Source organism: Glaciibacter superstes DSM 21135, assembly GCF_000421145.1.
Classification (GTDB): domain Bacteria; phylum Actinomycetota; class Actinomycetes; order Actinomycetales; family Microbacteriaceae; genus Cryobacterium; species Cryobacterium superstes.
The window spans coordinates 172768-230438 of the sequence record NZ_ATWH01000005.1 but is presented as its reverse complement, the minus strand read 5'-3'; the positions used below and the strand labels follow the sequence as shown (position 1 = coordinate 230438).

Annotated in this window: 51 protein-coding genes and 1 riboswitch (2 of these 52 only partly in view); of the genes, 18 read left to right on the top strand and 33 right to left on the bottom strand. The window is 65.4% G+C overall.

Translation table 11 applies throughout. From position 1 onward, the window contains the following. The 5 genes from K323_RS0108660 to K323_RS0108640 all read right to left on the bottom strand — a co-directional run. Positions 1-281, bottom strand: the beginning of a protein-coding gene (locus K323_RS0108660) for an ABC transporter permease (protein WP_022884888.1). It extends 1015 nt beyond the left edge of the window; the window shows 281 of its 1296 coding nt (coding positions 1-281); it begins with the start codon at positions 279-281; its stop codon lies beyond the left edge, outside the window. Next, entirely contained in the window at positions 278-1798 is a 1521-nt protein-coding gene (locus tag K323_RS0108655; RefSeq protein ID WP_022884887.1) for an ABC transporter ATP-binding protein, read from the bottom strand. The genes K323_RS0108660 and K323_RS0108655 overlap by 4 nt, the downstream gene beginning before the upstream one ends. Before the next feature lie 212 nt (positions 1799-2010). Continuing rightward, positions 2011-3117 carry a BMP family lipoprotein gene (locus K323_RS0108650; protein WP_026851430.1) on the bottom strand — a complete coding sequence of 369 codons (1107 nt, stop codon included), beginning with the start codon at positions 3115-3117 and terminating at the stop codon, positions 2011-2013. A 221-nt stretch (positions 3118-3338) separates the two neighbouring features. Next, a complete protein-coding gene (locus tag K323_RS0108645) occupies positions 3339-4409 on the bottom strand; it encodes a BMP family lipoprotein (protein WP_022884885.1) in 1071 nt (356 codons plus the stop codon). Between the two features lie 228 nt (positions 4410-4637). Continuing rightward, positions 4638-5756 (bottom strand): mannose-1-phosphate guanylyltransferase, encoded by a 1119-nt coding sequence (locus tag K323_RS0108640; protein ID WP_022884884.1) that lies wholly within the window; start codon positions 5754-5756, stop codon positions 4638-4640. A 164-nt stretch (positions 5757-5920) separates the two neighbouring features. On the opposite strand from K323_RS0108640, the gene K323_RS0108635 reads away from it, so the two are divergent. The 5 genes from K323_RS0108635 to K323_RS0108615 all read left to right on the top strand — a co-directional run bounded on the left by K323_RS0108635 (position 5921) and on the right by K323_RS0108615 (position 10735). Further along, a complete protein-coding gene (locus K323_RS0108635) occupies positions 5921-7075 on the top strand; it encodes a glycosyltransferase family 4 protein (RefSeq protein WP_022884883.1) in 1155 nt (384 codons plus the stop codon). A gap of 160 nt (positions 7076-7235) precedes the next feature. Next, entirely contained in the window at positions 7236-7649 is a 414-nt protein-coding gene (gene sdhC / locus K323_RS0108630) for a succinate dehydrogenase, cytochrome b556 subunit (RefSeq protein WP_084697114.1), read from the top strand. Positions 7650-7664: 15 nt separating this feature from the next. Then, positions 7665-8117 carry a succinate dehydrogenase hydrophobic membrane anchor subunit gene (locus K323_RS0108625; protein ID WP_022884881.1) on the top strand — a complete coding sequence of 151 codons (453 nt, stop codon included), beginning with the start codon at positions 7665-7667 and terminating at the stop codon, positions 8115-8117. Positions 8118-8133: 16 nt separating this feature from the next. Then, a complete protein-coding gene (sdhA, locus tag K323_RS0108620; protein WP_051147285.1) occupies positions 8134-9975 on the top strand; it encodes a succinate dehydrogenase flavoprotein subunit in 1842 nt (613 codons plus the stop codon). 1 nt (position 9976) lies between these two features. Continuing rightward, positions 9977-10735 carry a succinate dehydrogenase iron-sulfur subunit gene (locus K323_RS0108615; RefSeq protein ID WP_022884879.1) on the top strand — a complete coding sequence of 253 codons (759 nt, stop codon included), beginning with the start codon at positions 9977-9979 and terminating at the stop codon, positions 10733-10735. A 153-nt stretch (positions 10736-10888) separates the two neighbouring features. On the opposite strand, the gene K323_RS0108610 is transcribed toward K323_RS0108615, so the two are convergent. Then, the gene (locus tag K323_RS0108610) at positions 10889-12424 is read right to left on the bottom strand and encodes a hypothetical protein (RefSeq protein WP_022884878.1); all 1536 of its coding nucleotides are present in this window, start codon (positions 12422-12424) and stop codon (positions 10889-10891) included. A gap of 153 nt (positions 12425-12577) precedes the next feature. On the opposite strand from K323_RS0108610, the gene K323_RS25105 reads away from it, so the two are divergent. Genes K323_RS25105 through K323_RS0108585 form a run of 5 tightly spaced genes read left to right on the top strand, consistent with a single transcriptional unit; the run spans position 12578 to position 17046 of the window. Beyond that, on the top strand, positions 12578-13786 hold the full coding sequence (locus tag K323_RS25105) for a YihY/virulence factor BrkB family protein (RefSeq protein ID WP_022884877.1): 1209 nt from the start codon (positions 12578-12580) through the stop codon (positions 13784-13786). A 21-nt stretch (positions 13787-13807) separates the two neighbouring features. After that, positions 13808-14653, top strand: coding sequence for an exodeoxyribonuclease III (locus K323_RS0108600; protein WP_022884876.1), 846 nt, complete (start codon positions 13808-13810; stop codon positions 14651-14653). A 40-nt stretch (positions 14654-14693) separates the two neighbouring features. Next, positions 14694-15707, top strand: a complete 1014-nt coding sequence (gene trpS, locus K323_RS0108595; RefSeq protein ID WP_022884875.1) for a tryptophan--tRNA ligase — start codon at positions 14694-14696, stop codon at positions 15705-15707. A 14-nt stretch (positions 15708-15721) separates the two neighbouring features. After that, positions 15722-16291, top strand: a complete 570-nt coding sequence (locus K323_RS25100) for a GNAT family N-acetyltransferase (RefSeq protein WP_157509390.1) — start codon at positions 15722-15724, stop codon at positions 16289-16291. Next, on the top strand, positions 16288-17046 hold the full coding sequence (locus tag K323_RS0108585; protein WP_022884873.1) for an HAD family hydrolase: 759 nt from the start codon (positions 16288-16290) through the stop codon (positions 17044-17046). Before K323_RS25100 ends, K323_RS0108585 begins: the two co-directional genes overlap by 4 nt. 206 nt (positions 17047-17252) lie before the next feature. Here K323_RS0108585 and K323_RS0108580 read toward each other — a convergent pair whose 3' ends face one another. The 4 genes from K323_RS0108580 to K323_RS0108565 all read right to left on the bottom strand — a co-directional run bounded on the left by K323_RS0108580 (position 17253) and on the right by K323_RS0108565 (position 22620). Further along, positions 17253-18143 carry a PDDEXK family nuclease gene (locus K323_RS0108580; RefSeq protein ID WP_022884872.1) on the bottom strand — a complete coding sequence of 297 codons (891 nt, stop codon included), beginning with the start codon at positions 18141-18143 and terminating at the stop codon, positions 17253-17255. A 272-nt stretch (positions 18144-18415) separates the two neighbouring features. Further along, positions 18416-19930: a glycerol kinase GlpK gene (glpK, locus tag K323_RS0108575; protein WP_022884871.1), complete on the bottom strand. Its 1515-nt coding sequence runs from the start codon at positions 19928-19930 to the stop codon at positions 18416-18418. Positions 19931-20001: 71 nt separating this feature from the next. Beyond that, positions 20002-20763, bottom strand: coding sequence for an MIP/aquaporin family protein (locus K323_RS0108570; protein WP_022884870.1), 762 nt, complete (start codon positions 20761-20763; stop codon positions 20002-20004). 141 nt (positions 20764-20904) lie between these two features. Then, on the bottom strand, positions 20905-22620 hold the full coding sequence (locus tag K323_RS0108565) for a glycerol-3-phosphate dehydrogenase/oxidase (RefSeq protein WP_157509398.1): 1716 nt from the start codon (positions 22618-22620) through the stop codon (positions 20905-20907). Positions 22621-22781: 161 nt separating this feature from the next. Between K323_RS0108565 and K323_RS0108560 the strand changes: the two genes are divergently transcribed. The 5 genes from K323_RS0108560 (at position 22782) to ribH (ending at position 27702) form a co-directional block, all read left to right on the top strand. Then, the gene (locus K323_RS0108560; RefSeq protein WP_022884868.1) at positions 22782-23756 is read left to right on the top strand and encodes a sugar-binding transcriptional regulator; all 975 of its coding nucleotides are present in this window, start codon (positions 22782-22784) and stop codon (positions 23754-23756) included. A 156-nt stretch (positions 23757-23912) separates the two neighbouring features. Beyond that, a riboswitch (FMN riboswitch) is annotated at positions 23913-24045 on the top strand. A 109-nt stretch (positions 24046-24154) separates the two neighbouring features. After that, entirely contained in the window at positions 24155-25264 is a 1110-nt protein-coding gene (gene ribD / locus K323_RS25095; protein WP_022884867.1) for a bifunctional diaminohydroxyphosphoribosylaminopyrimidine deaminase/5-amino-6-(5-phosphoribosylamino)uracil reductase RibD, read from the top strand. 1 nt (position 25265) lies between these two features. Next, a complete protein-coding gene (locus tag K323_RS25090) occupies positions 25266-25976 on the top strand; it encodes a riboflavin synthase (RefSeq protein ID WP_022884866.1) in 711 nt (236 codons plus the stop codon). Further along, positions 25973-27235, top strand: a complete 1263-nt coding sequence (locus K323_RS0108540) for a bifunctional 3,4-dihydroxy-2-butanone-4-phosphate synthase/GTP cyclohydrolase II (protein ID WP_022884865.1) — start codon at positions 25973-25975, stop codon at positions 27233-27235. The genes K323_RS25090 and K323_RS0108540 overlap by 4 nt, the downstream gene beginning before the upstream one ends. Further along, on the top strand, positions 27232-27702 hold the full coding sequence (gene ribH, locus K323_RS0108535; RefSeq protein ID WP_022884864.1) for a 6,7-dimethyl-8-ribityllumazine synthase: 471 nt from the start codon (positions 27232-27234) through the stop codon (positions 27700-27702). The genes K323_RS0108540 and ribH overlap by 4 nt, the downstream gene beginning before the upstream one ends. Before the next feature lie 135 nt (positions 27703-27837). Here the strand turns inward: ribH and K323_RS0108530 are convergent, their stop codons facing one another. Beyond that, on the bottom strand, positions 27838-28284 hold the full coding sequence (locus tag K323_RS0108530) for a DUF2269 family protein (RefSeq protein WP_022884863.1): 447 nt from the start codon (positions 28282-28284) through the stop codon (positions 27838-27840). Between the two features lie 329 nt (positions 28285-28613). Between K323_RS0108530 and K323_RS25085 the strand changes: the two genes are divergently transcribed. Beyond that, positions 28614-30662 carry an ABC transporter ATP-binding protein gene (locus tag K323_RS25085; RefSeq protein ID WP_022884862.1) on the top strand — a complete coding sequence of 683 codons (2049 nt, stop codon included), beginning with the start codon at positions 28614-28616 and terminating at the stop codon, positions 30660-30662. 63 nt (positions 30663-30725) lie between these two features. Here K323_RS25085 and K323_RS0108520 read toward each other — a convergent pair whose 3' ends face one another. From K323_RS0108520 to K323_RS0108475, 10 genes are all read right to left on the bottom strand, one after another. Continuing rightward, positions 30726-32162 carry a sugar porter family MFS transporter gene (locus K323_RS0108520; protein WP_022884861.1) on the bottom strand — a complete coding sequence of 479 codons (1437 nt, stop codon included), beginning with the start codon at positions 32160-32162 and terminating at the stop codon, positions 30726-30728. Between the two features lie 178 nt (positions 32163-32340). Next, positions 32341-33657, bottom strand: a complete 1317-nt coding sequence (locus K323_RS0108515; RefSeq protein ID WP_022884860.1) for a type II toxin-antitoxin system HipA family toxin — start codon at positions 33655-33657, stop codon at positions 32341-32343. Then, complete coding sequence (locus K323_RS0108510) at positions 33650-33874, bottom strand: helix-turn-helix domain-containing protein (RefSeq protein ID WP_022884859.1); 225 nt, start codon at positions 33872-33874, stop codon at positions 33650-33652. Before K323_RS0108510 ends, K323_RS0108515 begins: the two co-directional genes overlap by 8 nt. Positions 33875-34045: 171 nt before the next feature. After that, positions 34046-37153 (bottom strand): alpha-mannosidase, encoded by a 3108-nt coding sequence (locus K323_RS0108505; RefSeq protein WP_022884858.1) that lies wholly within the window; start codon positions 37151-37153, stop codon positions 34046-34048. 85 nt (positions 37154-37238) lie between these two features. Continuing rightward, positions 37239-38075 carry a carbohydrate ABC transporter permease gene (locus K323_RS0108500; protein ID WP_022884857.1) on the bottom strand — a complete coding sequence of 279 codons (837 nt, stop codon included), beginning with the start codon at positions 38073-38075 and terminating at the stop codon, positions 37239-37241. A 2-nt stretch (positions 38076-38077) separates the two neighbouring features. Then, entirely contained in the window at positions 38078-39025 is a 948-nt protein-coding gene (locus K323_RS0108495) for a carbohydrate ABC transporter permease (RefSeq protein WP_022884856.1), read from the bottom strand. 3 nt (positions 39026-39028) lie between these two features. After that, positions 39029-40384, bottom strand: coding sequence for an extracellular solute-binding protein (locus K323_RS0108490; RefSeq protein ID WP_022884855.1), 1356 nt, complete (start codon positions 40382-40384; stop codon positions 39029-39031). Positions 40385-40447: 63 nt separating this feature from the next. Continuing rightward, positions 40448-41668, bottom strand: coding sequence for a glycoside hydrolase family 76 protein (locus tag K323_RS0108485; protein WP_022884854.1), 1221 nt, complete (start codon positions 41666-41668; stop codon positions 40448-40450). A gap of 163 nt (positions 41669-41831) precedes the next feature. Beyond that, complete coding sequence (locus K323_RS0108480) at positions 41832-43091, bottom strand: ROK family protein (protein ID WP_022884853.1); 1260 nt, start codon at positions 43089-43091, stop codon at positions 41832-41834. A 198-nt stretch (positions 43092-43289) separates the two neighbouring features. Then, positions 43290-45197 carry a phosphoenolpyruvate carboxykinase (GTP) gene (locus K323_RS0108475; protein ID WP_022884852.1) on the bottom strand — a complete coding sequence of 636 codons (1908 nt, stop codon included), beginning with the start codon at positions 45195-45197 and terminating at the stop codon, positions 43290-43292. A 137-nt stretch (positions 45198-45334) separates the two neighbouring features. On the opposite strand from K323_RS0108475, the gene K323_RS0108470 reads away from it, so the two are divergent. Continuing rightward, positions 45335-46777: a helix-turn-helix domain-containing protein gene (locus tag K323_RS0108470; protein WP_022884851.1), complete on the top strand. Its 1443-nt coding sequence runs from the start codon at positions 45335-45337 to the stop codon at positions 46775-46777. Positions 46778-46904: 127 nt separating this feature from the next. On the opposite strand, the gene K323_RS0108465 is transcribed toward K323_RS0108470, so the two are convergent. From K323_RS0108465 to K323_RS25075, 7 genes are all read right to left on the bottom strand, one after another. Then, entirely contained in the window at positions 46905-47489 is a 585-nt protein-coding gene (locus tag K323_RS0108465; protein ID WP_022884850.1) for a TetR/AcrR family transcriptional regulator, read from the bottom strand. Further along, the gene (locus K323_RS25080; protein ID WP_022884849.1) at positions 47482-48345 is read right to left on the bottom strand and encodes an alpha/beta fold hydrolase; all 864 of its coding nucleotides are present in this window, start codon (positions 48343-48345) and stop codon (positions 47482-47484) included. The genes K323_RS0108465 and K323_RS25080 overlap by 8 nt, the downstream gene beginning before the upstream one ends. Positions 48346-48576: 231 nt before the next feature. Next, positions 48577-48885, bottom strand: coding sequence for a DUF7882 family protein (locus tag K323_RS0108455; protein WP_022884848.1), 309 nt, complete (start codon positions 48883-48885; stop codon positions 48577-48579). A 30-nt stretch (positions 48886-48915) separates the two neighbouring features. Continuing rightward, positions 48916-49260: a hypothetical protein gene (locus K323_RS0108450; RefSeq protein WP_022884847.1), complete on the bottom strand. Its 345-nt coding sequence runs from the start codon at positions 49258-49260 to the stop codon at positions 48916-48918. A 125-nt stretch (positions 49261-49385) separates the two neighbouring features. Beyond that, positions 49386-50153 (bottom strand): 3-hydroxyacyl-CoA dehydrogenase, encoded by a 768-nt coding sequence (locus tag K323_RS0108445; RefSeq protein WP_022884846.1) that lies wholly within the window; start codon positions 50151-50153, stop codon positions 49386-49388. Beyond that, the gene (locus K323_RS0108440) at positions 50153-51337 is read right to left on the bottom strand and encodes a thiolase family protein (protein WP_022884845.1); all 1185 of its coding nucleotides are present in this window, start codon (positions 51335-51337) and stop codon (positions 50153-50155) included. The genes K323_RS0108445 and K323_RS0108440 overlap by 1 nt, the downstream gene beginning before the upstream one ends. Positions 51338-51628: 291 nt before the next feature. Then, the gene (locus K323_RS25075; protein ID WP_084697113.1) at positions 51629-53116 is read right to left on the bottom strand and encodes a DHA2 family efflux MFS transporter permease subunit; all 1488 of its coding nucleotides are present in this window, start codon (positions 53114-53116) and stop codon (positions 51629-51631) included. Between the two features lie 102 nt (positions 53117-53218). On the opposite strand from K323_RS25075, the gene K323_RS30680 reads away from it, so the two are divergent. After that, on the top strand, positions 53219-53794 hold the full coding sequence (locus tag K323_RS30680; protein WP_022884843.1) for a TetR/AcrR family transcriptional regulator: 576 nt from the start codon (positions 53219-53221) through the stop codon (positions 53792-53794). A 90-nt stretch (positions 53795-53884) separates the two neighbouring features. Here K323_RS30680 and K323_RS0108425 read toward each other — a convergent pair whose 3' ends face one another. From K323_RS0108425 to K323_RS0108405, 5 genes are all read right to left on the bottom strand, one after another. Beyond that, complete coding sequence (locus tag K323_RS0108425) at positions 53885-54688, bottom strand: TrmH family RNA methyltransferase (protein ID WP_022884842.1); 804 nt, start codon at positions 54686-54688, stop codon at positions 53885-53887. Between the two features lie 225 nt (positions 54689-54913). Continuing rightward, complete coding sequence (locus K323_RS0108420; protein WP_033372697.1) at positions 54914-56413, bottom strand: NAD-dependent succinate-semialdehyde dehydrogenase; 1500 nt, start codon at positions 56411-56413, stop codon at positions 54914-54916. Between the two features lie 95 nt (positions 56414-56508). Continuing rightward, positions 56509-56856 (bottom strand): type II toxin-antitoxin system PemK/MazF family toxin, encoded by a 348-nt coding sequence (locus K323_RS0108415; RefSeq protein ID WP_022884840.1) that lies wholly within the window; start codon positions 56854-56856, stop codon positions 56509-56511. Further along, entirely contained in the window at positions 56843-57073 is a 231-nt protein-coding gene (locus K323_RS0108410; RefSeq protein ID WP_022884839.1) for a ribbon-helix-helix domain-containing protein, read from the bottom strand. Before K323_RS0108410 ends, K323_RS0108415 begins: the two co-directional genes overlap by 14 nt. A 58-nt stretch (positions 57074-57131) precedes the next feature. Continuing rightward, on the bottom strand, positions 57132-57671 hold the 3' portion of the coding sequence (locus K323_RS0108405) for an MFS transporter (protein ID WP_022884838.1). The gene runs 831 nt beyond the window's last position; 540 of the gene's 1371 nt are visible here — the last part of the coding sequence; the start codon falls outside the window, past its right edge — the gene reads right to left on this strand; it ends in the stop codon at positions 57132-57134.

Below are 57671 nucleotides of genomic sequence, written 5' to 3'. Positions count from 1 at the left end.
GACACCGCGTCCCAGATGGCGGCGATGGTGTCGCCCGGGCGGGAGAAAAAGTATCCGGATGCCTTCTGCACGTCTTCGTTCGTGAAGGCGATCAGGATCGCACCGGCGATGAGTGCGAGCACCACGGCAAGCACCGAGATGATCGCGCTCCCGGTCGTGATCTCGCGGAACATCGAGTGCCACCGGCTCGGCGGTTCTGCCTGCTGCGGTGTGGTCTGGGTGGGTGGCGCGGCGTTGGACGGTGCGGCGGCCTGGGTTTCGGGCACCTGGGGGTCGCTCATGCGGCGGCTCCTCCTTGTTCGGGTACTTCGCCGGCCATCATGAGGCCGAGAACGGAGCGAGGGGTGTCGCCGGGAACGATGCCGACGATGCGGCCGCGGTACATGACCATGATTCGGTCGGCCAGGGCGGCGACCTCGTCGAGCTCGGTGGAGATGACGATGACCGGCGTACCGGCATCCCGTGTCGCCACAATGCGCTCGTGCACGAACTCGATCGAGCCGACGTCGAGGCCGCGGGTGGGCTGGGCAGCGACGAAGAGGCGCAGGTCGCGGCTGAGCTCGCGGGCGAGCACGACCTTCTGCTGGTTGCCGCCGGAGAGCCGGCCGACCTTCGTGCCGATGCCCTGCGAGCGCACGTCGAATTCTTTGACCTTCTCTTCGGCGAACTCGTCGAGATAGGCCAGCTGCAGGTTCCAGTGCTTGACGAACGGTTCTCTGTTGGAACGATCGAGCATGAGGTTCTCGGCGATGGTGAACTCGCCGATGAGGCCGTCTTCTGTGCGGTCTTCCGGCACAAAACCGACGCCGGCGTCGAGCACCTTGCGCACTGAATGGCCGCGCAGCGACTTGCCGTAGAGAGCGATCTGGCCCACCACGCGGGGCTGCAGGCCCATAAGTGCCTCGGTGAGCTCAGTCTGCCCGTTACCCTGCACACCCGCGATGGCGAGGATCTCACCGGTTGCGACCTCGAAGCTGACGTCGACGACGACGATCTGGCCGCGGGCGTTGAGCACGGTGAGCCCGGTCACGATGAGCGCAGGCTCCCCCGGTGTCGCCGGCGTCTTGTCGACGGTGAGGTCGACGGCACGGCCGACCATGAGCGACGCGAGTTCTTCGTTGCTGGCGGTCGGCGACGCTTCACCGACGACCTTGCCGAGACGGATGACGGTGATGCGGTCCGCGACTTCGCGAACTTCCCGCAATTTGTGCGTGATGAACACGATCGAGGTTCCGGAATCCTTGAGTTGGCGCATGATCGCCATCAGCTCATCGGTTTCCTGCGGGGTGAGCACGGCTGTGGGCTCGTCGAAGACGAGCACCTTCGCGTCACGGGAGAGCGCCTTGATGATCTCGACCCGCTGCTGCACGCCGACGGGGAGGTCTTCGACAAGGGCGTCGGGGTCGACGTCGAACCCGAACCGGTCGGAGATCTCGCGAACCCTGTCCCGCGCCGCGGCGAGGTCGAGGCGACCGCCGAACGTGGTCTCCTCGTGGCCGAGCATCACGTTCTCTGCCACGGTGAAGACCGGGATCAGCATGAAGTGCTGGTGAACCATGCCGATGCCGGCGGCCATCGCATCACCGGGACCGGAGAAGTGTTGAACGGCGTCGTCGAGCAGGATCTCGCCCTCGTCGGCCTGGTACAGGCCGTAGAGCACGTTCATCAGGGTGGACTTGCCTGCGCCGTTCTCGCCAAGCAGCGCATGGATTTCGCCAGCCTCGACGATGAGGTTGATGTGGTCGTTGGCGACCAGGGTACCGAATCGCTTCGTGATGCCACGGAGTTCGAGCTTCATAGTTCTCGATTCTATTGATGCACGAGCAGATGTGCGCGGCTGCGCGCGAATGTGGAGAGCGCCACGACGGACCTGCTCATATGTTGCCGGCCACCGCTCACCTGCGCAGCATCCGTTCACCTGCTCCGCAGCCGGTGAGAGTGATACCGGCAGTTAACGGATGAGGGGAGGCCAGCGTTCGCTGACCTCCCCTACTGTTCAGAGGTGCGGTATTACTTCGGGGTCGAAGGCGACTCGACGGTGATTGCACCGCTGATGATGTCGGCCTTCAGCGCATCGACTTCCTTCACCAGTGCCGGGTCGACCTTGGACTCCCAGTCGTGCAGCGGTGCCAGGCCAACGCCCTCGTTCTCGAGGGTGCCGATGTACGGGTCAGCCGAGAAGTCGCCGTTGGCGGCGTCGACGATGATCTGGTCCGTGGCATCCGTCATCTGCTTCATGACCGAAGTGAGGTACATCGCACCGAAATCGGGAGCCGTCTCGAACAGGTCGCTGTCTACACCGATGATGGCGACGTCCTTGCCGGAGTCCTGGATGGCCTGCGCCGTGCCCTGGAACAGCGGACCAGCGACCGGCAGGATGATGTCTGCGCCCTGGTCGATGAAGCCCTGGGTCAGCGTCTTACCCTGGTTGATGTCGTCGAAGCTGCCCGCCATCGTGCCTTCCTGGGTGTCCTTGTTCCACCCGAGAACCTGCACCGCAGTGCCCTTGGTCTCGTTGTAGTGGGCAACACCGTCGACGAAGCCGTCCATGAAGATGGTGACGGAGGGGAACTGCTGCCCACCGTAGGTGGCGACGATTCCGGACTTCGACGTGCCTGCCGCAAGGTAGCCGGCGAGGAACGCCGCCTGTGCGGTGTCGTAGAGGACCGGCTTGACGTTGTCGAGCTCCAGCGGGCTGAAGTCGTCGTTCGAGAGCGCGGAGTCGATGAGTGCGAACTGGACGTCCGTGGAATCCTGTGCGGCGTCGCGGGTGGCGTTGGCCAGCGCGAATCCGACGGTGAGGATGAAGTTGCAGCCCTGGTCGACCATGCTGCTCACGTTGCTGGCGTACTGGTCTTCTGACTTCGACTCTGCCTGCTTGAACTCAACGCCGAGTTCGTCTGCAGCCTGGGTGATGCCTTCGAAGCTGGATTGGTTGAACGACTTGTCGTCGAATCCGCCGAAGTCGGAGACGATGCAGGGCAGGAAGTCTGCTGCCGCATCGCCGCCGCCGGTCGTGTCGTCTGCGGTCGGGGCCTGTGCACAGCCGGCGAGGAGCGCCAGAACGCCCAGAGTGGCAAAACCGCCGAGGGCGGTCTTACGGATCGAGATAGTCAAGGTGACCTCCAAGGAAGAGCAGCCGGCGCGCAGTTGCGCGGCGATGTGACTACACGTTACCCAAAGTTTCCCTGCTCAGATGAGCAAAATGACACTGACGCCGAATGGTTATGATTCCGCGACCATTGAGGGTGCTCACGCGCCCCGAAAGCGCTACAGAGGCACTGTGTCGCTGGGCTGTGTACTGGGCTGTGCCGCTGGGCTGTGCCGCTGGGCCGTGACTACTCCGGCTTCGACGGCGAATCGACGGTGATGGTGCCGGCGATGATGTCCGCTCGCAACTGGTCGATCTCGGCGGCCAGTTCGGCAGACACCCGGCTCGCGAGGTCGTGATACGGGGCGATGTCGACTCCCCCGTTCTCCAGCGTGCCGATGAACGGGTCGTTGCTGAACTCACCATTCATGTCGTCGCCGACGATCTGCACCACGGCATCCTGCGTGTTCTTCAGCACGCTTGTCAGCAGTACCGGCTTGAATTCAGCCGGCAGGGTGTCGTAGCCGTCGTTGTCGACCCAGATCACTGAGACGGCGCCGGCTTCGACGGCCGCAGCCGCCGCGCCTTCTCCGACCTGGCCGGCGACCGGGAGGATGACGTCTGCGCCCTGGTCGATGAACGCCTGCGTGTATGCCTTGCCCTTGTTGATGTCTTCGAAGTCGCCGGTGAACGTGCCGTCCTGGGCGGCCTTGTCCCAGCCGAGCACCTGCACCGCTGCGCCGTGCGCCTCGTTGTACTTGGCGACGCCGTCGGCGAAGCCGTCCATGAAGAGGGTGACCGGCGGCTGGTTTCCGCCGCCGAATGTCGCTACCTTGCCGGTCTGGCTGACCCCGGCGGCGAGATAGCCGGCGAGATACGAGGCCTGCGCGGTGTCGAAGACGATGGGCTTGATGTTCTCGCCGTCGACCTGTTCGTCGACGATGGAGAAGTGGATGTCTGGGTTCGCCTTCGCCTCGGCGATCGTGGCGTCAGCCAGCTCGTAACCGACGGTGAGGATGAACTTGCAGCCGGTGCCGACGGCGCTCGTCACATTGGGTTCCAGGTCGGATTCTGTCGTGGAGACGATGGCGTCGACATTGATGTCGAACTCGGATTCAGCCAGCTGCAGCCCTTCCCAGCTCGACTGGTTGAACGAGCGGTCTTCGAGGCCGCCGGAGTTCGTGACCATGCGGGCGCAGTAGTCGTTGTCGGCTCCGGTGCCGGCACCTTCGTCTGTGGGTGCAGGGGCGCAGGCTGCCAGCAGGGCAACGGATGCCCCCACCAGGGCGATCAGAAAGACAAAACGGCGGCGTGACATGGCGACTCCTCGGCTGCGGTGCTGTGTAGCTCGAGTCTAGGAGATTCGCCAGAGGGCGACCCCGGAGAGTTCGCCGAACCCCCTGACCATTCGACGGAGATTCTCGCCGAATGGGCCTGTTTCGGCCCGGTGACGAGCAAAAACGTCACAATCTCCGTCGAATGGTTCGGGAGCGGGGTTCAGGATGAGGGAGCGGGGAGCAGGATGAGGGAGCGGGGAGCAGTTCGGTCAGAGCACGTCGCTGGAGCCGGACAACTTCAGTGCGTCGACCACGGACTTCACCTTCTGGGCGTTGGCACTGGTGGTCACCAGGAGCGCATCCGGAGTGTCGACCACGATGATGTCGTCAACGCCGACAAGGGCAATCATGCGCCCGGTGTGGCTGACCACGATGCCGCTGGATGAATCGGCCAGAACGCGCGCACCCTCACCGAGGATTGCGAGGTCGCGCTTGCGCCCGCCGGAGTGCAGCTTGGCGATCGAGGCGAAGTCGCCAACGTCGTCCCAATCGAACGGGCCGGGAATCACGGCGAGCCGGCCGGCCGCGGCGGCCGGCTCTGCGACGGCATAGTCGATGGCGATCTTCTTCAGCGTCGGCCAGACCCTGTCAACCACGGCTCCGCGCGCCGGAGTGTCCCAGGCTTCGGCGAGTTCGAGCAGGCCGGCGAGCAGCTCAGGCTCGTTCTTTCCGATCTCCTCGAGCAGGATGTCCGCGCGGGAGATGAACATGCCCGCGTTCCAGAGGTAGCGACCTTGCGCGAGGTAGCGCTTTGCCGTCTGCAGGTTCGGTTTCTCGACGAACGAGTCAACGGTCAGGGCGCTCGGGGCGCCGGGGATGTCAAGCGCCGCCGCGCCCTTGATATACCCGAAGCCGATCGCAGGCTCTGTGGGCTGGATGCCAATGGTGGCGATGTAGCCGGCATCCGCTGCGGCGATGGCCTCACGCACGACGGCGCGGAACAGCGTCGGGCCCTTGATGACGTGGTCGGCGGCGAATGACCCGATGATGACGCCGGGCTCCCGCTTCTCGAGGATCGCGGCGGCAAGGCCGATGGCCGCGGTGGAGTCGCGCGGCTCGCTTTCGAGCACGACGTTGGGGTCTGCGAGTTCTGGGATCTGAGCTTCGACGGCGGCCCGGTGCGCCCGCCCGGTGACCACCATGATCCGCTGGTCTCCCGAGATGGGTGAGAGGCGGTCCCAGGTGTCGCGCAGCAGCGTCTGGCCCGAGCCGGTCAAATCGTGCAGGAATTTCGGGGCGTCCGCGCGCGAGAGCGGCCACAACCGGGATCCGATCCCGCCGGCCGGAATCACGCTGTAAAAGCGGTCGAGGGCGTTCGAAGTAGGCATCTGGTCAGACTACCTTGGGGCCCCTGCGCCTCCGCTGATTGCGCCTGCCGAAACCACGGGTCTCGACAAGCTCGAGCACCGGAGAGTGCAGCTCGACCACCGGAGGGGCAGAACGTTCACCGGTGGTTAATCCGGCAGACATCCCGGCCCTCTAGCCTCTGGCTATGAGGGTCGCGATCGTCAGTGAAAGTTTCCTTCCTACCGTCAGCGGAGTCACAACAAGCGTCTGCAAGGTGCTCGACCACCTGCGGGACACCGGACACGACGCGATGGTCATCGCACCGGCCGGCGCCCCGTCTGAATACGCTGGCTTTCCCGTGCATACCGTTCCCGCCGTCGCCTACCGTCAGTTTCCGGTCGGGATGCCGAGCCCGCACGTTCAGCGTCTGCTCGCCGACTTCAACCCGGACGTGCTGCACGCCGCATCCCCCTTCCTGCTCGGTGCCCAGGGCATCGCCGCCGCGAATCGGCTCGGCGTCCCTTCCGTCGCAATCTTCCAAACGGATGTCGCAGGGTACGCCAGGCGCAATCGCCTCGGCCCCGCGACGAAACTGGCCTGGCGTTACGTCAAGTGGGTGCACGACGGCGCAGACCTCACCCTGGTTCCCTCCGCCGCCTCAATGGCGGACGTAACCCGCGCGGGCATGAGGCGACTGGCGCACTGGGGTCGCGGCGTCGACCTCGACGGGTACCACCCGAACCGCAAGAGCGACCCTGCCGTGGCGGCCCTCCGCGAGCGACTCTCCCCCGACGGCGAGATCGTGGTCGGCTACGTCGGCCGCATCGCCCCGGAGAAGCAGGTCGAACGCTTCCGCGCGCTCCGTGGCATCCCTGGCATCCGTCTCGCGCTGGTCGGCGACGGCCCGTCGGTTCCGCTCGTCAAGAGGGAACTCGAGGGGATGCCGGTGAGCTGGCTCGGTCGGCTGAGCGGCGATGAGCTCTCTGCGGCATACGCGAGCTTCGACCTCTTCCTGCACGCGGGCACGGAGGAGACGTTCGGCCAGACCATCCAGGAGGCCCACGCCGCGGGCGTTCCCGTGGTCGCACCACGGGCAGGCGGGCCGATCGACCTCGTCGACCACGGCACCAACGGCTTTCTCTTCACGCCTGACGACGACCGGGATCTGCGGCAGTGGGCATCCGTTCTCATCGAAGACGGAGCGCTCCGGCGCCGTTTCGGCGAGGCGGGCCGCCGCGCGGTTCTCGGCCGATCCTGGCCACGGGTGTGCGCCACACTTCTCGAGTATTACGAGCAGGTCGTCGACGCACGCGCGGCGATTCTGGCAGCGTCATCCGTTCCCCTCACGATGCAGCGCTGACCAACGCAGCTCTGACGCCGCTGAACGACAACGTGCGGTTAGGCATGCCTAACCGGAAAAAGAATCTGGGCGACGCATAGAATGGAGGACGGCGACCTTCGAGCGCCGAACGGCCCCCCATCACCCGTCGGGCCCACCACTCAGCCAGGGAGGGTTGTTCATGCCAGCGGCAGGAACAGTTACATCTCAGCAGCAGAAGACGACCTCACGTCGCCCGGCAGGCACCCTTTATCGGGGCCGCGAGGGCATGTGGTCGTGGGTCCTGCACCGCATCACCGGTGTCGCGATCTTCTTCTTCCTGCTGGTCCACATTCTCGACACCGCCCTGGTGCGGGTGAGTCCGGAAGCGTACAACACGGTGATCGGCACGTACCAGACGCCCATCATGGGACTCGGTGAGGTCGCCCTGGTGGGCGCGATCGTGTTCCACGCGTTCAACGGCATCCGCATCATCCTGATCGACTTCTGGAACGCCAAGTACTCGAAGATCATGTTCTACGTCGTAGTCGGACTCTGGGTGCTCACCATGCTGGCCTTCGTTCCCCGCCACCTGATCAACGTCTTCAGCCACTAGGAAAGGGGAACAGACATGACAACAACCATCGAAGCTCCCCGCAGCCCGTACTCCCGCGCGCCCCGGGGGCGCGGTGTGAACTGGGAGAAGTGGGGCTGGATCTATATGCGCGTCTCCGGCGTCGTGCTGATCGTGCTCATCTTCGGACACCTGTTCGTGAACCTCATGGTCGGCGAGGGCGTCAGCGCCCTGAACTTCGGCTTCGTCGCCGGCAAGCTTGCCGACCCGTTCTGGCGTGTCTGGGACATCGTGATGCTCTGGCTCGCGCTGATCCACGGCGGCAACGGAATGCGCACCCTCGTCAACGACTATGCGACCGCGCGGCTGACCCGCGGCATCCTGAAGCTCGCCATCCTCGGCGCCGTCGTCGTGCTGATCGTTCTCGGCACCCTGGTGGTCTTCACCTTCGACCCCTGCCCGGCCGGTGCGCCCACCGACCTTCTGCCACTGTTCTGCCAGGCCAGCTAGGAGCTGCAACACTTCCATGACTACGGATGCCCCTGTGAACACGCCCGCGCCCGCCCCCACGTCCACTGTGGTGGACGGCGTGCACTACCACCAGTACGACGTCGTGATCGTTGGAGCCGGTGGTGCCGGCATGCGTGCCGCCATCGAAGCCGGCCCGCAGGCCTCGACCGCCGTGATCTCCAAGCTCTACCCGACGCGGTCGCACACCGGTGCGGCGCAGGGCGGGATGGCTGCTGCCCTCGCCAACGTCGAGGAAGACAACTGGGAGTGGCACACCTTCGACACGGTCAAAGGCGGCGACTACCTGGTCGACCAGGATGCCGCGGAGATCCTCGCCAAGGAGGCCATCGACGCGGTCATCGACCTCGAGAACATGGGCCTGCCGTTCAACCGCACGCCCGAGGGCAAGATCGATCAGCGCCGATTCGGCGGGCACACCCGCGACCACGGCAAGAGCGCCGTGCGCCGTGCGTGCTACGCGGCGGACCGCACCGGCCACATGATCCTGCAGACGCTGTACCAGAACTGCGTCAAGCGCGGCATCAACTTCTTCAACGAGTACTACGTGCTCGACCTGGTGATGACCGAGGTGGATGGCCCAGACGGCAAAAAGATCAAGCAGCCGTCGGGCGTCGTCGCCTACGACCTCGCCAGCGGCGAGCTGCACGTCTTCCAGGCCAAGGCCATCATCTTCGCCACCGGCGGGTTCGGCAAGATCTACAAGACCACGTCCAACGCGCACACCCTCACCGGTGACGGCGTCGGAATCATCTGGCGCAAGGGTCTGCCGCTCGAAGACATGGAGTTCTTCCAGTTCCACCCGACCGGCCTGGCCGGCCTCGGCATCCTGCTCACCGAAGGTGCTCGCGGTGAGGGAGCAATCCTCCGCAACGCCAGCGGCGAGCGGTTCATGGAGAAGTACGCGCCCACCATCAAAGACCTGGCCCCCCGCGACATCGTCGCCAGGAGCATGGTGCAAGAGGTCGCAGAGGGCCGCGGCGCCGGCCCGAACAAGGACTATGTGTACCTCGACTGCACGCACCTGGGCGCTGAGGTTCTCGAGACCAAGCTCCCCGACATCACCGAGTTCGCCCGCACCTACCTCGGGGTGGACCCGGTCACCGAGCCGGTTCCGGTGATGCCGACGGCGCACTACGCGATGGGCGGCATCCCCACCAACGTGAACGCCGAAGTGCTGCGCGACAACACCACAGTCGTGCCTGGTCTCTACGCCGCCGGCGAGTGCGCCTGCGTCTCCGTGCACGGCTCCAACCGTCTCGGCACGAACTCCCTGCTCGACATCAACGTGTTCGGCAAGCGCGCAGGCAACAACGCCGTCGAGTACGCCAAGACCGCTGAGTTCATCCCGCTGCCGGATGACCCGGCGAAAGAGGTCAGGGAACTGGTCGCCAGGCTTCGCGATTCGACCGGAACCGAGCGCATCGCCGCCATCCGCAAAGAACTGCAAGACACCATGGACGCCAAGGCGCAGGTGTTCCGCACTGACGAGTCGCTGGCCGAGGTCACCCACATCATCCACCAGCTGCGTGAGCGGTATATGAACATCGCCGTGCAAGACAAGGGCCGTCGGTTCAACACCGACCTGCTCGAGGCGATCGAACTCGGCTTCCTGCTCGACCTGGCCGAGGTCGTCGTCTTCTCCGCGCGCAACCGCAAGGAGAGCAGAGGCGGACACCAGCGCGACGATTACCCGAAGCGCGATGACGAGAACTACATGAAGCACACGATGGCCTACCTGACCGGAGATCCGCACTCGGCGGAAGCGGGCGATCACATCGATCTCGACTGGAAACCGGTGACGATTACCCGTTACCAGCCGATGGAGAGGAAGTACTGACGTGTCAACCGCAACGATCGACCAGCCGGCCGCACCGGAGGCAATCGAGTCCTTCACGGTGACCCTCATCATCCGTCGCTTCGACCCGGAGGTCGACGACGAGCCGCGCTGGCAGGATTTCGACGTCGAGATGTTCCCGACCGATCGCATCCTCGACGCCCTGCACAAGATCAAGTGGGAGCAGGACGGCTCGCTCAGTTTCCGTCGCTCGTGTGCGCACGGGGTGTGCGGCTCTGACGCCATGCGCATCAACGGGCGCAACCGGCTCGCGTGCAAGACGCTGATCAAGGACCTCGACGTCACAAAGCCCGTCTATGTGGAGGCCATCAAGGGCCTTCCGCTGGAGAAGGACCTCATCGTCGACATGGAGCCGTTCTTCGAGTCGTTCAAGGAGGTGCAGCCCTTCCTGATGGCTAGTTCGAAGCCTGCGGACGGTAAGGAGCGCATCCAGACGGTCGCGCAGCGCGCGCGGTTCGACGACACCACGAAGTGCATCCTCTGCGCGGCGTGCACGTCGAGCTGCCCGGTGTTCTGGACAGACGGGCAGTATTTCGGCCCGGCTGCGATCGTGAACGCGCACCGCTTCATCTTCGACTCCCGCGACGAGAACGCCGCCGTGCGCCTCGACATCCTGAACGACAAGGAAGGCGTGTGGCGCTGCCGCACGACCTTCAACTGCACCGAGGCGTGCCCGCGCGGCATCCAGGTGACGCAGGCGATCGCCGAGGTCAAGCAGGCGATCATGCGCGGAAAGCCGTAACCGCCCGTTGACCCTCACTGCCCGTTGAATTGTCTAAAAAGCACCTTCGTTGCCACAACGAAGGTGCTTTTTGGTGATCTCGGCCAGATTAACCGACGGATGCCCCGGGTCGGGTACCCGGGGCATCCGTCGTCCTCAACGGCGGAGTCGGTACTACATCTGCTGGTCGTCGGCGAGGGGGCGACGACGACGGAGCAGATAGAGCCCGACAGTTCCGAGGAGGATTGCCCCGCCACCGATCGGGAGGAGCCATCCTCCGTCAAATCCGGTGCTCGCGATTTTCGCGGGCTTGGCGGGAATCGTGAACGGCTCGCAGGCGCTTGAGGTGTAGCTCAGCGTGCCGTTGGTCATCTCAGCGGTGTTGAAGAAGCCGGTGCCAGACCCATCACACTTCGCGTTGGCCGCCGTGGCGACTCCGGAGATGTTCACCGTGAACTCGACCGTGTAGACGTCTTGCGTCGCTACCTCACCGTCGGCCGCGCCGATCACCCGGTCGTCGGCGAGCGGCTTGCTCGCGTTCCAGCCGGAGATCGTCGTGCCGTTCACCTTCGCCGATGCACCGACGATGCTGGTTCCGGCCGCGAAGTGCGGGGCGTCGACCAGGTCGTAGTACAGGGCGTGCTCCGATCCGTTGGTCACCGTGATCGCGTACCGCACCTTCCACGTGCCGTCGGCGTTCTTGTTCGGGGCGCCGAGACTGGTCTTGGCGACCGTCGCGTGTCCCGGCTCGCCACAGGCCGTGGCCGAGGCCTCGAATGCGGTCGTGTCGGACGAGTCAGGCGTCGAGCGCGCCGCGGTCGGTGCTTCCACCCCGCCGGTGCGCACCGTGGCCGTGTTGCGGAATCCGCCCGGCGTCTCATCTGGCAGGCACTCCACGGTGTCATCCGTCCAGGCCTGCGCGGTGACCGTCGCGTTCACCGTCACGGTGTAGACGTCTGAGTCGTCGTAGTCAACGGACTGGTCGGTGGCCAGAACCGTGTTCGAGTCTCCGTTCCACTCAGCTGCCTGGTCGCTCGGACCGGTCGCATCGGCCGAGTTGACCTGGATGCCGTCGCCGAACTGCAGCTCGTCTTCGAGGTCGTACTCGATCGGAACCACGTTGCTCGGGTTGGTCACCGTCACGTCGTACTCCAGCGTCCAGGTGCCGTCGGCATTCTGCACGTTCGACGTGAGCGTCTTGTCGATGGTCGGATCAGCTTCACACTCGACGATGTTGGTCACCGTGAAGTGGTTCAGCGCCTTGTCCAGCTCGAAGTCGCCGGTTCCCTCGTTGGTCACCGTGCAGGCGTCAGGGGCCGCATAGTTCTCGTCGATGTTCACCGAACTGCCGAGCTCGTAGCCATCTTCGATCTCACCCCAGGCCGGCATAGTTCCGTCGGGAACCGGGTCCAGAGTCAGGTCTGCGGTCAGCGGGTCCGGCTGGTCACCCTCGTCGAATTCAACACCGTTGACGATCCAGACCTTGTCGACCTGCACCTTCACCGGGATGTCTTCACAAGCGGAGGCCGGTGTCTCGACGGTTCCGTTCTCGAGCAGCGCTCCGTTGAAGAAGCCATGACCCGATGTCGTGGACTCGCAGGCGATGACATCCGTCTTCGTCACGTTGTCGACGTTGGCCACAACCGCGATCGTGTACGTGTGCACGGTCGCCTCGTCACCAGCAGCGGCAATCGCTTCGTCATTCGCCAACTGCGTGTCTGCGTTTCGGGGGCACTAGTCCAGTCGGGAAGTAGTCGGATTCCCAGCCGTTCGTGAACATTCCCTTTGGGGCATATGATCGCGCAGCCCGCTGATTCGCCGGCGCACCTGCGATAGTTTGCCCAACGCGCATAGGCTGGCCCCGTGGCATCCGTTGACGAAAGAAAGCCGAAAGACAACCAGACCGACGGGCCGATCGGCTTTGCGAAACGCGCCATCGCCTGGGTGATGGGTCTTCGACCGGTGCGTGTCTTCCAGCATTTCGGCGTCAGCAATGGCGCGATCCTGGCCGGCGGCATGTCATACCAGGCGATCTTCGCGGTCTTCGCCGCCATCTGGGTCGGCTTCTCGATCGCCGGCCTGTGGCTCACCTCGAACCCCGCGTTGACCGCGTCGCTGTTCGACATCCTCAATCAATCAATTCCCGGTCTGATCGGAGACGAAGGCGTGATCGACCCGGACGACCTCCTGAGCGCCGGCGTCTTCGGCTGGACCGGTGCGATCGCCCTCATCGGACTGCTCGCCACCGCCCTCGGCTGGCTGTCAACGACCGCACAGGCCGTACGCACCATCTTTCGAATGCCGCAGGATTCGACCTTCTTCGTGCTGGCGAAACTGCGCGAACTCGGCCTCGGCGTGCTGTTCGGCCTGGCGCTCGTGGTTTCAGCCCTCGTCTCACTCGCCAGCACCGAGGCGCTCGGCGCCCTCTTCAACCTGTTCGGGCAAGACGACGAATCCGTCGGGTTCACCATCACGGCCAGGATCGTCGGCCTCCTCATCGTGCTCCTAATCGATACCGTCACACTCGCCACCCTGTTCCGGGTGCTCTCCCGGGTGCGCATCCCCCGTCGCAGACTCATCGTCGGCGCCCTGCTCGGCGCTGTGGCACTCGGGATACTGAAAATACTGGGCTCCCTGCTGCTCGGCGGCGCGGGCAACAATCCGCTGCTCGCCACCTTCGCCGTGATCATCGGCCTGCTCATCTGGTTCAACCTGATGAGCACGGTCACCCTGCTCGCGGCATCCTGGATCGCCGTCGGCATGAACGACGCGGGCATCTCGCCCCGCTCGCTGAGCACCGAACAAGTCGAAGCCGAGCAGGAGGCACGCGAGGCCGCGGCCGTTCGCCTGGCTGCCGAGGTCGAGTTGAGAGATGCCGAAGCGGCGAGAACGGATGCGCCCTGGTATGGCCGACTCGCAGCCGGCCGCCGGGTGCGTGCCGCGAAGCATCGCCTCGACGAGCTCGGCCGACGTGATTCCCTCGCAGATCAGAGCGATGTTCCGGCCGCCCTGCCTGGCAATGGCGACGGGGCGACGGATGCCGGACGTGCCGGCACGCGGGCGGGTGTCTGAGGCCCGACCTAGAATTGGAGTATGCCCTCGACTTCGTCCAAGCCGCTTCGTATTGCCACCATCAACACCAACGGGGTACGCGCAGCGTTCCGCAAGGGGATGGGCGACTGGCTGGCGACACGCGACGTCGACATCCTCGCCATTCAGGAGGTGCGGGCGTCGATCGAAGACCTCGAGGGTCTGCTCGGCGCTGAATGGGACATCGTGCACGACCCGGCTTCGGCAAAGGGCCGCGCCGGTGTGGCCATCGCGAGCCGTGCCAAGGCGTCCATCCACCGGGTGGAATTCGGTGCAGAAGAATTCGACAGCGCGGGCCGTTGGCTCGAGGCCGACTTCGAGGTCGACGGCAAGATCGTCTCTGTCGTGAGCACCTACGTGCACTCCGGCGAGGCCGACTCCCCCAAGCAGGTCGAGAAGTACAAATTCCTCGACGCCATGATGGAGCGGCTCCCGCAGCTCGTCGAGCACAGCGAACTGGCAGTCGTGCTCGGCGACCTCAACGTCGGCCACCGAAAGTTCGACATCAAGAACTGGCGCGGCAACGTGAAACGCGCCGGGTTCCTGCCGGAGGAGCGTGCGTACTTCGACCGCATCCTCGGCGCCGAAGACGACGAGGCGTACAACGCCGGTGCCGGCCTCGGCTGGGTCGACGTCGGCCGCAAGTGGGCAGGCGAGGTCGACGGCCCATACACCTGGTGGTCGTGGCGAGGCCAGGCATTCGACAACGACACCGGCTGGCGAATCGACTACCAGCTCGCGAGTCCCGCACTGGCGGCATCCGTCACAAACTACGCCGTCGACCGTGCAGCGGCTTACGACCAACGCTGGTCTGACCACACGCCCGTTGTCGTCGACTACGCCATCTAACTCCCACTACTCGTTAACTTCTTCTCGAAAGACTTTCACCATGAGCTCGAAACCTCGCCTCTACTCAGGCATGCAACCGTCCGCCGAATCGCTGCAGATCGGCAACTACATCGGAGCACTGCTGAACTGGAAGGCACTCCAGCAGACGCACGACGCCTACTTCTCCATCGTCGACCTCCACGCGATCACCGTCGCGCAAGACCCGGCGCTGCTGCGCGAGAACACCCGCCGCACGGCAGCGCAGTACATCGCCGCCGGCATCGACCCGTCTGCCTCAACGCTCTACGTGCAGTCGCACGTGCCCGCGCACGCCCAGCTCGCCTGGGTGCTGAACACCATCACCGGTTTCGGCGAGGCCAGCCGGATGACCCAATTCAAAGACAAATCAGCACGCCAGGGAACGGATGCGACCACGGTCGGCCTGTTCGCGTACCCCACGTTGATGGCGGCTGACATCCTGCTCTATGACACGCAGATCGTGCCGGTCGGGGAAGACCAGCGCCAGCACGTCGAACTCACGCGCGACCTCGCCGAGCGGTTCAACTCGCGCTTCGGGCCGACGTTCACGGTGCCAGAGGTGTCGATCGTGCGCGACACCGCGAAGATCTACGACCTGCAGAACCCGGCCGCGAAGATGTCGAAATCGGCCGAATCGCACGCCGGGGTGATCTGGGTGCTCGACGAACCGTCTGTGACGGCCAAGAAGATCATGCGGGCGGTGACGGATGCCGATGGCGGCGTGGTCTTCGACCGCGAGAACAAGCCGGGTGTCTCCAACCTCCTCACCATTTATTCGGTGATGGCGGAGCGGTCCGTGCAGTCGCTGGAAGACGAATATGCCGGACGCGGATACGGTGACCTGAAGAAGGGTCTCGTCGAGGTGGTCGCCGGAACGTTCGGGCCGATTCGCGAGCGGGTGCAGGAATTGCTGGGCGATCCTGCCGAACTCGAGCGGTTGCTCGCGCACAATGCCGAGCGCGCGGCATCCGTTGCCGATGTGACGCTGGCGCGCGCCTACGCCGGTGTCGGCTTACTTCCCCGGACCTCACAGTGAGCCGGGCGCTGGCCATGAAGCCCGTCGAACTGTCCTCTCCCCTGCTTCGGCTTGACCAGCCGGTTGCGGCCGATTCCAAGCTGATGTTCGAGTACTGCCAAGACCCGCTGTTCGAACGCTTTCTCACCGTGCCGTGGCCGTACAACGCCACAGACGCAGAGACATTCATTTCGCGGTATATACCGAGCGCCTGGAAGTCGAAAGACGAATACACCTGGGCGCTCCGGGCAGTCGACAAGCCGGATCTGCTGGGAATCATCAGTCTCCAGCCCGGGAGCGGATCGATCGGTTTCTGGCTCGGTGCGCCGCACCGCGGAAATGGCTATGTGCCTGAGGCGCTGCGCCTGGTCGCCGATTGGGCATTCTCCACGGATGTGGTCGACGCGATCCACTGGGAATGCCTGGTTGGGAATATCGCGTCGGCGCGGGTGGCCAGGAAGGCCGGTTTCATATTCCAGGGCCAGGCCCCGTCGATGTCTCCCTACCGCGACGGCTCGCACCCGATTTCGTGGCAGGGCCGCCTGCGCACGGTCGACGACCGCAGCCCGAAAGACGACTGGCCCGATGAGGTCGTTGCACCGTGACCCACTCGGCTGCGCCTGCCGTGGTGCTGTTCGACCTCGATGACACCCTGTTTGCGCACCGCGATGCCGTCGACGACGGCATCCTGCGACATCTCGGTGCTGTCGGCGGGCCGTTCACCGGTGCCGATCCGGCCGAGGTGATCGCCCTCTGGCATTCGCTCGAGGAACAGCACTATCATTCCTACCTCGCCGGCACGCTGGACTTTCAGGGCCAGCGCCGTGCGCGGGCTCGGGATTTCGCTGCTGCGCACGGTCTCGAGCTGGCTGACGCCGAGGCGGGTGCCTGGTTCGATGCGTACTTCATTCATTATGAGAGCAGTTGGAAGCTGCACGACGATGCGCTGCCATGCCTCGATGCGCTCGCGCGCACCTTCCCCGGCGTGCGGATCGGCCTGATCACCAATGCGGCGCTCGCCTACCAGTTGCGAAAGCTGCGGTTCACCGGGCTGACCGAGCGGGTGGAGCACGTCGTCGCATCCGGCGAGCTAGGGATCACCAAGCCCGACCCACGGATCTTCGAGCACGCCTGCGAGCTGTTTGGCGCGGCACCGTCAGCCGCCGTCTACGTCGGCGACCGGTTGAGCACCGACGCGATCGGGGCTGCGGCAGCAGGACTGACCGGCGTCTGGATTGATCGGCGCGCGGCATCCGTCGCCGGGGCAGACGCGGCCGAGGCCGATCGCCTGGGCGTCATCCGCATCACCGGTCTGGCCGAGCTGCCTGCCGCTCTCGCCCCGTCACCGACTGCCCTATGAGTCCCTTGTTGAACCGTCGTGGCTAACTCAGGAGATTCCGCGAATCGACCGAATTAACCCGCATACCAGTGCGGTGGCCGCGTACTTGTTCACGTGATCTCCTGAATACGCCACGCCTGTTCTCGGCCGAGGCATACTCAACGACATCTCCGGACCTGTCTCCCTCCCTCCCTCCCTCCCTCCCTCCCTCCCTCCGGTCGGCGACCTCATTTGTTGGCCGGATTGTAGTTTCGGTTGACGGCGAGGAGACCAGCGATGGCTTCAAGCACGATTTCGGGGTGGTAAAGGATGTCCTCATGGATGGCCCGATAGCTCACATATTGGGCCCTTGCCAAGTCGCGGTCACGGGTTCTGTCTCGCTTCTGCGCGGCCCAATCTTGGTGAAACTCGCGGCTGTCGGCCTCCACGACCAGGCAGCCTTCGATGACCATATCGACACGGCCAACGCCATCGATCCTCACTTGAATCTCGAACTTGTATCCAGCCTCGTGAACGATGAAACTGAGCACTGTTTCTTGCCCTGAATCACTCCTGGCATCGACCCGCGCCCGCAGATATTGCAGTTCGCGGGGCAACGCTGCAAATATCTCGTTCACTTCGTCAGGGCGAATCAAGTTCTGATGCATAGCATTGTCCAAGGAAGCAAGTGCAAATCGAGGCTGCTGGCACCGGAAGGTCTGGACGAGCGCATCCGTGAGTCCGACGCGATACTCGTTGCCGTCTTCCGGGTGAAGCAGCTCATCCCAATGCAGCTCAGCACCGTGCCTATTGTGGTCAGTCAGGCGTTGAAAACGATCGTGCGGCGCCCGCAGTCGGGATGCTGTCGGCTGCACCTGAATGTGGACGAAGGTGTTGTCCAGCGCAAATACGCCATAGTCTGCTGCGGCCGAAATACAGCCAAGCCTCCCGCCCAGCCTCACAGCCTCGAGTGTGTGCGGGTCCGTGCCTGGCAGTGCGTAGTGACCTCGGCGCGCACGCACCAGTTGCCCGAGTTCCACCGCCGCCTTCATCGACCGCCAGGTCGCGCCGTACGCGATCAGCCTCTCAGTCTCAGCGATTCGAAAGTTGTTCTCGTTAAAGAAGCTGTTCCAACTCATGGCCGATAGCCTGCCGAAAAGAAACCAGTGAATTCAGCGAACAGCGCACATCTGTGGACAACGTGAATTGCAGCCGCACTGTTGGTAACTCAGGAGATATCTCCATCGGCCGGCACCTTCCCGTACTGCTCCGCAGGTTGCTCACCGCCCGTACCGGAATCTCCTGAGTTGGCCCCGCGGAACGGGCGAAGCCCGGCGACCGCGATTGCGGCCACCGGGCTTCGGTGGTGAAACAGACGCTTCGCGTCAGTTGCCGACGTCAGTTCCCGACGTCAGTTCACGTCTTCGTCGACCCAGTCGAAGGTCTTGGTCACGGCCTTCTTCCAGTTGCGCAGCTGGCGGTCGCGCTCGGACGCGTCCATCGACGGCTCCCAGCGCTGGTCTTCCTGCCAGTTCGCGCGCAGGTCGTCGAGGCCATCCCAGAAGCCGACCGCGAGGCCGGCGGCATAGGCGGCACCCAGCGCCGTCGTCTCAGCAACCACGGGACGAACAACCGGTACGTCGAGGATGTCGGCCTGGAACTGCAGCAGCAGGTTGTTCGCCGTCGCACCGCCATCGACTTTCAGCTCGGTGAGCGGAACGCCGGAATCGGCGTTGACAGCGTCAATAACCTCGCGGGTCTGGAAGGCGATCGCCTCCAGCGCGGCACGGGCGATGTGACCCTTGTTCACGTACCTGGTCAGTCCGACCAGCGCGCCACGGGCATCCGACCGCCAGTACGGCGCGAATAGCCCGGAGAACGCTGGCACGAAGTATGCGCCACCGTTGTCGTCGACCGTCTTGGCCAGCGCCTCGATCTCGTCGGCGGAACCGATGAGGCCGAGGTTGTCACGCAGCCACTGCACCAGCGAACCGGTGACCGCGATCGACCCCTCAAGCGCGTAGTGAACCGGAGCGTCGCCCAGCTTGTAGCCGACGGTCGTCAGCAGTCCGTTCTTGCTGTGGATGATCTCTTCACCGGTGTTGAAGATCAGGAAGTTGCCGGTGCCGTAGGTGTTCTTCGCCTCCCCGGTGTCGAAAGCCGCCTGGCCGAAGGTGGCCGCCTGCTGGTCACCGAGAATGCCGGCGATCGGCACCTCGCGCAGCAAGCTGGAGGTGTGGGCGGTGCCGTAGACCTCTGAGGAAGACTTGATCTCCGGCAGCATCGAGCGGGGCACGTCGAACGCGGCGAGGATGTCGTCATCCCACTGCAGCGTCTCCAGGTCCATGAACAGGGTGCGGGAGGCGTTGGTCACATCGGTGACGTGCACCCCACCGTCCGTTCCGCCGGTCAGGTTCCAGAGCACCCAGGAATCCGTGGTGCCGAACAGCAGGTCCCCGGCCTCTGCCTTCTCCCTGGCACCTTCGACATTCTCCAGGATCCAGACGATCTTCGTCCCCGAGAAATACGTCGCCAACGGCAGACCGACCTGCGGTTTGAACCGCTCGATTCCACCATCGGCGGCCAGGCGATCAACGATCGACTGGGTACGGGTGTCCTGCCACACGATCGCGTTGTACACGGCCTTGCCGGTGGTCTTGTCCCACACCACAGCGGTCTCCCGCTGGTTGGTGATGCCGACCGCCTCAATGTCGTGACGGGTCAGGTTCGCTTTCGACAGCGCCTGCCCGATGACCTCGCGCGTGTTGTCCCAGATCTCCTTCGGGTCATGCTCGACCCACCCGGCCTTCGGGAAGATCTGCTCGTGCTCCAGCTGCCCGGTCGAGATGATCGACCCCGACTTGTCGAAGATGATCGCTCTGCTACTGGTCGTTCCTTGATCAATCGCGAGAATGTAGTTGCCCATTACTGACTCCTTTGTGGTGTGGGAAGTTGTTCTATAAAAACGGGAAATTGAGAACGGATGCCACAGCGCGGCTAGCCGAGGATCGGCAGCAGCACCAGCGAGGCCCAACCGGCGATCACACCACCGATGATGGGACCGGCAACCGGCACCCAGGAATACGACCAGTCCGATGACCCCTTGCCCTTGATCGGCAGGATGAAGTGCGCAATACGCGGACCGAGGTCACGAGCCGGGTTGATCGCGTACCCGGTCGGGCCACCCAGCGACGTACCGATCACGATCACCAACAGGGCAACCGGCAACGCACCAAGCGCGGCCAGGCCACCATCACCCTGACGCCCGCCGCCGAACGCGATCACCACGAACACCAGCACGAACGTGCCGATGATCTCCGTGACCAGGTTCCATCCGTATGAGCGGATCGCCGGACCGGTCGAGAACACACCCAGCTTGTTCGCCGGCTCCGGCTCAGCATCGAAGTGCTGCTTGTATGCCAACCACACCGCGACCGCACCGAGGATGGCACCGATCATCTGCGCGGCGATATACGCGAGCACGGAGAGCAGGCTCACTGCGACACCTGATCCGAACTCCGTGGCACCCGAGCTGACCAGCCCAAGGGTCACCGCGGGGTTCAGGTGGGCGCCCGAGCTATACGAGACGATCACACCGGCGTAGACCGCGAGGCCCCAGCCGATGTTCACCATCAGGAACCCGCCGCCGAGACCTTTGGTCTTGGCGAGAGCGACGTTGGCGACAACACCACAGCCGAGGAGCACGAGCATCGCCGTGCCGACGACCTCCGAGAGGAAAACAACACCGAGATTGTCCACATTGACCTTTCTTGTCGGGACGAGCGCGGATCCATGAATAGCGGATCCTGTGAAACCGTACCGATGTCAGGGTGTCGAAGTGGGGAGTTTCAGGTGCACGTTCGTGCAATCTTCACGTCGCACGTGGCGAGGCGGCAGCGGTCAGGGCACGGGCAGAACGGATGCCGCGGCGAGGGTGACACCGTGGGCGTCACGGAGCTCTGCGATAGCGGCATCAACCTCGGCAGCACGGCGCGAGGCGCTCCAACCGAGCACCGGCGCCACCACATCGGCCAGCTCGTCGAGAAGCGCACCGCTCAGCCCACCCACGAATGCCATGCTCGTGCGGCGCAGCAGCACGTCGACCAGGTGCACAACGGCTTCCGTGTCGGCGAGATACTCGATCTCACGCCGGGTGTAGTCGTGATTGTTCGCGAGCGGGGCATCCGGCTCCTCCACCAGGAACTCGATCACGTCTGTTGCACGCGTGCCATACCGGGCGAGCAGCTGTGCGGCACGCTGCGTGCCCACCTCGTCACCGTGTGATGCAAGCCAGACGCGGTGCGCGGCATCCGTCACCGGAAAATCACGCCCCCCACCGATGGCAAGGCCGGCGGTCGAGACGACCCGCGGCATCCCGAGCAGAGTCAGGATCTCGCCGCTCAGGTGCTCGCCGAGTGCGCGGAACGTCGTCCACTTGCCGCCGACGAGGCTGAGCAGCGTGCCCGGCCGCGCTCCGAGCGGGCGCGCCTCGATGCGGTAGTCGCGCGATACGAAGCCGGGAGCCTCGTCGTCGTGCCTCGGCAGCGGCCGCACTCCGGCGAAGCGGTAGACGATGGCGGAACGATCTACCACAACTTCTGGGAAAACGTGCGCGATCAGTTCGAAGAAGTAATCGACTTCCTCCTCCGTGCTGCGGATCGGCTGCGTCATGTCGTGCTCGAGGTCGGTGGTTCCCACCAGCACCCGGCCCTTGAGCGGGTAGATCAGCACGATGCGTCCGTCGCTGTGCTCGAAGAAGATCTCACGCCCGCCGGTTGCGGCGAGCAGCTCTGGGCTGTCGAGCACGATGTGCGACCCCTTGGTGCCGCCCATGAACGTGCTCGGCTCGCCGAGCGACGCGTTGGTGAGATCGGTCCACGGGCCGGAGGTGTTGACGACGACGTCGGCGGTGAAGCTGAACTCCTCGCCGGTCACCGTGTCGCGCAAGCGCACGCCGTCGGCGTCCATACCGATCGCCTCGACGTAGTTCGCACTGCGGGCGTGCTCGCCGGCATCGAGGCCGTCACGCAGAACGTCGAGCGCCAGCCGCTCGGGATCGTGCATCGACGCGTCATAGTAGGTGGCCGTGTACTTCAGGTCAGGGTTCAGTCGTGGCAACTGCTCAAGCGACTTCTTCGCCCCGCGGAACTCGTGCCGCGGCACGCTTCCGCCGTCGCGCGAGAACGAGTCGTAGAGACTCAGGCCGAGTTTGATCAACAGGGCCCCACGTTCCTGCGGCTTGCCCTGCTTGTGGGTGAGGAAGCGCAGCGGAGCGCTCAGCACCCCGGAGAAGGTCGAGAAGATCGGCACGGTTGTCTTCAGCGGCTTGACGTAGTGCGGCGCGATCTTCAGCAACCCGTTGCGCTCGGCCACCGACTCCTTGACCAGGCGAAACTCGCCGTTCTCCAGGTAACGGATGCCGCCGTGAATCATGTGCGACGAGGCAGCGGATGCGCCGGAGACATAGTCTCCGCGATCGACGATGGCGACGTCGACTCCCTGCAGGGCCAGGTCGCGGAACGTGGCGATGCCATTGATTCCCGCGCCGATGATGAGCACCTGCGCGTTCGGACGCTCCTGCAGGGCATCCGTCGTCATGGCCATTGACTTGATCATGTTGGACGTCACGAGCACTCACACTTCTCTCTGCCAATCAAAAACTGCCAATCGGAACATTCAGACGTCGGGCTTGCGATCAGCCCGCGCGTATGACTCAATACATATCAACACGGATTCACGAAATACCATTCCAAATGAACAAACGTGCAAGGAGTGCGATGACCCTCGTCGATGACCCGATCCATTCCGAGCGCACGAGGGATGCCCTCACCGCGGCGCACCTCTATTACATGCAGGACCTGACGATGGATGCGATCGCCCAGGAACTGCACACCTCGCGTTCGTCGATCTCCCGACTGCTCAGCCATGCCAGGGCAAGCGGTCTGGTCGACATCCAGATTCGCTCACCTCTCGATGCACCGAGCCTCCTGGAGAAGGAGATCCAGAACCGGTTCCAGGTCAGCGCGCACGTCGTTCCGGTTCCCGACGGCGCCAGCGACGTCGACCGGCTCGAGCGGGTCGGCCTCTCCGTTGCACGAATTCTCGGGCAGTACTTCGATTCGAACATGACGATGGGCATCGCCTGGGGCTCGACGATGAGTGCGATCAGCCGGTATGTCACCCCGAAGCAGACGCACAACTCGCAGATCGTCCAGCTGAACGGCGCGGGCAACATGCGCACCACCGGCATCGCCTATGCGAGCGAGATCCTGCGCCGGTTCGGGGATGCGTACGGCGCCCACGTGCAGCAGTTTCCGGTGCCGGCGTTCTTCGACGATCCGGCCACGAAGCAGGCACTCTGGCGCGAGCGCAGCGTCAGCCGGCTGCTCGAGATCCAAGGGCGGATGGACGTCGCCCTGTTCGGACTGGGTTCTCCTTTCTCCGAGGTGCCGAGCCACGTCTATGCCGGCGGCTACCTCGAGCCGGCCGACTACGACTCCCTCAGCCGATCCGGCGTTGTGGGCGACGTGGCCACCGTGTTCTTTCGCGCAGACGGGCAGGCCGACGGCATTCCGCTGAATGACCGGAGTTCCGGTCCGGAGTTCAGCGTGCTGCGCCGCACCCCGCGCCGCATCTGCGTGGTGTCGGGGAGCTCGAAGGTCAAGAGCCTCCGTGGCGCCCTCGCGGCAGAGCTGATCACCGACCTCTACCTCGACGAAGGCACCGCGCGGGGTCTGCTCTCCGCCGACTGATCTGCACAACTCCTGCGGAATGCGCAGGAGCACGCGCGCGCCTCTCTGGAACACCGGGCACGCCGAGCGACCTGGCGCCGATAGCAGGAGTTATGCACCGTGCGCGAGCGGGAATACCACGCGAGCGCCGGTGTTGGGATATAACTGAAGAGAAGAAACGTGCTCCGGGGTCGGTGAGAGTCCGAACCGGCGGTGAAAGTCCGCGAGCTGCGTCGTGCGAAAGTGCGATGTGGTTGAGCTGGTGAAATTCCAGCACCGACGGTTAAAGTCCGGATGGGAGGCGCACGAGTCGAATGGCCATTTCGGCCGCTCGACGGGTTTGTGCACGCCCACCCCCGGAACTCGTCTCAAGAACCATTCGGTTCGAAACGACGCAGTCAGAGACAACGGGAACGGGCATGACAGACCAGCAGCTGAGCGAACGCCCGATGCGTCGCGCGCTCGCGCTCGCCGCCAACGGTCCGGCAACGGGTGTCAACCCTCGGGTCGGATGCGTCATCCTCAACGGCGACGGCCAGACCATCGCCGAGGGCTGGCACCGCGGGGCAGGCACCCCGCACGCCGAAGTCGACGCGCTCGCGAAGATCCCCGCAGGCGGCGCCGTCGGCGCCACCGCCGTTGTCACCCTCGAACCCTGCAACCACACCGGTCGCACTGGCCCGTGCGCTCTCGCACTCATCCAGGCCGGCATCTCCCACGTCGTCTATGCCGTCGGAGACCCCGGGCACGCCTCCTCTGGCGGGTCCGCGCGCCTCCGAGCGGCCGGTATCGACGTCGAATCCGGCGTGCTCGCCGACGAAGCGACTGCTCTCATCGCCGACTGGCTCGCCGCCGCGCGCCTCGGCCGACCCTTCGTCACACTGAAGTGGGCGTCCAGCCTCGACGGCCGCGCCGCTGCCGCCGACGGCTCCAGCCAGTGGATCACCGGCGAGGCCGCACGCGCAGACGTGCACAGCAGACGAGCGGATGCTGATGCAATCCTGGTCGGGACCGGCACCGTTCTCGCCGACAACCCGTCGCTCACGGCGAGGGCTGCAGACGGTTCACTGCTTCGCGCACAGCCCAGGCCCATCGTCATCGGAACCCGGTCGATACCCGCAGACGCGGCCATCCGCTCACACCCGCAGTCCCCGATCTTCCTGAAGACCACCGACCTCGCTGCGGTGCTCCACGACCTGCACGACCGCGGCATCCGTCACGCCTTCATCGAAGGTGGGCCGACCCTGGCCAGCGCATTCGTCGCAGCGGGCCTGGTCGACGAGTACCTGGTCTACCTCGCGCCGACCCTGCTCGGCGGCGACCGTCTGGCACTCGGCGACATCGGCGTGGCCGGCATTGCCGACGCACGCCGGCTCGGCATCGCGAGCGTCGACCGCCTCGGCGACGACGTGCTCATCGTCGCCCGCCCGGTAACCACGCAGAACCATCCAACTCCCTCCCCCGCCGTCGCACCGACGGACAGAGACGCACACAGAACCACAGACCTCAATAAAGAGACAAGGAACTGACATGTTCACCGGAATCATCGAAGAGCTCGGCGTCGTCGAACGCGTCGACCGCACCGCAGACGCAGCCCGGCTCACGATCCGGGGCCCGCTGGCCGTGACGGATGCCGCACACGGCGACTCGATCTCGGTCAGCGGTGTCTGCCTCACCGTGGTCGACCAGACCGATGAGGGCTTCACAGCCGACGTCATGGCGCAAACGCTCGCGATGTCGACACTCGACCGCGCCGAAGCCGGCACCGCGGTGAATCTTGAACGCGCCGCCCTGGTCGGCGACCGCCTCGGCGGGCACATCGTGCAAGGTCACATCGACGGCACCAGCATCATTCTCGCAATCACGCCAGGCGATGCCTGGCGAGTCGTTCGGTTCAGCCTCTCCCCCGAGCTCGCGCCACTGGTCACCGGCAAGGGTTCCATCGCCCTCGACGGCGTCTCGCTCACGGTGAGCAACATCAGCGCGCCGAGCGAACCCGAGCAGTGGTTCGAGGTCTCCCTGATTCCGGAGACGCTGACGGCGACAACGCTCGGACGCCGCGAGGTCGGCGACGTCGTCAACGTCGAGACCGACATTCTGGCCAGACACGTCGAACGGATGCTGGCGCTGGCCGGCGCGCAGACGCGGCCGGGGGCATCCGTCGCCGCGGCACCCACCGGGTTCCAGGCAACCGCCGACACCTCCATCGCCGAAACCACCACCGCAGGGAGCGCATCATGAGCCTCGCCGATATTCCCACCGCACTCGAAGAGCTACGCCGCGGCAAACCGGTCATCGTGGCAGACGACGAGGGGCGCGAGAACGAGGGCGACGTCATCATCTCGGCCGAGCTCGCAACCCAAGAATGGATCGCCTGGACGGTTCGCTACTCGTCGGGTTTCATCTGCGCGCCGATGACGAACGAGATCGCCGATGCTCTCGAGCTGCCGGTGATGGTGCTGAACAACGAAGACGCGCGCGGCACCAACTACACGATCACCGTCGACGCGGCCGACCGGCTGAGCACCGGTATCAGCGCGGCGGATCGTTCGCACACGCTGCGGGTGCTGTCTGATCCGAAGTCCACCCCGGCCAGCCTGCACCGGCCCGGCCATGTGCTGCCGCTCCGCGCGCGGGATGGCGGCGTGCGCGAGCGCGACGGCCACACAGAGGCCGCGGTCGACCTGATGAAGCTGGCCGGGCTCTTCCCTGTTGCCGGCATCGCCGAGATCGTGGCCGAAGACGGCGAGATGATGCGACTGCCAGGGCTTCTCGAACTCGGCGAGCGCGAGGGCGTTGCCGTGATCACGATCGCCGACCTGATCGAGTACCTCGACCAGGTGCGCCCACACGATGCGCTCGAGGGGGCCCAGGCGATTCGGGAGTCGCCTCGCGTGGACTTCGAGGTCGAGACGACCGTGCCGACCACGCACGGCCCGTTCAAAATGCGCGCATACCGCGACCGGATGACCGGTGCCGATCACGTTGCGGTGGTCGCCGGCGTCCCCGGAAACGGTGCCCTCGTCAGGGTCCACTCCGAGTGCCTGACCGGCGAGGCGTTCGGCTCGCTGAAGTGCGAGTGCGGCCCGCAACTGGACGCCGCGCTCGACATCATCCAGGCCGAAGGCGGCGTTGTCGTCTACCTGCGCGGGCATGAGGGACGCGGCATCGGGCTGGTCAACAAGCTGCGCGCCTACAAACTGCAGGAAGACGGACTCGACACGATCGACGCGAACCTCGCACTCGGCCTGCCCGTCGACTCGCGCGACTATGCCGCCGCAACGGCGATTCTCGAGGATCTCGGGATCTCGTCGATTCGCCTGCTCACCAACAACCCGGAGAAGGTGCGTCAGCTGCAGGAACGCGGAATCGCGGTGACCGAGCGGGTGCCGCTCGTTGTCGGGGTCGGCGCACACAATGAGGACTACCTGGCGGTCAAGCGCGATCGACTCGGCCACCAGTTCGACCAGCACGACATCGTGAAAGGAAGCACGCAATGAGCGGAGCAGGATCCCCAGAACTCACCGTCGACGGCACCGGTCTGAACGTGGTGATCATCGCCGGTCACTGGCATGAAGTCATTTCCAACGGCCTCATCGCCGGGGCAGAACGGGTGCTCGAGGCATCCGGTGCCACCTGGTCACTGGTTCGTGTGCCCGGCAGCTTCGAGCTGCCGGTCGCCAGCAAGGTTGCGCTCGAGAACGGGGCGGATGCCGTGGTGGCGCTCGGGGTGATCATCCGTGGCGGGACTCCGCACTTCGAGTACGTGTCTGCGGCGGCAACGGATGGCCTCACTCGCGTTGCGCTGGACACCGGCAAGCCGGTCGGGTTCGGCGTTCTCACCCTCGACGACGAGCAGCAGGGCATCGACCGGGCCGGGCTGCCTGGCTCGAAGGAAGACAAGGGTGAGGAGGCGGCATCCGCTGCCCTCGTCACCGCGCGCGTGCTGGCCGGCCTGCGCGGCTGAACCTCGCGACCGAGCCCCGCTGGTCGAACTTTCACGCTGAGAGGTACCTTTCCGGTCGAGAGTGCCCGTTCCGCCGGGCACTCTCGACCGGAAAGGTCACAGTCATCGGTGTGACCGGATGCGGCTGGACCGGCGCTACGGCTTCCAGACCATGAGCACGACGACAGCGAGCAGCAGCAGTGAGACCACGCCGCTACCGGCGGCAATGGCCGGGTAGCGGCCGGACTCCTTCGAGGCGAGTCCGCCGTTGCCCTTCAACGCCTCGGCGGCCTTGCGCATGGTCGGCACGACAAGGAAGAGGCTGAGGCCCAGCGCGACGACGTAGAGGATGACCGACCAGAGGATCCACGGCGTTGTGAACGAGAGGTTGTACTCGTCTGGAGCCATGCCCATGACGCCGAAGCCGAGCACCGCGACGACCAGCGAGAGCAAGCTGAACAGGTAGGTCGATTTCGCGAGCGTCGCGACCTGGGCACCGTTACCCGCGCGCACAGCGCGCATCGCGGTCATCGGCAGGATCGCCATCGGTCCGATGATGAAGACGGCGGCGACCACGTGCAGAACATTGAAGACGATATCCATGTGGCCAGCCTAGCGAGCGGCGGCCGCGCATGATCCGTGGCTCGCGGCCTCGTGGCGCATCCGTCTTCGTCCGCGCTCCGCCAGAACGCCGGCGATGCCTCGCCCGGCACTCGATATTGCGCTGGGCACCCACAATTGCGAGTGCCCACGGCATTTTCGGGTGCCGGGGCGAAGTGGCAGGCAGGCCGTGCACAAGCGATACGGCCGTAAATGACGCTCCACGGCGCCGCACTCCACAGCACTGCCCCATTCTGACTGCCTAGAATCGGGCACGGTGCGCGAATCGGAATCACCCCGAACGAGAAGCACCGCGAGAGCAAGAAGGAACGATGAGCACATCCACCGATACCCGTACGCGACGCTCGGCCGACCGTGCTGCCGACCGCTCAGCCAGCGGTTCCACCGGTCGATCTCGCGGTCGTCGAAGAGGAACTGAGACCACGGACACCGGCCCGCGCGCGAAGTTCAGCCACCTCCTTCCCTACCTGCTCGAACACAAGAAGGTGCTCGCTTTCGTCACCGTGCTCAGCATCCTCGGTGCTGCGGCCAGCCTCGCCCAGCCGCTGCTGGTCAGCCAGGTCATCGAGATCGTGGGGAAGGGTGACCCGCTCGGCATGCTGGTCTGGGCACTCATCGCGCTGGTGGTGATCTCCGCTCTGATCAGCGGATACCAGCACTACCTCCTCCAGCGCACCGGCGAAGGCGTCGTGCTCTCCAGCCGCAAGCGCCTTATCGGGCGGATGTTGCGGCTCCCGATCTCCGAGTTCGACACCCGTCGCACCGGTGACCTCGTCTCCCGCGTCGGCTCAGACACCACCCTGCTGCGTGCCGTTCTCACCCAGGGACTCGTCGAAGCGATCGGCGGCTCCCTCACGTTCATCGGCGCCCTGATCGCGATGCTCATCATCGACCCGGTTCTGCTCGGCCTCACCGTGTTGGTCATTGCCGTGTCGGTGGTCTCTGTCACCCTGCTCTCGCGGCGCATCCGTGTCGCGAGCCTCGCCGCGCAGACCAAGGTCGGCGACCTCGCGGCCAGCGTCGAGCGCGCCATCAGCGCCGTGCGCACGGTCCGCGCCTCCAACGCGACGGACCGGGAGATCCGCGCGGTCGAAGAAGACGCCATCGGCGCCTGGCGGATGGGGATCAAGGTCGCCAAGATCTCTGCGCTCGTGGTGCCCATCGCCGGAATCGCGATGCAGGTGTCGTTCCTGGTCGTGCTCGGAGTCGGTGGATTCCGCGTCGCAAGCGGCGCCATCACCGTGGCCAACCTGGTCGCGTTCATCCTCTTCCTGTTCATGATGATCATGCCGCTCGGCCAGGCCTTCGGCGCCTTCACCTCGGTGAACTCGGCACTCGGCGCGCTCGGTCGCATCGAGGAAATCATCGCCCTCCCCGTCGAAGACCAGCACGACCGCGACATCGCACCGCTGGCGATGACGGTCGGGGCTGCCAACGCGTCGGTGAATCCGGATGCCGCGGCGATCGAATTCGAGGATGTGCGGTTCGCTTACACGGCTGCGCCGATCTCGTCGGAAGGTCCTGCCGGCAAGCACGTAGCCGCAGACATTTCAGCCACGACTCCGGTCGGCGCTGAAGTCCCGGTCGATGCCGCGACCTCCACCGATGCTGACACTGGTGCCGGTGCTGATATTGATACCGATGCCGATGCCGCCGCCGCATCAGCGCCGACCGCGCGACAGCCGGTACTCCGTGGAGTGTCGTTCACCGCGCCGCGCGGGCTCCGCACGGCACTGGTCGGCCCATCTGGCGCGGGTAAGAGCACCATTCTGGCGCTCATCGAACGCTTCTACGACCCGACGGAAGGCGTCGTGCGGTTGGGAGGCCTCGACATCCGTTCGCTGGATCGCACCGCCTTGCGCTCGCAGATCGGCTACGTCGAGCAGGACGCCCCTGTGCTGGCCGGCACCATTCGCGACAACCTCACACTGTCGACGCCAGAGGCGACGGATGAGGACTGCATCGCCGTGCTGCACGCCGTCAACCTGACCGAAGTGCTCGAGCGCGACCCGGCAGGGCTCGGTGCCGCGGTCGGCGAAGACGGTGTGATGCTCTCGGGCGGCGAGCGCCAGCGGCTGGCGATCGCCAGGGCGCTGCTCGCTGCTCCCCCGATCCTGCTGCTCGATGAGTCGACCTCGAGCCTCGACGGAATGAACGAGCAGAAGATGCGCCTGGCGATCGACGCGGTCGCCCAAGACCGCACCCTGATTGTGATCGCACACCGCCTGTCGACGGTCGTCGACTCCGACCAGATCGTGGTGCTCGACCACGGGCAGGTCATCGGTACCGGCACCCACTCCGAGCTCGTGCAGTCCACGCCGCTCTACCGCGACCTCGCCAAGCATCAGCTGCTCGTGTAGCACCACACGCTCCCCGATCCCACACAGCTGTGCGGGACGGGTGCCGAAGGCTCGCCGCGCGCGCTACTTCGTGCGGGCGAGCTTCTGCTTGTCTTCGAGTTCGAGGCCCGTGACCTCGGGCAGCAGTGCCTTCACGAACCAGAACGAGAGCGCCGCAAAGAGGGCGAACCCGGCGTACACGAAGCCCAGCCCGACCGCTTCGCTCAGCACCGGGAACAGCAGTGTCACGAGGAAGTTGAAGATCCAGTTGAAGGCGGTCGCGATGCCGAGGCCCAGTGCGCGAATCTTGTTGGGGAACACCTCACCGAGCACTACCCACATGACCGGGCCCCAGGTCGCGGCGAAGGCGATCACGAACAGGTTCGCACCCACCAGGGCAATCGCGCCCCATGGCGCGCCCAGGTGAACGTCGCCGCCAGACTCGGTCGCCTGTGAGAAGGCGACGGATGCCGCGACGAGGCCGACGAACATGCCGATCGAGCCGGCGAGGAGCAGCTTCTTCCTCCCGACCTTGTCCACGAAGAAGATGGCAACAAACGTCAGGGCAACGTTGATCACGGCGGTGATCACCGAGGTGATGAACGAGTCGTCTTCGCTGAACCCGACGGACTGCCAGAGCGTCGTCGAGTAATAGAAAATGGCGTTGATGCCGACCAGTTGCTGGAAGGCGGCCATTCCGATTCCGACCCAGAGAATCGGCTGCAGACCGAGCGCGGTGCCCCGCAGTTCGCGGTAACTGGCTCGACGCGCGTCTTCGAGGCTCTCCTTGATCTCGCCGAGACGCTTCTCGGGGTCGGCCGCCCCTGTGACATCTCGCACCACGCGCAGCGCTTCGTCGTCACGCTTCTTGCGCACCAGGTACTGCGGGGACTCCGGAATCGTCAATGCCAGGATGCCGTACACCAGTGCCGGAACGACGCCGACGAGCAGCATCCATCGCCAGGCCGGCAGACCAAACCACAGCTCAGAACTGGCCGACCCCGCGAAACCCGCCAGCGCGGCATCCGACAGGAGTGCCAGGAAGATGCCGAGCGTGATCGCCAACTGTTGCAGCGAACTCAGCGCCCCGCGGTACTTGGCCGGTGCCACTTCGCCGATGTAGGCGGGGGCGATCACAGAGGCGATCCCGATCGCCAGGCCACCGATCAGCCGCCAGCCCATGAGATCCCACTCGGCGAACGCGAGGCCGGACCCGATGGAACTGGCGGTGAACAGGACGGCAGCGATCACCATGATGATCTTGCGCCCCCAGGCATCTGCCAGCTGGCCGGCGAACCAGGCGCCGACCGCACACCCGAGAAGGGTGATGGCGACCGTGAAGCCGACAACTCCGACGCCCAGGTCGAACGTGGACTGGATCGAGTTGACGGCCCCGTTGATCACCGACGTATCAAAACCGAAGAGCAGGCCTCCGAGTGCGGCGGCGAGCGTGACGCCGATGACCTTGCCACGGTGGAACTGCCCCGTCGTCTCGTTTTGCTCCGTGCGCGTACCCGCCATCACGTTCCCCCTCGATCGATTTCTATAACGTACCGCGCATCAAACAAAAAAGTCGCCGGCGATGGCGCGCGTCTTCTCGAAAATGCGAAGCGCCTCGTGGCGGTTCTCGAAATGGGCCTTGAGAGAACGCTCACGTCAAAGCGCGACGACGACGCTGACGGCATAACGAATGGCCTGTTTAGCTGACCGGCCCTCCCCAGCCGCCATCACTCTGAGGGAGAGGCCGGAGGTTCGCGTCCGGTTCACTGCTCTCTTTGTCGGCGATACCGACTTCGCCGCCTTCGCTCGCACCTTTTCCGTTCATCAAATTGGACGTGAATCGGGTGATGTCCTCCGTCAGCGCGAAGTGAGCGCCGGCGCTCGGTCGTTCCTCCCTGACGAACTCGGCGATCGTGTTGATGGTGTCGTCGACGATTGCTCGACCGTTGCGGATCCCCCACCGTCGGCCTTCCTCTACGATGTCGTCGCGAGTGATGGCCGCATGCCCGAATTCACCGTTGATGCTGAATGCGAAGTCTTTGTCTAATGGCAGGTGCATCTGCGGCACCACGTCGTACATCGGTGCCAGTTCGACGGCGCCGTCAGGCAGGTGCAGTACCGAGATGTTTTTCGCGTGCATGTCGAGGTTTCCGACTGCGATAGACAGCGTCGTCATTCGCAGCAGGGATTCGACTGCCTTTCGGCCGATGTTGTCGCGAAGTACGTGCGCAATACTCAGGAGTCCCGGATGTCCGTTTTCCTCGTACTTTCCGTCACCTCGGAAGCCGAGCGCTTGGTTGAAGTCCTCCTGGTGAATTCGACCGCTCGGTCCACGGTCGTAGCGTTCAATGACGAGAGCTGACACTCCATCGAACCGTTCAATGTGAGTGTCAAAGGTGCCCAGGCCAAGATGGCGAACTATTCGCGCGCCGTATTCCTCGTCAAATATGAGACTCGGGAAACGCCCAACGACCGGCTTGATGATGTGCGTGGATGGATAGCCATCGAGCGCTTCTGCCCATCCATCCGTGGTCCGCACCAGCACGATCTTGTCTTGCACCCCCGCGAGCGAAGACAGGTGACGCACGCTGGCATTGCCGAGTGGTGCGCGTCCGACGTGAGCCAGCAATTGCCTCACACCCGTCGAAGTGAGCGGACCGATAGAGGGAGTTCGTGGTTCGTTCGGGTCACTTGGGTCCCACACTTGCATTGCGCCGGCGACATCGCGCCCGTAACGACGCAACAGGGAGAAGGTGTTCTCCTCGTCGATCTTCGCGTTCGCAGCGAGACGGGCGCGCGCCTTGCCCTCTGCGAGAACCTCGTCGAAGAAGTTGCGACGAAGCCCGGCCTCTTCTGGTCGCGGGGAGGTGGTCAGCGGTACGGCGAACGAGAGCACGGTGCTGCTGATGCCGTAGTCGCGCACTGCGTCTGGGTCTGCCACGAAATCAAACTGTCTCCGGTTACCGATCAGGCGCCCGACCCGACGACCGTAAAGGTCGACATTGAGCTCACTCATCGGAGACGTCTGCATGCAAGACGACGCCGGTCTCCCGCATGAAATCGAATATGCGCTCGAGCGCTTTTGTTGGTCTTCCTCGCTCGATTTCGACGACATAGCGCTGGCTTATGCCAAGTGTCTCGGCGAGTTCACGCTGGCTCAAGCCGCGCTGCAGGCGAGCAGTGCGCAGCACGTTTCCGAGGACTGCGGCGTTCACGATTCGTGCGCTTCGCATGATGACCTCCTAATTACCTTTTCGACATCAACCCTACGTGATTACATTTTCGTAATCAAGAGAAATGATTACATTTTTGTAATCATTCCCCTTGATTACGTTTTCGTGATCGCGCACGTCGGCGTTGTCATGAGCACGCCAGGGATCATGGCGGAGAACGCCAACTCGGCCTCAGCGGCGGAAGCGCAGGGTGACCAGCTGGAACGGGCGCAGGCTCAGTTCGACACGAGAACCATCGACGGCAACCACCGCGACGGGCGCAGCGACCTCCCGCTCGAGCAGGTCGGTCTCCTGCACGGCAGACACCTCCCCGCTCGCGACAATCGTACCCGATGCCCGCGAACCGCGCGCCTCGTAGAGCCGCACGATCAGGTCGCCTGAACGGTCCTCTGCCAACTTGACCGACTCGATCACGATGCTCTCCGACTCGCTCCGCACCAGCGGCTCCACCGCTGCTCCGCCGTCGATCAGACGCACTGGCAGGTTCAGCCGATACCCCTCGCGCGCCGCATCAAGCACGTCGCTGCCGATGCTCACCGCCGTGCGCAGCACGTGAACACCCTGGTCAGCGCTCGGATCGGGAAACAGCGGCGCACGCAGCAGCGACTGCCGCACCAGCGTCGTCGTGCCGCCCTCCGGCCGTGTCGTGCGCGTGATGTCGTGACCATACATCGAACTGTTTGCCACGCTCACCCCGAAACCGGGCTCGCTGACGTGTACCCAACGGTGCGCGCAGGTCTCGAACCGCGCGGCATCCCACGACGTGTTTACGTGCGTCGACCGGTAGACATGGCCGAACTGCACCTCGGAGGCCGCCCGGTCGGCATGCACATCCAGCGGGAAGGCCAGTTTCAGCAGCTTCTGCTTCTCGTGCCAATCGACTGTGGTCTCGATGTCGAGCGCCACCGAGTCGCCCGAGAGGGTCAGCACCTGCGACACCGTCGAAGCACCGAACCGGCGCTCGACACGCACGCTCGCTCGCTCGAGGGCATCCGTCACCAGGGCATCCGTCACCAGGGTCACTGACTCAGCCTCGCGCAGGTCGGTTCCCGAGCGCTGGTAGTGCTCGTCGATGTCCCAGGCATCCCACTGAGTGGGTGTGTCCCTGAACAACTGCAGCAGGTTGCCCGGCTGCCCGGCCGGTATCGCGTCACGGCCGGTGGCGACGTCGATCAGCGACGTCACCAGCCCGTTCGAGTCGATCACCACTCGCAGTCGCGCGTTTTCCAGCACAAAGCCACCGTCGGCATCACTGGCCTGCACCGTTCCAGGCGCCGTGATCGCGCCGGACGACATGGCCTCCACACCGGACACCGCGAAAGGCGACGCATTGAACGCCACGATCTTCTCGGAAGCGCCTGCCTCGCCAGAACCCGTCTCGCCAGAACCTGTCCCGAGCGCCGCAATCGCCCCGGCGATGATCTCCTCGAGCTCCTCCGCGATGCGCGCATAGTTCGCCTCGGCCTGCTGGTGTACCCAGGCAATTGAGCTTCCGGGCAGGATGTCGTGGAACTGCAGCAACAGCACCGCATGCCACAGCTCGGCCAGCCGGTTGTACGGGTACTCAGCGCCGGTGCGCACGGTCGCGGTCGCAGCCCAGAGCTCCGCCTCGCGCAACAGGTGCTCGCTGCGGCGGTTGCCTGCCTTGGTCTTCGCCTGCGAGGTGTACGTGCCCCGGTGGAACTCCAGGTAGAGCTCACCAGACCACACCGGCGGGTTCGGGTAGTCGCGTTCGGCCTCTTCGAAGAAGGCCTGCGGCGAGGCGATGGTCACGGTCGGTGAGCCCTCAAGCGACTTGGTTCGGGATGCCGCGGCGAGCATCTCGCGAGTCGGCCCGCCTCCGCCGTCGCCATAGCCGAATGGCACCAGCGAGACGTTCGTCGCTCCCTTTTCTGAGAACTTGCGCTGCGCCCTGGCAAGGTCGGTCCCCGAGAGATCCGAGTTATAGGTGTCGACCGGAGGGAAGTGCGTGAAGATGCGCGAACCGTCGATGCCCTCCCAATCGAAAGTGTGGTGCGGCATCGCGTTGGTCTCATTCCAGCTGGTCTTCTGGGTGAGGAAATAGCGGGAACCGGCTGCGGCGACAATTTGCGGGAACGCCGCCGTGTAGCCGAACGAGTCGGGCAGCCAGACCTCGAGCGGTTCGATGCCGAACTCCCGCATAAAAAAGGCCTTGCCTGCAATCAGCTGCCTGGCCAGCGCCTCACCGCCTGGCATGTTGGTGTCTGACTCGACCCACATGCCGCCGACCGGCACAAAACGGCCCTCGACGGCACGCGCACGGATGCGCTCGAACAGGTCTGGGTAGTACTCCTTCATCCAGGCATACTGCTGGGCAGACGACGCGGCGAAGATGAATCCGGGGTCGCGTTCCATCAGGTCGAGCACGTTCGAGAAGGTGCGTGCGCACTTGCGGATGGTCTCCCGCACCGGCCACAGCCAGGCCGAGTCGATGTGCGCGTGGCCGACGGCCATCACCCGATGGGCACTCGCGTAGGCCGGTTGGGCCAGCACCGGCGCGAGGATCTGGCGGCCGAGCGCCGCGGTTCCACTGATGTCGTCCGGGTCCATCCGGTCGACGACGGACTCCAGGGCATGCAGGATGTCCGCGGTGCGCGGCAGGTGCACGTTCAGTTCGTTCATCAGGCCGGTGAGCGTCCAGATGTCCATCTGCAGTTCCCACACGACGGTGTCGAGCAGGGCAACGTCGACGCGGCGCAGCGAGTAGATCGGTTCGACTCCGGCTGTCGCCTTGTCGCCGACCGGCGTCGGCCGGAAGCTCCAATCGCTACCGACATCCGGGTTCGAGGCGGCCTCGACGTACACGTCGATGGCACCGCCGGGACCGACATCGATGGGCACCTGCTGGTTCATCGGTTCGATGGCCTTCAGGATGCGCCCGGCCGGGTCGAAGACGAGGCCCTCGGCCTGGAACCCAGGCTGACCGGAGAGGTAGCCGAGGTCGATCACGAGCTCGACGCTCCCGGTCTCACCGCCGTCGCCCGCGTCATGGCTACCCTCGTCGCCAACTCCGGACCACTCGGATGGCACCGTGCCGGTGACGTGGAACCACGTTGTGCCCCACGGCTTGCCCCATGGCGAACCGATCTGGAACGGTTCGAAAGTCTGGCCGACGGCATCCGTGAATGAAACCGGCTCGTCAGGCACTTCCCACGCCGTGACGGTCAGCGGCACGGAGGCGCGGTACAGCGCGGGATTCACGCGCTCCTCCACAAACCGGGCGACCCTGGCTCGGACGAGGGGGGACTTGTCGTGCATGTGGCAGTGCTCCTTGTGGTCGGTGTTGGTGGTGCGGGTCGTGCGGGTCGTGCAGGTCGTGCAGGTCGTAGGTCGTTGGTGCGGGTCAGCCCTTGACGGCGCCGGCGAGGGCCGACGCACCGCCGAGTCCTCGCGACACGAGAACATAGAGGCCGATGACGGGAACGGAATAGAGGAGAGAGAACGCGGCAAGCTGGCCGTATGCCACCGTGCCGTACTGCCCGAAGAACGAGAAGATGCTCACGGCGGCCGGCAGCTTGTCTGGCGAGAGCAGCAGCACGAACGGAACGAAGAAGTTTCCCCAGGCGCCGATGAACACGAAGATGAACACCACGGCGATGCCCGGCCGCATCAGCGGAACCACGATCCCGGTGAGGATCTTCATCATCGACGCGCCGTCCATCCAGGCCGCTTCCTCGAGGCTGACCGGCACGCTGTCCATGAAGTTCTTGGTCATGTAGATGGCCATGGGCAGGCTCGTCGCGGCAAGGAACAGTGTCGTCCCCAGCGTCGAGTCGATCAGGTTGAAGGTCACGAACAGGCTGTAGACCGGCACCATCATCGCGGTGATTGGCAGACAGGTGCCGAAGAGCACACCGTAGAGGAACGGCTTGTTGATGCGCATCCGGTACCGCGACAGCGGGTACGCGGCCAGCACAGAGACGATCACCGTGATGATCGCGCATCCGCCAGCGAGAATCAGGCTGTTCAGCAGCGGGGTGAACGCCGTCTCCGGCGTGAGCACGTCGAAGAAGTTCTGCAGCGAGAACTGCTCTGGCAGCTTGATCGAGAGGGTCGCGCGAGTGTCGACGGATGCCAGCACCAGCCAGACCAGCGGCATGGCGAAGGCGACGGTGATGAGCAGCAGCACGCCGTTCGACACGGCACGCAGGCTCCGCTTACTCGGTGAGGTGAGTCCCATGGTCAGTCCACCTCCGGTTTCAGGGCACGGATATAGACGAGCGAGAACGCTGCCCCGACCAGCAACAGGATGGTCGCTATCGCGGTTCCGAAGCCGAGCTTTCCGAACTGGAACGCCTCCTGGTACGCGAGCACCGGCAGCGTCGAACTGTTCGTGCCAGGCCCGCCGCCGGTCATCACGAAGATCAGTGTGAACACCGACAGGGTCTGCAGGGTGGTGAGCATCAGGTTGGTCGAAATGCTGCGACGGATGACCGGCAGCGTGATGTAGACCAGTCGCTGCCAGCCGGTGGCACCGTCGACCTCGGCCGATTCGGTGATCTCGGTGGGGACATCCTGCAACGCGGCAGCGTATACGAGCATCGAGAAGGCGGTGCCGCGCCAGATGTTGGCGAGGATCACCGACAGCATCGGCAGCGCATAGAGCCAGTTCGGCCCCTCGATTCCGATGAGGGCCAGCACGCTGTTGATCGTGCCGGTGTCGTTAAAGAATGCGTAGGCCGCGAACGCCGCGACGATTTCCGGCAGCACCCAGGCGGTCACGACGAAGGTGCCAACCATGGCCCGCACGATCTTGTTAGACGACCGCATCAGGATGGCGAGGCCGAGCCCGAGCACGTTCTGGCCGACGATCGCCGACGCGATCAGGAAGATCAGCGTCAGTACGACCGATTTCGGGAAGTCGGGATCAGCGAACAGTTCGACGTAGTTGTCGAAGCCGACGAACGAGGAACTCTGGGCCGTGGCTCCCGTGAGGGATGCGTCGGTGAGCGAACCGTAGAACGAGCTGATCACCGGGCCGAGCAGGAAGATCGCGAGGAGCACGATCGCCGGAAGCAGCGGAACACTGCGCACGAGCGACCGGCGGGTGCCGGTCTTCTTCCGCCCAGGCCGGGGAGCGTCTCCCCGGCCTGGCTCCAGTTCCGGACGAACCGGAGTGAGCGTTGCCATCTGTTACTTCGCGCCCATTGTGTTCTCTTCGCCGACGATTCTGACGAGCGCCTCGTCGTAGGCTTTCGCGGCATCCGTCGGCGACTGCTGACCGGTCATGACGGCCTCCATGGCCACGGTGATCTCGCTCGAGATCTGGCCGTAGTCGCTGGTGGCCGGACGGAAGTTGGTGACTTCAACGATCTCGGAGAAGAAGCCGAACGACGGGTTCGCCGCCTGGTAGTCGGGGTCTTCAGAGACATCGCTGCGCACCGCGATCTGGCTGGCGGCGATGTCGTATGCCTGCGAGTTGTCTTTGTCGAGTGCCAGGGCGATGAAGTCCCAGGCCGCGTCCTTGTTCTTCGATTTCGCCCCCATGGCGAGGGTCCAGCCACCGGACATGCTCGTCGCGCCCGGCTCGTCGCCGTCCTGGGTCGGCATCGGAGCCTGCCCCATCACGTCGTTCCATTCCGGCCACGGTGCCGTGCCGGTCTCGAGCCAGGTGCCGCTCAGCCAGGAGCCGTCGAGGTCGATGGCGAGCGTTGCCTGTGGCAGCCACTCTGCCGCGACGAGGGTTCCGACGTTCTTGTCGAGTGCCTGCTCAGGGGTTGGTCCGAGCTCACCCTGGTAGAGATCCTTGATGAAGGTGAGGGAATCTTCGAAGCCCTGCGATCCGGTGACCCACTTTTTGTCTTCGGTGTCGTAGAGGGTGTCGCCGGTGCCGTAGAGCAGCATTTCGAAGCCCTGCATGGCGGCGGCCTCACCCTGCGCCTTACCGGAATACACGTTCAGCGGGATGACGTCTGGCAGCTTCGCCTTGACGGTCGCGGCGGCATCGAGCACGTCTTCCCAGGTCTTCGGCTCCCACGGCACGGGGAGGCCGGCCTGACCGAAGAGGTCTTTGTTGTACCAGAGGGCGCGCGTGTCTGTGCCCATCGGGATGCCGTAGGTCTTGCCGTCGCCACCGAGGCCGGCCCCCTTGGCGTTGTCGTAGAAGGCATCCCAGTCGGTCCACTCTGCCGTGTACTCATCGAGGGGCGCCAGGTATCCCGCGTCGGCGTCCGACTCGACCATGAACGTGTCTTCGTACATGACATCGGGGGCGGTGGCCGCCGACTTGTTCATCAGGGCGAGCTTGGTGAAGTAGTCGTTCTGCTGCGCTTCGATCGGCACGAGCTCGACGGTCATCCCCTCGTTCTCCGCCTCGAAGGCGGCCTTGACCTCCTTCATGTGGGCGTCGAGCTGGGTGAAGGTGCCGAACTTCTGGTAGGCGACCTTGATGGTGTTCGAGTCGCCTCCTGAATCGCCGGCAGAGCAGCCGGATAAGACGAGAGCGGATGCGGCGCCAAGCGCCAGGACTGTTGCGAGTGATCTCTTCATCGAATTTCCTCTGGGTGGATGGTGGTGTTGGGATAGTGCGGGTGGGGTTGGTGCGGGTGCGGATCAGTACAGGTCGCGCCAGTGGCCGGGCGCCCAGCCGAGCACGGCGTAGATCTGCACCATGGCGGCCTGGTCGAGCAACTGGGTGCTCTCTCCCTCGAAGGTGAAGAGCCCGGTTGCCGGGTCGCGGTTCTCCGCCCACACGAGGTCTCCGTAGTCCTGCATGGCCTCGCTGTACTTCTTCTCGTGTGTCACCGACTGGAGCAGGAGCAGGTTCTTGAAGTAGATCGAGTTGAAGAATGCGGGCTGGTCGTCGAGGCGGCCTTCGTCGATGTAGTACCCGTACGCAGCCTCGGCGACGCGCTTCGCCTCATCGAGGTATTTCTCGTCATCCGTCGCCTGGTAGAGCAGCACGTTCACGCCGATCGGCACACCCTGGTTGTACGACCAGATCGTGGATTCGATGGTGCCGTCCAGTCCGAGGTGGTCGTTGTAGAGGCCGTCGGGGCGCTGCAGGTAGGTGTTGGTCCAGTCGTACATGCGCACCGACCAGTCGAGATAGCTGCTCTCCCCGGTGATCTGGTACAGACGCAGGCCGAGCTCTGCGGCGGGCATGGTCGAGACCGTATTGCGATCGGTGCTCCACGGGGCCTGGGTCCAGAACACTCCACCGGGAGCGGCGTGGCTGGTGTCGGTGTCCCATCCGGAGACGACGAGGTCGAAGATCTGCTTCGCGCGCTCCAGCGCAGCCGGGTCTTTGTCGGTCAGGTAGCGCTGCACGTCGAGCAGGCCGACCCACTCGTTGTCGTCGTAGAAGAAGTCTCCGCCATCGCCGTATTCGCCGACCGGGTACGACGCGTAGCCGGGCAGGCCGGTCTTACCGGTCTCGGTGTCCCAGTAGTGCTCTTGGGCCGCCGCGGCTACTTCGAGCGCGGCGTCGTACTGGTCTCCGTGCCGGCCGGGCTGGTTGGCGAGGTCGGCAATGGCGATGTGCGCCTGCGAGAACGGCCACTCGTATGAGTACGGGCGATCGGCCGCGTCGACGGGATACTGCTCGTTGTACAGCCCACTTCCGTCTGCCACCAGCAGGTATTCCTGCATCGCCTGGAACGACTCGGCGGCGCGGGTGTCGTTGGTGCGACCATTCGAGACCGAGGCCTGTGCCTCGACTGTCTCCTGCGGTGTTTCGGGCTGTACAGGCTCCGCGCTGGCCGGCGCCAGCGGCGAGAGCAGCAATGCCGTTGCCGCTGCTACTGCGAGCGCGGCGGTGAGTGTGCTTTTCATGGATTCCCCTTCGATTCCATTGCGAACAGGGCGGCGCCTCGGGACTGGGGCGAAGCTGCCTCAGATGCGTGTCTTGTATAACTAAAACGCTTGGACTTATTCCTGTCAAGCCCGGATCGGCAGTTCGTCGGATTCGCCGCCCTGTCCCCCACGCGGGGGTCGGCTAGATCAGGAGGGTGGCCGGTCGGGGCGACAGGGTATTGTCGAGCACCAGGCACGCGGCACCGACGGCTGCGACGTCGGCGCCGATTGCCGAGGCGGACACCTCCACCCGATGCGGGGTGACCAGCACATTCGAGTCGTTGATCAGCGCCGGAAGCTGCGGCAGCACGTAGGCCGACACGCGCTCCCAGTACGGCCCGCCGAAAACAGCCATGTCGAGATCCAACAGATTGACGATCACGACGACGGCCGCCGCGATGTGCTCGGCCAGCTCGTCGAGAATCTCGCGCGCCACGGTATTCCCGCGCTCGGCCAGCGCCGCGAGCCTGGTGAACGCTTCGTCGACGGCCCCGGTGTCGAATGGACCGACGGATGCTGCACCCGTTGCGTTGGTTTGGGCGTCGGCCGGGGCATCGATGATTCCCCGCTCGATGGCGAGTTGCACCAGTCGACGCGGCATGACCGCGTCGCCGAGGCATCCGCGGCGCCCACAACTGCAGACCGGGCCGTTCGGGTCGACGATGATGTGCCCGGCGTCGCCGGCGTTGCTGCTCGACCCCCTGACCACCTCGTGGGCGAGGGCGAGCCCCACCCCGATGCCGGTGCCGTAGTAGAAGAACACGAAGTCATCGCGCTCGCGACCCTCGCTGGTCCAGAGTTCGGCGACCGCGGCGGCGGTGACGTCTTTCTCCAGGAGCACCAGCAAGCCGGTCGCCTCGGCGAGCGCGTCACGCAACGCCACACCGTGCCACCGGTCGAGAAGAGGCGGTTCGAGCACGATGCCGCTATCGAGATTGACCGGCCCTGGAGCAGCGATTCCGACCCCGAGCACCCGGTCGCGTTCAACGCCCGACGTGCTGATCAGGTCCTCGATGCAGTGGTGCATATCGGCGATGACACGGTCGGGGTGTACGGCAGATGCAGTGCGAGTCGCGTCATGCGCGATCACGTCGCCGTCGAGGTTCAGCAGCACGTACGTGATCACGGAGGGGTCGATGTGCACGCCGATCGCGTACAGTCCAGACGGGTCGAGTCGCAGGATCGTGCGCGGTTTGCCGACGCCGAGAATGCGCTGGCCGGCCTCCCGGATCACACCGTCGTCGAGAAGTCGGCGAGACACATTCGACACGGTCTGCGCGCTGAGGCCGGTGATCCGGGCGATCTCGACACGACTGAGCCCGTCGTGCGCGCGACGTATGGTATCGACGATGACGGTCTGGTTGAACCCGCCGAGCGCGTGCACATTGGTGCCTCGTCGCATCCGTCACCTCCCCGGGGCCTCGCTTGCGGCTCTCGACACCAGTATGGCGGGCACCGCACCAGGCAGCCGCATGCCGAAAGCCGAAAGGTAGCGCACCCGAACCGGTCGAATGGTAACCAAGGATCGGTTTCGACAGGCTGACCGACGTCGGACTCGGTTCTGAGGTGTCGGCAGGCAGGGAGGGAACGCGGCGGGAAGCTAGTCCTTCAGGTGGTAACGGATGCTGGCGAGCTCGGCTCGGAGAGCCGCCGGAACCCGCTCGCCGAACTGCTCGAAGTACTCTTCGGTGAGATCGCACTCCGCCCGCCACGACGCGTGGTCGATGCGGAACAGCTGCTCTACGGCATCCGTCGACAGGTCGAGACCATCGATGTCGAGTTCACCGTCGGCCGGGAGGAGGCCGATCGGCGTGTCGACACCCTTCGAAGCGCCCTCCACGCGGCGCACGATCCACTCGATCACGCGCGAGTTGTCGCCGAAGCCCGGCCACAGGAACGTTCCGTCTTCACCCTTGCGGAACCAGTTCACCTGGAAGATCGCCGGCGCCTTGGTGCCCAGGTCTTTGCCGACCTTCAGCCAGTGCGACCAGTAGTCGGCCATGTTGTAGCCGCAGAACGGGAGCATGGCGAACGGGTCGCGACGCAACTCGCCGACGGAGCCCTCTGCGGCCGCCGTCTTTTCGCTCGAGATGGTGGCACCCATGAAGACGCCGTGCTTCCAGCTGCGGGCCTGTGCGACCAGCGGAACGTTGGTGGCACGGCGCCCGCCGAACAGGATGGCGTCGATCGGCACCCCGTCGACGGCATCCCAGTCGTCGGAGATGGACGGGCACTGCGCGGCCGACACGGTGAACCGGGAGTTCGGGTGCGCAGCCGGGCGCCCGGAAGCGGGCGTCCAGTCGTTCCCTTCCCAGTCGATGAGGTGCGCGGGCGGAGCCTCGGTGAGGCCCTCCCACCAGACATCTCCGTCGTCGCGCAGGGCCACGTTGGTGAAGATCGTGTTGCCCCACATCGTGTTCACGGCCGTGGGGTTGGTGGTCGCTCCCGTTCCGGGCGCGACGCCGAAGAAGCCGGCCTCAGGGTTGATCGCCCACAGACGACCGTCTTCGCCCTTGCGGAGCCAGGCGATATCGTCACCGATGGTCTCGACCTTCCAGCCGGGAATCGTGGGCTGGAGCATCGACAGGTTGGTCTTGCCGCACGCAGACGGGAATGCGGCAGCCACATGGTAGACGCCGCCCTCAGGCGAGGTGACCTTGATGAGCAGCATGTGCTCGGCGAGCCAGCCTTCATCGCGGGCCATGACGGAGGCGATGCGCAGCGCAAAACACTTCTTGGCCAGGAGGGCGTTGCCGCCGTACCCTGAGCCGTACGACCACACCTCGCGGGTGTCGGGGAACTGCACGATGTACTTCTCTTCGTTGCATGGCCATTCGACGTCAGAGCGACGGGAACCGTCGGCCAGGTGCAATGGGTAGCCGACGCTGTGCACGGTGCGTACCCAACGCTCTCCGCCTTCGATCAGGCGCAGCACACGCTCGCCCATGCGGGTCATGATGCCCATGTTCAGCACGACGTACGGCGAGTCGGTGATTTCGACACCGAGCTGGGAGATCGGACCGCCGAGCGGGCCCATCGAGAACGGCACGACGTACATGGTGCGGCCGCGCATGCTGCCTTCGAAAACACCGGTGAGGGTCGCGCGCATCTGAACCGGGTCTGCCCAATTGTTGGTGGGGCCGGCATCATCTCGTTCGGCGGATGCGATGAAGGTGCGGTCCTCGACCCGAGCCACGTCTTTCGGGTCTGACCTGGCAAGGAAGCTGTTGGGGCGCCACTCGGGGTTCAGACGGATCAGTTTGCCCTCGGCGACCAGCTGCTTGGAGAGCGCATCAGCCTCGCGGAGGGAGCCGTCGCACCAGACGATCTCGTCTGGATGCGTGATGCGGGCGATCTCGTCGACCCAGGCGAGCAGGTTGGCGTCGGTGGTGCCCACCGATTTCGAGACGGTCGGCGATGTGTCCGCGGCGCGCTGCTCGGGTTCAGTGGAGTCTGTGCCTCCGCTGTGCAAACCTCCACCGTGCAAGCGATGTTCTGCGATGGTCATCTCGAGGGCCTCTCTCGTCTCTGTTCAGTGTCGCTTGTGGCGAAACTTTTCCCGTACCACCAGAATGCGGCAGAAAATGCAGACTGAATCATGATTCAAGGGGTTAAGAATTGCGCTTCTTTCGCTATTCTTAAGGAATGTCAACCGCGACCTCCGATCTGATGACACTGGGCCACCGCATCCGTCACTACCGCGGTGAGCGCGGACTGACACTCGACGAACTCGGCGAACGTGTGAACCTGGCCGGCAGCCAGCTCTCACTCATTGAGAACGGGCGGCGCGAACCGAAACTCAGCGCGTTGAACGACATCGCCGCAGCCCTCGACGTCACGCTCACCGACCTGCTGAGCTCCGAGGCGCCAAACGGCAGGGCCGCGCTGGAGATCGAACTGGCGCGCGCCCAGAAGAACCCGCTCTATGCGGCGCTCGGCCTACCGCAGGTGAAGGTGACCAGGGGGATGCCGCAACCCGCGATCGAGGCGCTGGTCGGGTTGCACCGCGAACTCGGACGTCGCGCCAGCGAGGCGATCGCGACGCCGGAGGAGGCCAGGCGGGCCAATACCGAACTGCGCGAGCGGATGCGCGAACAGGGTAACTACATGCCAGACATCGAGCAGCTGGCCGAAGACCGCGTGCGCGCATCCGGTCACATCGCCGGCGCGCTCACCCACCGCGAGGTGATCGTGATGGCCGAGCAGCTCGGGTTCGACCTCCTCTACGTGAACGACCTGCCGAACTCGACCAGGTCGGTCACCGACCTGGCGAACGGGCGCATCTACCTGCCGCCGGCCTCCATCCCCGGCGGGCACGGACTGCGGTCGATGGCGCTGCAGGCGATGGCGCACCGGCTGCTCGGCCACGAGAAGCCGGCCAGCTATGCGGAGTTCCTCTGGCAGCGGCTGGAGATCAACTACTTCGCGGCGGCCTGCCTGATGCCCAGGGAAGCGGCTCTCGCGTTCCTCTGCGCGGCGAAGGTCGAGCGTGAACTCGCCGTCGAAGACTTCCGCGACGCCTTCGGGGTGACCCACGAGGCCGCCGCGCTGCGCTTCACGAACCTCGCCACGTCCCACCTCGACCTGCCGCTGCACTTCCTGCGGGTCAACGGGGATGGCGCGTTGCAGAAGGGCTACGAGAACGACGGCATTCCCCTGCCGGTCGACGTCACCGGCTCGATCGAGGGCCAGTTCGTCTGCAAGCAATGGGGCGCGCGCAGTGCATTCACCCACACGAACCGCACGACCGAGTTCTACCAGTACACCGATACTCCGGCGGGAACCTTCTGGTGCGCGACGCAGACGGGGGCGACGGATGCGGGAGAGTTCTCCATCAGCCTCGGCGTGCCGTTCGCGGAGGCGAAATGGTTCCGCGGACGCGAGACCTCCCAGCGCATGGTGTCGCGCTGCCCAGACGAGACGTGCTGTCGGCGACCCGCGTCATCCGTCGCCTCGCAGTGGGCGGGCAAGGCCTGGCCGAGCGCGCGCCTGCACGCGCATGTGCTGTCGCCGCTGCCCTCCGGCACGTTCCCCGGCGTCGACGACATCGAGGTGTACGAGTTTCTCGAGGCGCACGCCGCGCAGTAGCCGGCTTGGCGCAGTCCGCAGCCCGCAGTGCGCTCCGCGCGAAGCCGCTCCCATTGTGACCTTTCCGGTCGAGCGCGCCCGTTCCGCTGGTCACTCGGGGCTGGAAGGGTCGCTCTCACCGCGCCGGTCAGGTCGCGAGGCGCTCGATGCCCGCGATCAGGGTGTCGACGAGAACCTCAAAGCTGCGGTCGAGGTCGTCAGGCATCCTGAATCCACCGCCCAACTCCAGCACGATGAAGCCGTGCAGGCCGGAGCGCAGTACGCGAACGGCGTCCACCGTACCGCCAGGGGCCAGCCCGAACCCGCGCAGCACACTGTCGAACGCGGTGACTGCCTCCGCGCCGGCCGCGGCGAGTTCCGCATCGGCCGGGTCGGTCGGGTCAGCGGCGATCTGACTCGCGGCATAGCGGCCCGGATACCTGTGCGCGAAGGTTCGCATGGCATCCGCAACCGCCCGCAGTGCGTCGGGGCCGGCGCGCCCGATCGACGCCGCTTCGATGGCGGCCCGGAACTCGGTGACGGATGCGACGGCCACCAGCCGACGCAGGTCCCCGAGCGAGACCACGTGTTTGTAGAGGCTCGGAACGGCCACGCCGGCGCGAGTCGCCACGGCCGCCAGGGTGAGCGCGCCGAATCCGTTCGTGCCTCCCTCGTCGACCAGGTCGAGGGCGATGACATTGACCGCAGACCGACTGAGGCCCGCCCTAGGCACGTGTCGCCCAGGCATCCGTCGTCGTGGTGTCGCGGAGTCCGCCCAGGAACTCGATCGTCGCGGGCACGACCAGGTCTGGCCGCTGAATGTGCGGGTAGTGGCCGACGCCGGGCACCAGTTCGGAGTGCGCGCCGAGGCTGGAGATCCAGTCGCTTTCTGCGGCCTGGTCGGGAAAGTCAGGGTCAAGGGAGCCGATGAATGCACGCATCGGAGCTCGCACCTGGCCGAGCCGTGCCTCCACCGGGGAGTGGTCGAGCTGCAGGGCGAGGTGACGGAACGACCGCAACCGGCCTGGCTCACGCATGTTCGAGCGGATGGCGGCGACGTGCTCATCGAGCCACGAGGCACGGGATCCCTTGTTGAGCGAACGGTAGAAGCCGGCCCATGCGGCCGCACCCCACGGCCGCACGAAGGCAACCCGGTAGAGCAGCCGGGTGAATGCTCGTGTGACAGCGGTCGACGGCGGCTCCCGCAGGAACGGGCCATAGAGCGCCAGGCCGGCGATTGCATCCGGGCGCTCCGCGGCGGCCCACACTGCTGCCCCCGCGCCCATCGAGCTGCCGAGAACGGCGGCGGTTCCGCCGAGTTCATCGACCAGGGCGAGGAGATCTTCGCCGGTGACGACGTCGCCGTGCAGACGGAATGTGGTGTCGCTGTCGCCGTGACCGCGCAGGTCCATGACGGCAACGCGGTAGCCGGCGGCGACCACACTCTTGGCCACCTCGCGGTAGCTGGAGCGCAGGTCGCCCATACCGGGGATGGCGACGACAAGCGCACCGGAGCCTTCCACGGTGTAGGCGATGCGGCCCTCCGGTCGACTGAGGAACTGCACGTCGCGGGTGGTTGAAGTGTTCATGCCCTTAAAGCTAATGCCATTAGCTTTGGGATGCAAGTGGATTCGTATTCTCGCGGCGCGCCAATTACGCGCTCATGCGCCACGCGCGCATGGCGCATGGGCGCGCAGATGGCGCGTGCACACGCAGGCAGCCTGGGCGGACAGCGGGATGCGTCTCCGGGGCGAGATGTGTCTTCGGGGAAGGCGACCCCCGGGCGATGCGACCCCGGGCAGGGGAAGCACGGGGGTGCGCTAGTGCGGTTCTTCGGGTTCCGGCAGCACGTGCAGACCGCCGGTGCTGTTGGCAGAGATCATCAGCTCCTCGATCCAGGCCCTGTTGAGTGTCGGCTGCTTGCTGCCGAGGAAGATGAACTGCAAGGGAATGGCGGGATGCATCCACAGCGATTCGTGTCCGCCGCCGTTCTCTGAACCGGTCGACCACGAGAGCAGGAACTTCTCGTCGCGCCGCAGCTTTGCCACGATCGCAACCTTGAGGTGCGCGAGCAGCCGATCGTCGAACTCGATCTCTGTGCCGGCGGAACCGTAGATGAGTTTTCCCATCGTCTCCCGATTCTTCTTCAAACGACCGTTTCAGCCTTGGTCCAGGTCATCCCATCCTAAAGCGTCAGACGTCCAGGCGCGCGGGACGGGCACGGCGCGCGCCGACCTCAGTACTGTGACGCGTTCGCGCAGCCGCGACACGACATCCGTGGTCTCTGGCTCGTCGAGCGTCTCCTGCTCCGGCACGCTGACGAGTTGACTGGCAGGCCCGACCACCAGCTGCACCAGCACGGTGCCGCCGCCCGGCGTGACCGCCGGAATCTCCAGCGCCTCGGGGCCGTGCCCGCCCCCGAGCGCAGCCACCAACCGCACTACCTCGTCGGCCACGGCATCCGCTGTCAGGAAGGATTCGCCTGCGTACGAAAGTCTCTTCATGGCTTCCACTCTTACCCCGATGCATCGGGGTGGCAAGGGGTGTCGCGTTACTCCTCCGCTGCGCCACCAGACGCGGTGTCCTCCTCCGTCGACGGGTTGTGGTGCTCCTGCTGCGACGGTTCGGATTAGCGGGGTTGCATCCTGATCGCGCCGTCGAGGCGGATCGTCTCGCCGTTCAGCATCGGGTTCTCCACGATATGGCGAACGAGCGCGGCGAACTCGGCGGGGTCTCCGAGGCGAGACGGATGCGGCACCTGCGCCCCGAGGGAATCGCGCGTCTCCTGCGGAAGGGCGCGGAGCATCGGCGTGTCGAAGGTTCCGGGTGCGATGGTCATCACGCGTATCAGCGTCTGCGCGAACTCCCGGGCCAGCGGCAGGGTCATCGCTGCAATTGCCCCCTTCGATGCAGAGTACGCCGCCTGCCCGATCTGGCCGTCGAAGGCCGCGACCGACGCGGTGTTGACGATGACGCCGCGCTCCGGGGTCGCCCCCACCGGCTCGGTCTGCTGCATGGCCGCGGCGGCGAGCCGGATCACGTTGTAGCTCCCGACCAGGTTGATGTTGATCACCCTCTGGAAGTCCTCGAGCGGCTGGGGTCCGTCGCGCCCAACGGTGCGCGCACCCGGCGCGATGCCAGCGCAGTTGACGACGATCCGCAGCGGACCGACGGCAACCGCGGCGTCGACAGCCGCCTGAACATCGCCGGCGTGAGTGACGTCACCCGGCGTGAAGTGCGCACGCTCTCCGAGCGCGGCGACGATATCGTCGCCGGGCGTGCCCGGCAGGTCGAGCAGCACGACCGCGGCCCCGGCGTCGTGCAGGGCGGTTGCCGTGGCCAACCCGAGGCCGGACGCGGCCCCGGTCACCAGCGCGGAGGATCCGTGTATCAGCATCAGAGCCTCTCAATGATCGTGGCGTTGGCCATGCCGCCGCCCTCGCACATGGCCTGCAGACCGAAGCGGCCGCCACCTGCTTCGAGTTCGTTCAGCAGCGTGCCGAGCAGGCGCGTGCCGCTCGAGCCGAGCGCGTGGCCGAGGGCGATGGCGCCGCCGCGCGGATTGAGCTTGGCGGGATCGGCGTCGAGCTCGCGCAGCCAGGCGAGCGGCACACAGGCGAAGGCCTCGTTCACCTCATAGGCGTCGAGATCGCCGATGCCGAGACCGGCCCGGTCCAGGACGCGACGCGTTGCGGGGATCACGCCGGTGAGCATGAGCATCGGGTCGCTTCCGGTGACCGCAAAACTGTGGAACCGGGCGCGCGGTGTCAGGCCGAGTTGGGCTGCGCGCTCTGCGCTCATGATCAGGGCGGCGGAGGCGCCGTCGGTGAGCGGCGAGGAATTGCCGGCGGTGATGTGCCAGTCGAGTTCGGGGAAGCGCGCGGCGAGCTTCTCGGAGTGAAAAGCGGGCTTCAGGACGGCGAGGCCGCCTGCGGTAGTGCCGGCGCGGATGGTTTCGTCTGCGCTGATGACGGAGCCGTCTGGGGCGATGACGGGGACCATTTCGCGGCCGAAGTCGCCGCGCTCGGCGGCTTCTGCTGCTCGTTGATGCGACCCTGCCGCGAATTCATCGAGGTCGTCACGGGTGAATCCCCACTCGGCATTGATGAGTTCGGCGGAGACACCCTGGCTGACCAGTCCGTCTGGGTAACGCTCGTGCAGGAGGGTGCCGTACGGGTCCTGCCCGCCGAGGGAGGAGCCGAGCGGCACGCGGCTCATCGATTCGACTCCGCAGGCGATGGCGATGTCGTAGCTGCCGGCGATCACGCCCTGGGCCGCGAAGGTGGCGGCCTGCTGGCTGGATCCGCACTGCCGGTCGATCGTGGTGCCTGGAACGGAATCGGGGAAGCCGGCACCAAGCAGCGCGGTACGGGTGATGTTGAAGGTCTGCTCGCCGACCTGGCTGACGCATCCGCCGATCACGTCGTCGACCTGTGCCGGGTCGAGGCCGTTGCGGCTGACGAGTTCGCCGAGCACACCGGCCAGGAGGTCGGCAGGGTGCACGCCGGAGAGGGCTCCGCCCGGCTTTCCCCGCCCAGACGGAGTGCGGACAACATCAACGATCACGGCATCATTGCTCATGCCTCCAGCCTAGGCTCCGGTTGCCGCTGGTGCGCCTTCGTGCTTCTGCTGCCGGCCGCTGTCCACACCCCGGCCGATGGTGGCCAACTCAGGAGATCCCGGACCGGCCAGCCACGGCGTCCGCAAACCAGTGCGACGGCCAACGGATGCCGAACCGAATCTCCTGATTTAGCCACACTCTCGCCGTGCGCAACTCCTGCAGAAGCGGCCACAGCCACGACGGCGCCCGGCCGTTCCGGGCCTCCAGCCGACCGCCACGACATCCAGCAGGAGCTGTGCATCCGCCGCGGACTACGAACCGATCGTTACGGCGGCTGGCGCCGGAGCAGAACCACCGTCGACGCCGGAGACCAGCGGCACCATCGGGATGCGCCGCGCCCAGATCGACACCAGCAGCAGTGCCACCGCCGCGAATCCGGCGCCGAACAGCAGCGCCGTGGCGGTTCCGGTCGCAGCGCCACTCGCGGCTGACACCGACACGAACACCGTCGTGAGCACGGCCACCCCGATCGAACCGCCCAGCTGCTGGGCGGCCTGGAGCAGGCTCGAAGCCGAGCTCAGGTCATCCGCCGGCGCCTGGTCGAGGATGATCGACGTCAGCGGCGCGAACGTGAGCCCCGCGCCGAACCCCATGATGAGCGTCGGTGCCAGGATGCCGCTGAGGAAGGTGCTTTCGGCATTCAACTGTCCGAGCCATAGGAGTCCGACCATCAGCGCGCTCAACCCGACGATGAGGAACGTCTTCTCCCCCAGTCGCGGTAGCAGCGCCGGCGAGAACTGGTTCGTCACCAGCATCGCGCCGACGAACGGAAGCAGCGCCAGCCCGGTGCCGAGCGGGTCGAAGTGCAGCACATTCTGGGTGAACAGGTTCACGAAGTAGAAGAACGCGAACATCCCGGCCGGCACCATCATCATGGCCGCGAACGGGGCAGCTCGCCGCGCGGTCGAGAACAGGGTGAGCGGCACAACCGGAGCCAGGTGACGGCGCTCGACGATCATCAGCGCGCCCAGCGCGAACAGGGCGACGACGAATGAGGCGACGACGAGCGGATGCGTCCAGCCATCGCTTGCCGCCGTGGTGAAGCCGAAGATGAGTGCCACCATCGCGATGGTGGACGCCGCTGCGCCGCCGAAGTCAAGCCTGGCCGGCAGTCGATCGGTCTCGTCGAGGAACGCGTATGCACCGGCGACGATGAGCAGCCCGACCGGGATGTTGACGAACATCACCCATTCCCAGCCGAGGGTGGTGGTGAGGATGCCGCCGAGCACCAGCCCGATCGCTCCCCCGCTGCCCGCCGCGATCACGAACATCGCCATTGCCCGGGAGCGCTGGGGACCAGGCGTGGTGTTCTTCATCAGCAGAACGAGTGTGCTCGGCGCAGCGATCGCCGCGCCGATGCCCTGCAGCACGCGGGCGACGATGAGCAGTTCGGCCGTCGGCGCGAAGCCACCGAGCGCCGACGCGACGATGAACACCAGGGTGCCGATCACGAGGGCGAGCCTGGTGCCGATCATCGATCCGATGCGGCCGCTGAGCAGGATGAGGCCCGCAAACGCGAGGGCGTATGCGGTGACCACCCAGGAGAGGGAGGTGGGCGTGAATCCGAGTTGGGCCTGGATGGCCGGGAGCGCGACGTTCACGATGCTGCCGTCGATGACGAGCATGAGTTGGGTGACGAAGACGACGACAAGGCCGAGCATCCAGCGACGTCCGGAGTGTGGTGAGGGTGCAGGAACGACCGGAGCCGCGCTCGTTCGTGGGGGTGCTGACGTGGTCATGCTGGAATTCCGCTTCTATTCGGCATACGATGACATATGTGGAGAACATCTCCGCTTCAGTGAATATACGGAGAGTGTCTCCGCTTTGTCAAGGAGTTGGACATGAACAGTGATGTTTCGCTTGCGAAGCGACCACTGCGCGCGGATGCCCAGCGCAACTACGACCGCATCCTCGAGGTCGCGTTAGAGGTGTTCACCCAGTCGGGAATCCAAGCATCCCTCGATGACATCGCCTGCCAGGCCGGCGTCGGCCCCGGCACGCTGTACCGGCATTTCCCCAACCGCGAGTGCCTGCTCGCCGCCGCTCTCGACGAGAGCTGGCGTGGGTTGGCTCGCACCTCAGACGATCTGATGACGGCGACGGATGCCGGACGCGCGCTTCGCTCCTGGCTGATCGAGATCTCCCACCACATGGGTGTGTACGGCGGCTTGCCAGACTCGGTGGCGAAAGCGTTCAGTGACGACCAGTCACCGCTCGCCCCTCGGTGTTCGCTACTGGGAAAATCGACTTCTGGCCTGTTGGCACGAGCTCAGGATGCCGGCGCGGTGCGGCAGGACGTCACGGCCGACGATCTGCTCACCATTGCGAACTCCCTCGCCTGGGCGACGGACAAGAACGGCAGTTCGCAGGACGACGTTGCGCGGTTGCTCGACATCTTCCTCGCCGGTCTCCGCTGAGCCAGGCGCCTGCCCGCCACGCGCCATCTGCGCGCGCATGCGCCATGCGCGCGTGGCGCATGCGCGCGTAACTGGCGCGCGGCGCGTCGATCAGCGAGAGCCGGAGAGAGCCCACATCGCCACGGCACTGGCTGCGGCAACGTTGAGCGAGTCGATGCCGTGCTTCATCGGAATCTGCACCACGGTGTCCGAAGCCGCAAGCGCTTCATCAGTGAGCCCAGAACCCTCGGCGCCGAGCACCAGGGCCAGCCGTTCATGGGACGCGCCGTCGAAGTCGCGGAGGCTCACGGCATCAGTCGTCAAGGCCAATGCCGCCACGTGGAACCCGCGCCTGGTCAGCAGCTCCCGAGTCGACGTCCACTCGTCGACTCTGGTCCACGGCACCTGCAGCACCGTGCCCATCGACACCCGGATCGCCCGTCGGTAGAACGGATCTGAGCACCGCGGCGTGACCAGGATCGCGTCGGCGCCGATCGCGCCTGCCGAGCGAAAGATGGCGCCCACATTGGTCGGGTCTGCCACATTCTCGAGAATCACGATACGCCGCGCGGCGGCAAGGAGCTCGTCGGGGTCAGGCAGGGCGGGGCGGTTCATCGAGGCGATGAGCCCACGATGCAGGATGTACCCGGTCAGCTCCGCGAGGAGTTCGCCCGGCCCCGAGAAAACCGGCACGTCGTCGCCAACCTGCGCCACCGCCTCGTCGACGGTGCCGCCCAGGGCGAGCACCGACCGCGGCCGGTGGCCGGCGGCGAGCGCGCGCTCCAGCACCAGCGCCGACTCCGCAAGGTAGAGACCGTGCTCGGTGCCACGCGCCTTCTTCAGCGCGACGTCCGTCAGGTGCGAGTAGTCCGCCAGACGCGGGTCGCTGAGGTCGGTGATGGGGATGACGGGCACCCGTGAATCCTACCGACCGGTCGCGTTGCCCGTCTGGCCACGTTGCCCGTCCTGACCGGTTCAGCGCCACTCTCGACTCGCACGCGTGGCTAACTCAGGAGAAGCCGCAGACGGCGACTCCCGCGCCGGACTGGTCCGCGGTCCTGACGCACCGTGGTAACCGGATCTCCTGAACTAGCCACCGAGAAGGGCTGGTGGTGAGCAGTCTTGGTCAGGACGCCGGGCTTACCCGGCGAAGGGGTCCGGGGTAAGTGTGTACTTGGTCGAGAGGTACTCGTGGATGCCCTCGAAGCCGCCCTCGCGCCCGAGACCGGACTGCTTCACGCCGCCGAACGGCGCTGCCGCGTTGGAGATCACGCCGAGGTTCAGCCCCATCATCCCGGTCTGCAGGCGTTCGATCATCCGTTGCCCGCGCGCAAGATCGCGCGTGTACACATACCCAACCAGCCCGTACTCGGTGTCATTGGCGATCCGCACCGCGTCGTCCTCATCGGTGAACGAGGTGATCGAGAGCACCGGTCCGAAGATCTCCTCGCGCAGGATGTCGCTGCCGGGCTTCACCCCTGTTATCACGGTCGGCTCGTAGAAGGTTCCGTCGCGCTCCAGCGCAGACCCGCCGGTGAGCAGCGTCGCGCCGCGCCCCAGCGCATCCTGAACTAAGGCGTCGGCCTTGGCCACGGCGCGGTCGTCGATCAACGGGCCGATCGTGACCCCGTCTTCCGTGCCCCGCCCGATGCGGAACGCCTTCACCCGCTCGGTGACGCGGCCGGCGAACTCCTCGGCGATCGACTCGTGCACGATGAACCGGTTGGCGGCCGTGCAGGCCTGCCCGATGTTGCGGAACTTCGCCGCAATCGCGCCGTCGACCGCCTTGTCGAGGTCGGCGTCGTCGAAGACGACGAACGGCGCGTTCCCACCCAGCTCCATCGACGTGCGCAGCACCCCCTTCGCCGACTGCTCGATGAGCTTCTGGCCGACCGGCGTCGACCCGGTGAATGAGAGTTTCCGCAGCCTCGGGTCTGCGATGATCGGCGCCGACACCTCACCGGACGTCGACGTCGTGATCACGTTCACGACCCCGGCCGGCAACCCGGCCTCCTCGAGAAGGGTCACCAGCAACAGGGTGCTGAGCGGCGTCAACTCAGCCGGCTTGATCACGACGGTGCACCCGGCGGCGAGCGCCGGCGCGATCTTGCGCGTGGCCATCGCCAGCGGAAAGTTCCACGGCGTGATCAGGAAGCACGGACCGACGGGATGCTGCGACACGATCATGCGCCCCGTGCCCTCCGGGTTGACTCCGTAGCGACCGGTGATCCGCACCGCCTCCTCGCTGAACCAGCGCAGGAACTCGCCCCCGTAAGCGACCTCGCCGAGAGACTCCGCCAGCGGCTTGCCCATTTCGAGCGTCATCAGCAGAGCGAAATCCTGCTTGCGCTCCTGCAGCAGGTCGAACGTGCGGCGCAGCACCTCCCCGCGCACTCGCGGCGGAGTCGAAGCCCAGCTCTCTTGGGCTGCAACGGCCGCGTCGAGTGCGGCAGCGCCATCCGTCACCGACGCGTCGGCGATCGTCTTGATGACCGTGCCCGTCGACGGGTCGTGCACCGTGAGCGTGCGGCCACCGGCTGCCGGCACCCACTCGCCGTTGATGTACAACTGGTTCGGAACCTGGGCCAGAAGTTCGGCTTCGGCGGTTTCCGTGCTCGTCACAGCAGGGGTCTCAGACATCATGCCTCCTCGCGAAAAAAGTCTGTTTCAAATCTACCCGCTCCGGCTGGGTCCATCCGGGCGATGAAAGCGCGCCGGGACCACAACCACCCGCACTACAGCTCCAGATGCAGCCGCAGCGCGTCATCGAGTGCGGCCATCAGCTCAGGGGGAACGCGCCCGACGACCGGGCCAACGCGTTCCAGCGCCACCGATCGAACCTGCTCCGCTTGCGCTTTCGAATCGACTCGCATACCTGTTCTCTCCGCAGGGAGCAGCGCTTGGAATGGGAAAACCCGAGCGACGTTACTCGTCACGGGCACCACCGTCACGAAGCCGCGACCCAGTCGCTCGGCAGTCTCGTTCGCGCGGTCATTGCTCACGATCACGGCGGGTCTGCGCTTGCTGTTTTCGCTGCCGCGAACCGGCTCGAGATCGATCAGGCGCACGTCACCGCGCCGCATCAGGCAACCCGTCGGACGCGGTGACATCCCACGACGTCTGTTCGCCAGCGGACTCCCATTCGTCCCAGGCTGCGGAATAGTCCTGCTCAAGTTCGGGCAATCGCAGCTTCCGGATTGCGTACAACACTGCTGCCGACCTCGACGCCAGTCCAGCCGCGCGTGCGAAGTCGTCGAGAACGGCGACGTCTTCTTCCGGAAGGCTGATACTCAGTTTCATACCCCTATCCTACTCTGGTAGCACTGCGTTCCGAGCGGACCGGTGCCACGGGCATCCGTCACCTGGCCATGCCGACGATCTGGCCCCGCGCCTGCTCCGCCTCATTGTCGGGCCCGAGCGGTATGCCGGTGCGGTCGCGCAGCAGCAGCGTGGCACCGAAGGCAATCAGCGTCACGGTGGCGATGTAGAAGGCGACGGATGTTGCGGTGCCGGTCTGCTGCACGAGCCAGGTGGCGATGGTAGGTGCGAACGCGCCGCCGAGGATCGCGCCGAGCGCGTAGGTGATCGAGACTCCCGAATACCGGATCGACGCCGGGAACAGCTCGGTGAAGTAGGCCGCCTGCTGCCCGTAGGTGAAGCCGTTGCCGATGGTGAACAGCGAGAGCCCGAGGAACAGCAGCCAGACGTTGCCCGTGTTCACCAGGGGGAACAGCATGAACACGGTCACGAGCTGCACGATCCAGCCGATGATGTAGGTGTTGCGCCTGCCGATTCGGTCTGAGACTCCTCCGGCGATCCAGGTCATGGCCAGCCAGACCACGGCGGAGCCGGTCACCGCCAGCAGCACCGGTGTGCGTTCCATGCCGACGAACCCGTT

What these genes read in the sequence shown, in the direction of transcription:
- K323_RS0108530 (WP_022884863.1), bottom strand. Translation starts at nt 28,284, where the DNA reads ATGGATATCGTCTTCAATGTTCTGCACGTGGTCGCCGCCGTCTTCATC.
- K323_RS0108505 (WP_022884858.1), bottom strand. Translation starts at nt 37,153, where the DNA reads ATGCACGACAAGTCCCCCCTCGTCCGAGCCAGGGTCGCCCGGTTTGTG.
- K323_RS0108640 (WP_022884884.1), bottom strand. Translation starts at nt 5,756, where the DNA reads ATGCCTACTTCGAACGCCCTCGACCGCTTTTACAGCGTGATTCCGGCC.
- K323_RS0108655 (WP_022884887.1), bottom strand. Translation starts at nt 1,798, where the DNA reads ATGAAGCTCGAACTCCGTGGCATCACGAAGCGATTCGGTACCCTGGTC.
- K323_RS0108450 (WP_022884847.1), bottom strand. Translation starts at nt 49,260, where the DNA reads ATGAAGAGACTTTCGTACGCAGGCGAATCCTTCCTGACAGCGGATGCC.
- K323_RS0108420 (WP_033372697.1), bottom strand. Translation starts at nt 56,413, where the DNA reads ATGTCTGAGACCCCTGCTGTGACGAGCACGGAAACCGCCGAAGCCGAA.
- K323_RS25085 (WP_022884862.1), top strand. Translation starts at nt 28,614, where the DNA reads ATGAGCACATCCACCGATACCCGTACGCGACGCTCGGCCGACCGTGCT.
- sdhC (WP_084697114.1), top strand. Translation starts at nt 7,236, where the DNA reads ATGCCAGCGGCAGGAACAGTTACATCTCAGCAGCAGAAGACGACCTCA.
- K323_RS25075 (WP_084697113.1), bottom strand. Translation starts at nt 53,116, where the DNA reads ATGACCACGTCAGCACCCCCACGAACGAGCGCGGCTCCGGTCGTTCCT.
- K323_RS0108490 (WP_022884855.1), bottom strand. Translation starts at nt 40,384, where the DNA reads ATGAAGAGATCACTCGCAACAGTCCTGGCGCTTGGCGCCGCATCCGCT.
- K323_RS0108470 (WP_022884851.1), top strand. Translation starts at nt 45,335, where the DNA reads ATGTCAACCGCGACCTCCGATCTGATGACACTGGGCCACCGCATCCGT.
- K323_RS0108600 (WP_022884876.1), top strand. Translation starts at nt 13,808, where the DNA reads ATGCCCTCGACTTCGTCCAAGCCGCTTCGTATTGCCACCATCAACACC.
- K323_RS0108565 (WP_157509398.1), bottom strand. Translation starts at nt 22,620, where the DNA reads ATGATCAAGTCAATGGCCATGACGACGGATGCCCTGCAGGAGCGTCCG.
- K323_RS0108510 (WP_022884859.1), bottom strand. Translation starts at nt 33,874, where the DNA reads ATGCGAAGCGCACGAATCGTGAACGCCGCAGTCCTCGGAAACGTGCTG.
- K323_RS0108540 (WP_022884865.1), top strand. Translation starts at nt 25,973, where the DNA reads ATGAGCCTCGCCGATATTCCCACCGCACTCGAAGAGCTACGCCGCGGC.
- sdhA (WP_051147285.1), top strand. Translation starts at nt 8,134, where the DNA reads ATGACTACGGATGCCCCTGTGAACACGCCCGCGCCCGCCCCCACGTCC.
- K323_RS30680 (WP_022884843.1), top strand. Translation starts at nt 53,219, where the DNA reads ATGAACAGTGATGTTTCGCTTGCGAAGCGACCACTGCGCGCGGATGCC.
- K323_RS0108410 (WP_022884839.1), bottom strand. Translation starts at nt 57,073, where the DNA reads ATGAAACTGAGTATCAGCCTTCCGGAAGAAGACGTCGCCGTTCTCGAC.
- K323_RS25100 (WP_157509390.1), top strand. Translation starts at nt 15,722, where the DNA reads ATGAAGCCCGTCGAACTGTCCTCTCCCCTGCTTCGGCTTGACCAGCCG.
- ribD (WP_022884867.1), top strand. Translation starts at nt 24,155, where the DNA reads ATGACAGACCAGCAGCTGAGCGAACGCCCGATGCGTCGCGCGCTCGCG.
- K323_RS0108580 (WP_022884872.1), bottom strand. Translation starts at nt 18,143, where the DNA reads ATGAGTTGGAACAGCTTCTTTAACGAGAACAACTTTCGAATCGCTGAG.
- trpS (WP_022884875.1), top strand. Translation starts at nt 14,694, where the DNA reads ATGAGCTCGAAACCTCGCCTCTACTCAGGCATGCAACCGTCCGCCGAA.
- K323_RS0108445 (WP_022884846.1), bottom strand. Translation starts at nt 50,153, where the DNA reads ATGCTGATACACGGATCCTCCGCGCTGGTGACCGGGGCCGCGTCCGGC.
- K323_RS0108495 (WP_022884856.1), bottom strand. Translation starts at nt 39,025, where the DNA reads ATGGCAACGCTCACTCCGGTTCGTCCGGAACTGGAGCCAGGCCGGGGA.
- K323_RS0108455 (WP_022884848.1), bottom strand. Translation starts at nt 48,885, where the DNA reads ATGGGAAAACTCATCTACGGTTCCGCCGGCACAGAGATCGAGTTCGAC.
- ribH (WP_022884864.1), top strand. Translation starts at nt 27,232, where the DNA reads ATGAGCGGAGCAGGATCCCCAGAACTCACCGTCGACGGCACCGGTCTG.
- K323_RS0108415 (WP_022884840.1), bottom strand. Translation starts at nt 56,856, where the DNA reads ATGCGGCGCGGTGACGTGCGCCTGATCGATCTCGAGCCGGTTCGCGGC.
- K323_RS0108485 (WP_022884854.1), bottom strand. Translation starts at nt 41,668, where the DNA reads ATGAAAAGCACACTCACCGCCGCGCTCGCAGTAGCAGCGGCAACGGCA.
- glpK (WP_022884871.1), bottom strand. Translation starts at nt 19,930, where the DNA reads ATGGGCAACTACATTCTCGCGATTGATCAAGGAACGACCAGTAGCAGA.
- K323_RS25080 (WP_022884849.1), bottom strand. Translation starts at nt 48,345, where the DNA reads ATGAACACTTCAACCACCCGCGACGTGCAGTTCCTCAGTCGACCGGAG.
- K323_RS25090 (WP_022884866.1), top strand. Translation starts at nt 25,266, where the DNA reads ATGTTCACCGGAATCATCGAAGAGCTCGGCGTCGTCGAACGCGTCGAC.
- K323_RS0108645 (WP_022884885.1), bottom strand. Translation starts at nt 4,409, where the DNA reads ATGTCACGCCGCCGTTTTGTCTTTCTGATCGCCCTGGTGGGGGCATCC.
- K323_RS0108440 (WP_022884845.1), bottom strand. Translation starts at nt 51,337, where the DNA reads ATGAGCAATGATGCCGTGATCGTTGATGTTGTCCGCACTCCGTCTGGG.
- K323_RS0108475 (WP_022884852.1), bottom strand. Translation starts at nt 45,197, where the DNA reads ATGACCATCGCAGAACATCGCTTGCACGGTGGAGGTTTGCACAGCGGA.
- K323_RS0108560 (WP_022884868.1), top strand. Translation starts at nt 22,782, where the DNA reads ATGACCCTCGTCGATGACCCGATCCATTCCGAGCGCACGAGGGATGCC.
- K323_RS0108515 (WP_022884860.1), bottom strand. Translation starts at nt 33,657, where the DNA reads ATGAGTGAGCTCAATGTCGACCTTTACGGTCGTCGGGTCGGGCGCCTG.
- K323_RS0108480 (WP_022884853.1), bottom strand. Translation starts at nt 43,091, where the DNA reads ATGCGACGAGGCACCAATGTGCACGCGCTCGGCGGGTTCAACCAGACC.
- K323_RS0108635 (WP_022884883.1), top strand. Translation starts at nt 5,921, where the DNA reads ATGAGGGTCGCGATCGTCAGTGAAAGTTTCCTTCCTACCGTCAGCGGA.
- K323_RS0108625 (WP_022884881.1), top strand. Translation starts at nt 7,665, where the DNA reads ATGACAACAACCATCGAAGCTCCCCGCAGCCCGTACTCCCGCGCGCCC.
- K323_RS0108500 (WP_022884857.1), bottom strand. Translation starts at nt 38,075, where the DNA reads ATGGGACTCACCTCACCGAGTAAGCGGAGCCTGCGTGCCGTGTCGAAC.
- K323_RS0108520 (WP_022884861.1), bottom strand. Translation starts at nt 32,162, where the DNA reads ATGGCGGGTACGCGCACGGAGCAAAACGAGACGACGGGGCAGTTCCAC.